Here is a 57,671-nt window from a genome sequence, read left to right as displayed (position 1 = left end):
TGTCGGCAATCTTGCGGAAGCGGCGGCCGAAGAGGTTGAAGCCGATGCCGTTTTGGTTCGGGTAGGAGCGATGTATCATGATATCGGCAAGCTCAAACGCCCCTATTTCTTTATCGAAAATCAGTTTGCTCAGGATAATCCTCATGATAAAATTGCGCCTACATTAAGCGCGCTTATCATTACTTCCCATATCAAAGATGGCTTGGAAATGGCGAAAGAGGAAAAACTTCCGCAGGCGATTCAAGATATTATTGCCCAGCACCATGGGGACAGCATCGTCAGCTTCTTCTATCATAAGGCGGTTGAAGATAACCCTGAGACCCCGGAAGAAACGTTTCATTATGAAGGACCGCGACCTCAGACTAAAGAAACAGCACTTGTTATGCTTGCCGATAGTGTTGAGGCAGCTGTGCGCTCAATGAAGCAAGCCACCCCGGGACGAATTGAAGGGTTGGTTCGCAAAATTATTAAGGACAAGCTTAACAATGATCAACTGAATCAAAGTGATTTAACGTTTCGTGATTTAGATAAGATCGCAGATGCTTTTCTTCGTGTTTTGACCGGAATATTCCATTCCCGTGTTGAATATCCGGAATTTCCCACTAAAATAAAAAATGCAGTTCCTGTCATTGCTGATGCGGCGGAAGATGCGGAGAAGGTTGAAGAAACTTCCCCGAAGGCTGATGAAGTGAAGGCTGGGAAGGAAGCAAAAGAAGCAAAAGAAGCGGAAAAGGAAAAAGAAGCGAAAGAACCTCAAGCATAATCTGAGCCGGAACCTTAAAAAGCTCGTTAGGATAATAATTGCAGCAGACACGAAGGGAGGGAGGAGTTGCCTTAGGGGCGACTCCCAGGAATGTGTTACTGGATATCAATTGGGAAGAACAGACGATTCCTGAACATGAACGGGAACGGATTAAGAAATATTTTGAGCAGGGCATTGCGGAAGCCATTCGTGTTGCCGAGGGACCTGGGGAAGCTGAAGTGAGTCTTACGCTGGTCGATGATCAGCGTATTCATGAATTGAATCGAGACTACCGCGGTGTTGACCGTCCGACAGATGTTCTTTCCTTTGCGCTTCGGGATGAGGTTGAGGATGAACCGGAAATTCTTGATTTTGAAGAAGTGATCCTTGGAGATATCATTATCTCTGTGGAGAGGGCAAGATTGCAGGCTAATGATTATGGGCATTCTCTGGAACGGGAATTGGTTTATCTTGCTGTTCACGGGACTTTGCATTTGATGGGCTATGATCATGAAACCGAAGAAGACAAAGCAGAGATGCGCCATCAGGAAGAAACGGTGATGAACAAAATTGGACTCTTTAGAGAGTAGGGATGGCCATTCATGGGAAAAGATCTGAAAACCCGTTCCTTCCGGAAGAGTCTCGGCGAGGCGAATCGGGGAATTCTTTATTCCCTAAGAACGCAGAAGCACCTTCGGTTTCATATATTCAGCGCAAGCATTGTTTTGTTCATGGCTTGGTGGTGTCATCTCAGCCGACCGGAAGTGGTTCTGCTTATTCTGACGATTGGCAGTGTGATTGCGGCTGAGATTTTCAACACGGCAATTGAAGTTGTGGTTGATCTGGCTGAGCCGACTTTTCATCCCCTTGCCGGATTGGCGAAAGATGTTGCTGCGGGTGCCGTTTTAGTGACCGCTATTCAATCCGTGGTTATCGGCATTCTGATTTTTGGGCCGGTGTTAATGGAAGGGATTAAATAAGCATTATTTAATTGAGGGGACAAGATTGATGGAAATTACGGCTGAACAACAGCAAGAACTCATACGACAAGCTAAGGATGCTTACATAAAAGCATATGCTCCATATTCGCATTACCCGGTCGGTGCGGCAACGTTATGGTCTTCAGGCAAGATTTTTGCGGGGTGTAATGTCGAGAATGCAAGCTACGGGTTAACGGTATGCGCGGAACGAAACTCTATTTTTCAAGCGGTGTCCCAAGGCGAACGAAGATTGAAGGCTGTAGCGATAGCGGTTCCGGCGGAACATTTTCCCTCTCCTTGTGGAGCGTGTCGCCAGGTGCTTCGAGAATTTGCGGAGGATTGCTTAGTTATTCTGGTCAATGGACAGGGAAAAACACGGTTGACCCGTTTAAAAACGCTGCTTCCTGATTCGTTTGGACCGGAGTTTCTATAGTCCGGTAAATGCATTGAGTGAATAGACTCTAAATAAGGATGTGTAACATTTTGAAATTATCGAACCCATCCACGGGATTCCGTTCCGGATTTGTCGCGGTGATCGGGCGTCCCAATGCGGGAAAATCGACCCTTCTCAATCAGCTTTTAGGGCAGAAGGTTCTGATTATGTCTGATAAGCCTCAAACGACGCGTAATAAAATCCAGTGTATTTTTACCGAAGAACGGGGACAGATCATTTTTTTAGATACGCCCGGTATTCATAAACCGAAACATAAACTGGGAGAATTCATGGTGGACAGCGCTATGAACGCCTTGCGCGAAGTTGATCTTGTATTATACATCGTCGATGGTGCGGCAGAATTTGGCGGCGGTGAGGAATATATTATTAATACGCTGAAGCAAGTAAAAACACCGTGTATTCTTGTTTTAAACAAAATCGATCTTCTTAAAAAAGAGCAAATCCTCAAATTGATCCAACAGTATTCAAAACTTGCGGATTTTTTAGCGATTGTTCCGCTTTCGGCAAAGACCGGGGAGAACAAAGAGGAATTGCTCAATGTTATTTTTAAACAATTACCTGTTGGCCCAATGTACTATCCGGAAGATGAAGTGACCGATCAGCCTGAACGCTTCATTATGGCAGAGTTGATCAGGGAAAAAGTTTTACAGCTCACCCGGGATGAAGTGCCGCATTCCATTGCCGTCGTTGTTGAAACGGTTGAGGAAAAAGCGACGCTGGTCAAAGTTCGGGCAAATATTATTGTTGAACGTGATTCACAAAAAGGAATTATTATCGGTCAGGGTGGGAAACTTCTTAAAGAGATCGGCAGTCTGGCACGGCACGATATCGAAACCCTGATGGGAAGTAAAGTTTATCTCGAACTTTGGGTGAAGGTGAAAAAGGACTGGCGCAACCGTGCAGTGAATTTACGAGAGCTGGGCTACTCGGATCGTGATTGAGTTTCAACGGAAAATTGAAGAAAGAAGGGTTGTTGAAATGAATCTTGCCGGAATGATTGATCATACTTTACTCAAGCCTGATGCGACAGAGAAGGACATAGTCAAGCTTTGCCATGAAGCGAAACAGTATCAATTTGCCACAGTTTGCGTCAACGGCTCCTATGCGCGCATCGCCTCAAAGCTTCTTCATGGCACAGGCATTGGCGTGGCTGTAGTGGTCGGCTTTCCTTTAGGGGCAGTCTTGACGGAGATAAAAGTAGCGGAAGTTTTTGCGGCGAAAGCCTATGGAGCTCGTGAAATTGATATGGTCATGAATATCGGCTGGGCAAAATCCGGCCAATGGGAAGCGGTTGAAAAAGATATCGGACGCGTTGTTGAAGCCGCGCATTGCTGCGGGTTAGTCGTCAAGGTGATTATTGAAACCTCACTTCTTACAGAAGAAGAAAAACGCCAAGCCGCAGAAATCGTAAAACGCTCAGGTGCTGAGTATATTAAAACTTCGACCGGTTTTGCGGGCGGCGGAGCGACCGTTGAGGATGTCCGCAATCTGAAAGCTTGGGTAGGCGAAGGGGTTAAGGTCAAGGCTTCAGGCGGAATTCGGACACGCGAATTTGCCTTACAGCTCGTGGAGGCCGGTGCGGACCGAATCGGTGCGAGTGCAGGTATCGAACTTATAAAAGAATAGCTAACACGTGCTGCAGATAAAATATATAAAAGAGCTATTTGTTAGGAATGAAGGCTTTTAAGTGAGTCGCATAGCAAGCTTAACTTAAACAAAGAACAGGAGCTTCAGAAGGGCGGCGAATAGGACGTTCGCCGCTGCCAATAGAGCCAAGGATGGCGATTTTTGGCAGGCACCCATCCCATGATTCTTGTTTAAGTCGTGGCTTGGTCGGCGAACGCCTAGTCTGAATGGATAACAAATAGCCTCTTTAAAGTATACTTCGCCAGTGAATGACGAACAATAATGGGGTGTAAGCGTTGAGTGTTTACCAAGCCGATGCGTTGGTGATCCGAAGTCGGGAATATGGGGAATCAGACCGCTTGCTGACGCTTTTTTCACGTGAAAAGGGTAAACTTCACGCTGTCGCTAAAGGAGTTCGTAAGCCAAAGAGCAAACAGAGGGCCGGTGCACAACTTTTTACCTATGCCGATTTTTTGCTTTATCACGGGAGAACACTGGATACGGTGAATCAAGCCAGCCCGAAAGAGAGCTTTTCGCACATATGGGGCAATTTGGAGATGAGCTTAGCGGCTTCGGCTATGGCCGAACTTCTCGATATCGGGACGGTTCAAGGTCAGCCTTATCCTGAATTGTTTACGTTAACATTATCCGGCTTTTTTCTTTTGGAACAACTTGACCCTGCACTTTTGCAAAGTGCTTATGCTTTACGTTTGCTTACGTATTTAGGTTATCGTCCCAAGCTGTCGGAATGTGCCATCTGCGGAAAGCCCATTCATGGGGTACGGATTTATTTCGTCCCTGAAGAGGGCGGAGCGGTCTGCAGTGAATGCTTAGGCGAGAACGCAAGACCCGGACGATGGCTTCAAGCCGGAAGTCTAGCCTTTATGAGACAACTCTTAACAGCTGATGTGACAAAATTGGACCGCTTGCGCTGGAATGAAGGCATGAAAAGAGAGATAATAACCAGCCTTCAATTTCTTTGTGAACAGACCTTTAATCAACGGCTCAAGTCTTGGAGTATGGGAAACCGCTTGGCAAACGTGGAACAAAATCAGTGCGCGAAGGGTGGTAAGGTTGATGAGCGAAATACTGTGGACAGAACTGGAGAAAATTGATATTTTGCGTGAACGTATGGGTGTGAACTATGAACGTGCCCAGTTAGCCTTGGAAGCAGCTCAAGGGGATCTCGTTAAAGCTTTAGCTCAAGTTGAGAAAGAACAGCTGCAAGGGGCGGATAGGATAGGAAGACGGTTTCTCAACAGCGCTAAGGAGCAGATGAAATGTTTAGGCAGAACCCAGCTTAATCTTAATCATGAGGATAAGACAGTGCTGAGCATGTCCGCACCTCTTGGCATTGCTTTAGCCTATACGATTTGGAGGCGTCCGACCTTGAGAATGCTTGGCCTTCTCGGGGCAGCAACGGCAGCCATTAAAAAATACGAGCTCAAAATAAGTTCTGTTGAAGATCAAGCTGTGGAAGAATATGATGAGTATCCCTATGATGTTAAAACGGTGATTATCCCCGATGAGGAATTCTCCCCAAAAGGGGAATCAGAAATCCACGCGTAATTTCGCTTGATATCGCGGTGCCTTAAAACCTCAGGGTGGTTACGGCTACAGAAAGGAAGTATCGCTCACTACCAATACGGTAGTCAGTGGTACTTTCCTTTTTCAATTGCTAAACTAAAAATAATTGATGGGTACCATAGACAAAATATATACCGAGTTGTAGCGAGACTGATAGTGGAATTCATTTTTCTGTGGTATTATTATTTTCATAGGTAATAGTTCTGGTGTGCATTATCTCAAATGGGCACATGCTAAACAAAAACAAGCAATTACAGGGAGTGAAGTAAGATGGCGTTACAACAATTAAATGCATCTCTTTTTGAAGAAAAGATCTATGATGACGGTGAGCCTTGCTTAGTGATTTTCTCAAGGAAAACTTGTCATGTTTGCCAAGGAGTAATCCCTATTTTGGAAGATCTGCAGCCGCAATATAACGGCAAGTTTGGTTTTTATTATGTTGATGTTGAGGAAGATAAATCATTATTCCAAAGATTTTCACTGAAAGGCGTTCCTCAGATTCTTTTCTTTAAGGAAGGAGAATATCAGGGGAAAATGGCCGGTGCGGTTGAAGATGAACAAGTAATGGATAAGATTGCAGAAGTCCTTGAAGCTTAATTGGAGCAAATAATCAAAGAGAAGATGGTGTAGTGATGGAAAACGTGACAGATACCTACGATTTAATCATCATTGGCGGCGGTCCGGCCGGACTTACCGCTGCCATTTATGGCGGCAGGGCGAAACTGAAAACCCTGGTCATCAATAAAGGCACGGTTGGCGGCTTAGTGAATACGACTCGGGAAATTGTAAATTATCCGGGTTATGGGAAAATCAGCGGTTCTGATCTTATGCTTGATTTTAAAAAGCATGCGGAATCTTTTGGCGTAGAATTTGTACGCGGTGAAGTCGTAAGTACTGATTTTTCCCAAGAGCAGAAAATAATCAAAACCAAAAAGAAACAGGTTTATGCCGCTAAGGCAGTGATTATTGCCTGCGGCAGTGAACCCAGACTTCTGAATATTCCCGGGGAGAAAAGGCTCCAAGGCAGCGGTGTTGCCTATTGTGCAACCTGTGATGCCGAATTCTTTGAAGGGGAAGATGTTGTCGTTATCGGCAGCGGTGACCAAGCCATCGAGGAAGGTATGTACATCACCAAGTTTGCCCGCAAAGTTACCGTCATTGTGCTCCACGATGAAGGGGTACTCGATTGCAATAAAGTCAGTGCTGAAAGGGCTTTCCAAAACGAGAAGATGGAGTTTATCTGGAACTCGACCGTTGAGGAGGTCCTTGGAGAAGATAATGTTGAAGGGGTCAGGGTTAAGAACTTAAAAACAGGAGGTTCAAGTGAACTTGCCTGTCAGGGTGTTTTCTTCTTTGTCGGCATGATTCCCGCGACCCATTTCCTCAAAGAAAGCGGCATCGAGATGGACAAAAGAGGTTATATTCCCGTCAATGATATGATGGGGACGAACCTTGAAGGCGTATATGCTGTCGGGGATAACCGGATTAAATATTTACGGCAAGTTGTTTCAGCCGCGGGGGACGGGGCAACGGCAGCTGTTGCCGCCGAGCGCTACATTGAGGAACTAAATGCTTTCAATGAAAGCGTGCTGCAAAGTGATAAGCAGGTACTGCTATCGTTCCTGAATGCCTTAAATAATGAAAGCCTGGAATTCGGTACATTATTAGAAGGAATAAACCAGGAACTGAATGAACAGTTTAAGATCGTCAAAGTCGATATGGCAACTAAAAAAACGCTTGCCCAAAAGTATGGGATTGAAGCAGCCCCTTCGGTTGTCGTATTAGATAAGGGACAAGAAGTCAAACGGCTGGAGTGTTCGATGAATAAGGAGCAATTGAAGGCCCAGTTGAATCAGTAAAATTAGGTTAATCATAACAAAATATCACGGCACAATTTAAGTGCAACGAAACAAGCCTACCTATTGGGTGGGCTTGTTTTATTATGCTGCCATTTCTAACTTTTCAAATTTAATTGCAAAGGAATTATCAACTATATATGTTATAATGTGGGATAGGGAAAATGCTAATTGTAATGCTTTAATTAGGATAATGCGAAGCAAAATGGAATGAGAATTCATTAGAAAAGGGGGAGCAGGAGTGAGTAAAGGAAAACGATTTTCTCTATACTTACTTTTTACAATTTTAGTCTTAATATTTCTGTATCTGGGATTTAGGTATGAGATTAATTTAAGGATACAAACGGGTAAAACTTATAGTTCACCCGCTCAGTACTATTTTTATTCGGCCCTTTTTCCCATTTTAGTGGGTATCATACTCGCTTTACCGGGGTTAATTCGGGAATTCCGAAAAATAGGGAAATGGTCAATGGATTGGATTAAGCTATTGGCGATAGGTGTCCCAACGCTGCTTCTTAACCTTAATCTAATTTTGATTGCGTTTACTCCGATTGGAAAAATTGAATACTTTACAACGTTTAACCCATTTATAGAAGTGATGATTACCGATGAATCGGTAATTTCCTTGTGTGGTGCCATTTTTGGATATATTTTGATTTCTTCATTTAGCAAACGAGATTGAAACTAGCTACTATATTTTATGACACAATTGTAGTATGTCGCGTGCTATAACCCAATGAATTTTAGAGCGAAAGGGATTTGAAAGGTTGTGGGAGAAGTGTTTTTATTTATTTCAGTTCTTCTTGCATCGATGGCATTTTTCGTTAATTTCATCTTTTTGTTAAAGAGGCTAAAGGCGGAGCAAGACACAGGCAATAATACAATAATTGGAACTATATTGATTGGTTATATTGTTTATGGATTATTAGTAATGTAAGAGTGCTTATTGCACAATATTCTTATAATGCGAAGCAATAATTTTGTAAAAAGGTTAGGTTAAAAATGAAGAAGATTGCTAAGTGGATTGGATTAACGATAGCTATTATCGCGGTTTTTGTAATGGCTGTCCGAATTTCAGAATATTATTCTTTGATAAGCAAAAACACTAGAAATCTTGAAATGATTTTATCCGAAAATATTACCTCCGGAAGAAGCGAAAATGGTAATTTAAAAGACTTGATCACCCTTAATTATGATAAGATGTATGTCTTTGAGCCTTATCAATCAATTGATGAAATGGAAAAACAGATTGGTTTTAAATACTCTAAATTAAAAGAAGGAATAAGTGAAGGAATTATTAACATTCTATTGGTCAAAGACAATAAAGCAATTGCCTATTTGTTTGGATATCCAAGCAATACAGGATATTATCTTGAAATACCAAGTGGTGAATACACAAAATCACAAATAGATAAGATGACCTATACAATAAAAGAAAGGCACGTAGGCAATTCGTACGGAACTCCTAAAACATATATATTTTATGAATTGAGAGATTGAGAGTACTATACGATAGCCCCTTTTTCCTCAGTTTTTTCTTCCTTGCTGCGGAATAAATAGCCGATAAAAGCACCAACAATGGCAGGAACAAACCAACCGATGCCATGAGCTTGCAACGGTAGGTAGCCAAGCAAGGATTCGACAGACGCGATATGAATATTTGCGGCCTTGAGACCGTCAAAGAAACTGACAAAACCTGTTGCCGTTAGAGCATAAACGTACACGCTTGATGATCCACCAAACCACTTGTTGATAAACGATAAGAGAATCAGGACGATGGCTATGGGATAAATCATTGTTAATACCGGCAAGGAGAGTTGGATGAGTTGTGTTAACCCGACATTGGCGACAACCATGCTAAATAAGGAAAAAACAACCACAAGGGATTGATAAGAAAGTTTAGGGATCAAATTTGAGAAATATTTGGAACAGGCTGAAACCAAGCCCACAGATGTGGTAATACAGGCAAGAAAGATGGTCATGGCAAGAATGATTGACCCAAAGGGTCCATATAAATGTTGAGCGGCGGCTGATAAGAGTGCTGCACCATTATCTTTTAAACCAATTGTATCAGGGCTTGTTGCGCCGATGAAGGATAGAGAGATATAGACAAAAGCAAGACCGGCGGCGGCGATAACTCCGGCAGAGATACATGAACGGGTTATATCAGCCGGGTCAGTTATGCCCATCTCCTTAATGCCGGAAATGACGACAATTCCAAAAACAAGGGCGGCAAGCGTATCCATCGTTAAATATCCTTGGATAAATCCGGTGGAAAAGGCTTGGGTATCGAAGGGGGCTATCGGCTGCCAAGGTGTGCCCATCGGCGTGATAAAGCCTTTCGCTACTAATATAACTAACACGATTAAAAGCACAGGCGTGATAATTTTTCCGATGCGATCGACGAGTTTGGAAGGAGTCATCGAGAGCCATCCTGTTAACAAGAAAAAGAGTATCGTAAATATCAATAAGGGGATAGGACTGGTGCGAAGCTGCTCACTTAAAAAAGGACTTACCCCTACTTCGTAAGTAACGGTACCGGTACGGGGGGTAGCAAAGAATGGTCCAATCGTAAGATAAACGACAATCGGGAAGATCTTGGCAAACCGAGGACCTACTCTGTTGGCCAGAATATGAAAATCACCGGTGAGAGCAATAGCTGTAATACCTAACAGCGGGAGTCCGACACCTGTTGTTAGAAAACCAAGTACGGCTTTCCAGGCATTAGTTCCGGCTTGCTGTCCAAGATAGGGAGGAAAAATAATATTCCCGGCGCCTAAAAATAGGGCAAATAACATAAAACCGAGGGCAATTAATTGTTTGAAAGAAAGTTTCATTAAAGATACGGCCTCCTAAAGTACATAGTTTATAACAGCTTAAAAGTACATGAATATCATTATAACACAAATCTACATTTAGCTGGCCTCCCTATTTTCCCCATCTTTGAGTTACCTGAGTCGGGATATTTGACATAGGAAAATTACCGGAATATAATAGATTCAAATTGACTTTTCAGTGCTAAGATGAGTAAAAAATTCGACGATCCCCTTAAGAGAGTCCAGGAAAGGTGAAAGCTGGGCGGGTTTAGCGAATTGGGGCAGCTCGGAGCACTTTCAACGAAGGGGATTCTCACGTCTGAGGATCAAACAGGGTGGAACCGCGGGAAAAACTCTCGTCCCTGTAGCTTTAGGCTACGGGGGTGGGAGTTATTTGTATTAATAAGGAGGTTAACTTCATGAAATTTCAAGATATGATCTTGACCCTGAACCGATTTTGGGGAGAACAAGGCTGCGTTTTAGCTCAGCCTTATGACATGGAAAAAGGAGCGGGAACCTTTAACCCGAACACATTTTTAAAAGCGCTCGGCCCGGAGCCGTGGAAGGTTGCTTATGTTGAGCCTTCCCGACGTCCGACCGATGGCCGCTATGGTGAGAATCCCAACCGTTTGCAGCATTATTTTCAATACCAAGTTATTTTAAAACCCTCGCCGGACAATGTTCAGGAGCTTTATCTCCAAAGTCTGGAACGTCTTGGCATTGATGTCAGGGAACACGATATTCGTTTTGTGGAAGACAACTGGGAGTCCCCGACGCTGGGTGCTTGGGGACTGGGCTGGGAAGTCTGGCTTGACGGTATGGAAGTCACTCAGTTCACGTATTTTCAACAATGCGGGGGAATTGACTGCAAACCGGTTTCAGCCGAAATCACCTATGGCTTGGAAAGACTGGCCACTTATATTCAGAATAAAGAAAGCGTCTTTGATATCGAGTATGTCGGCGATGTAACCTATGGGGATATTTTTTTACAGAATGAAATCGACTATTCGCATTACAATTTTGAAGTCGCTGATGTTGAATCACTGCAAACCTGGTTTAATATGTATGAAAAAGAGGCGATCCGCGTCGTGGAAAAAGGCTTAGTTTTACCGGCCTATGATTATGTCCTTAAATGCTCTCATACGTTTAACCTCCTTGAAGCGCGGGGGGCGATCAGCGTTACCGAACGGACAACGTATATTGCCAGGGTGCGTAATTTAGCGAAGCTTTGTGCTCAAGCCTATGTTGAACAGCGCGAAAAACTGGGCTTTCCGCTTCTTAAAAATCAATCCGGCAAGGAGGTAAAGTAAGATGGCAAAGGATTTTTTGTTAGAAATAGGAACTGAAGAACTCCCCGCTAAATTTGCACCCGGGGTGCTGCAGCAGCTTAACGAGAAAGCCCGCAAACAACTCCAAGAACTGCGCTTAGATTTCTCGGAGCTGAAGGTCTATACAACGCCACGCCGGATGGCGGTTTTGATTAACGGTTTAGCCGAAAAACAAACCGACTTATCGGCTGAAGTGAAAGGACCTGCGGTAAAAGCGGCTTATGATGCACAAGGTAGTCCAACCAAAGCGGCTCAAGGATTTGCCCGTGGACAGGGCGTAGATCCCAAAGACCTTTTTGTTCAAGATTTGAATGGGGTTCCCTATGTTTATGCGCGCAAATTTGAAGCAGGAAAACCGGCCGCAGAACTCTTGGCTCAATTTTGTTTAGACCTTATTAACGGATTGCATTTTCCCAAACCGATGCGCTGGGCTGATCTCGATTTCCGGTTTGCGCGTCCGATACGTTGGATTGTTGCGCTCTTTGGCACAGAAGTGATTCCTTTTGAATTCGTCGGTTTATCCTCCGGCCGAGTAACACGGGGACATCGGACATTGGGTCATGATCTTGAATTGAAGGAACCGGCAAATTATGTTGAAGATTTACGCCAAGTCTATGTCATGGTTGATCCGGAGGAACGGGAAAAAGTGATCTGGGATCAAATTCAAAAGTTGGCTCAAGGGGCAGGCGGAACAGTCGATGAAGACGCTGAGCTTCTCGAAGAAGTAATGCATATCGTAGAGTATCCCACCGCGTTGATGGGCAGAGTAGCCGATAAATATATGAAACTGCCTGAGGCTGTGATTACAACCCCGATGAAGGATCACCAGCGTTATTTCCCTGTTCGCAGTCAAGACGGCAAACTGCTGCCCTATTTTATCACCGTTCGCAATGGCGGAACGCATGCGTTAGATAAGGTTCAAGCAGGGAATGAAAAGGTATTGAAAGCGCGTTTGGAAGATGCGGCTTTCTACTATCGCGAGGATCAGAAGCAGCCTTTGGCTGATTTGGTCGGCAAACTCGATAGAATTGTCTACCATGATAAGCTGGGAACAGTCGGTCAGCGTGTTGAACGGATTCGCGGACTTGCACAGACCATTGCCGAACAACTGAATCAAAATGAAGAGAAAAAATCACAGATCGATCGGACAGCTCTTTTAGCGAAGGCCGATCTTGTCACTCAAATGGTTTATGATTTCCCTGAGCTTCAAGGGATCATGGGTGCAGAGTATGCAACCTTAAGCGGTGAACCTGAAGAGGTTGCGACCGGAATTTTAGAGCATTATCAGCCTCGCTTTGCCGGAGATGCACTTCCCCAATCATTAACCGGTCAGGTGGTCAGTATCGCTGACAAACTCGATGCGATTGTCGGATCGTTTGGCATTGGACTGCAGCCGACAGGCTCCCAAGACCCGTATGCCTTGCGTCGTCAAGCCCAAGGGGTTGTAGGAATTCTCCTTGACGCAGACTGGAATATTTCCTTGGAGAAGCTTTTTGCGGCTTCCTATGAAAGCTTTAACCGTCAAGGGGTTAAACTTGAACCCTTAGCCGATATCCTCCCCGCGCTTCAAGATTTCTTCCTGCAGCGCTTACGCTATGTTCTCCAAGAACAAGGCTTCCGTTATGATGCGATCGATGCCGTTCTGGCAAATGCCGGTGACAGCATGACCCGTACCGCCAAAAGGGTTTCGGCGCTTACCGAAAAACGGGAGACTCCGGAATTTACGCCGTATGTTCAAGCCTTTATTCGCTGCTTGAACCTGAGCAAAAAGGCTGAAACTCAAGCCTTGAAGACCAAGGATTTAGTGGATCCGGCTGAAATTGCGCTTGCCGAAGCGATAACACTTCGCAAAGAACGCTTCGACAATCTTGTAATGATGGGGGATTACGATCAGGCTTATCAGATTGCTTCGGAACTTGTCCCGTTCATTGAAAAACTTTTCGAAGCGGTCATGATCATGGTTGAAGATGAAAAACTTAAACAAGCCCGCCTGGCGCTCTTAAGTGAATGTGTGGAAATGCTTGGCTGCCTGGGAGATTTAAGTGCGTTGGCTTAGTGAAAATGGGGCTGTCGCAAAACCTATGGTCGTGTAGTTTCGGGTCTTTTGGAATAGTCCATAATTATGGGCGCATGAAAACGGGACTGTTTTGCGACAGCCCCGTTTCTTTACCCTCAATTTTCGTTATCGTCATCAAATTCTTTTTCGTAGAGATGACCTCGGTGCTGATTAAACTTATTGGCCACTCCATAAACGACTGCAAATAGTACGAAAAACACAGTGATGGATATTGTAGACTTTTGCCAGTCATACGCTGCCGATTCCTTAGCGGAGTTAATGATTAATAATGCGGAAGTCATCCCAAGGACAATGATTACTTTAAGCAGATTTTTTAGCGATTGTTTATTGCCCTGCTTACTATAAATACTGACTTTCATCATGTGCATTCTTATTAATTGATACAGTGGGGAAAGGATCAAGATCAGATATTCTGTGATACAATCCCTGAGTTCCATGTGAAATACCAATACTTTTATACAAAAAGATAGGGCAGCGCAATATAAAATAATAACGGCCAGTTCACGCCCAATTTTATTTTTGGCTTGTTCAATTCGTTCATCCTTCATATTCATCATCCTCCCAAAAAATATCATTCAGTGTTTTATTCAATGTTTTACATATCGCAATACATAATTTTAATGATGGGTTAAATTTACCGGCTTCAATCATTCCGATCGTCTGTCGGGTCACACCGACTGCTTCTGCCAACTGCTCTTGGGAAATATCCAACATCGCCCTTGCTGATTTCATTTTAAGATTCTTCAAACCCTTACCCCCTTCAATTACAAATTATATAGTATAATATGCCGTATGTAAAGTATAATTTGCATAAGGTTAAAGATAGTAGTTAATAATAGTGATGATATCCCCGCCTCTGGGGTTATATCACAGTATAATTTAAGATAAAAATAAAGATCATAACCGGAATAAAAGGTTTGTACTGCGCATAAAAATATTTTTATATTGAACAAAGTATTGCAGGAAATATTGAAATAGTGTGGAATAATTATGTGTTGATCTTTTATTAGTATGTCACATTTATACTGAAGCTCAGCATATATTTGTAACCACACCTTCGAATGAAACAAGGAATTGAAGTAAAGTATAAAGAATGAGGTGAAGCGGGTTGGAATTGTCGGAACGTCAAGTGCGCATTGTCGAAATAGTAAAGGATTCGAGTCCGATTACGGGCGAACAAATCGCAGCAAAGTTGGACTTGACGCGAGCCACCTTGCGACCCGATTTAACGATCCTAACGATGGCAGGAGTTTTGGAGGCTCGTCCAAGGGTCGGCTACTTTTATCGGGATAAGCGTGAACCTTCCGCTGTATTAGTAAAATTACGTCAGCTGCGTGTAGGGGATTTTAAGTCTATACCGGCCGCGATTCGAGCGGATATGAGCAGCTATGATGCGATTGTCACCATGTTTACTCAGAATGTCGGAAGCCTTATTGTGGTCTCAGAAGATCAAGCGCTTTTGGGTATGATCTCCCGTAAAGACTTGTTAAAAGCGGCCTTAGGAAAAACAGACCTTCAGCAAGTGCCGGTGGGTGTAATCATGACACGAATGCCCAATATCATAATGACAACGTCCGATGAACCTGTGCTGGAGGCTTCGAAGAAGATAGTTCAGCACCAAGTGGATACTTTACCCGTAGTAGACGTATTTATCGATGAGCATGGGGATGAGCGATACGAAGTTGTCGGACGTTTTACCAAAACAAATGTGACGAAGATTTTAGTCCAAATAGGAACATTGGGCCAATAGTGTGGAGGTGCACGAGTGACAAAAGAAATGCCAGTGATTTATGTTATCTCGGATGCTTTGGGAGAAACAGCGGAATTTGTGAGCAGAGCCTCGGCAGCGCAGTTCAGCGGAGTCCGGACGCGGATTCGGTTGGTCCCTCATGTGCGTGATGAGTCTCATATCGACGATATTATAGAAGAAGCAGTTCAAGATCAGGCGATTTTAGCCTATACTTTGGTTATGATTAATTTACGCAATTACCTTGAGGAGAAGGCTAAGGAAAAAAATCTGAGAACAGTGGATATTCTAGGTCCGCTTATGAAGCTGCTCTCCGAGGAAACAGGCTTAGAACCCAGCAATATTCCTAATATTACACATCGTTTGGATGAAAGCTATTTCCGCAAAGTTGAAGCGGTCGAGTTTGCTGTTAAATACGATGACGGTAAAGATCCTCGGGGTGTGCTATTTGCAGATGTTGTTCTTATCGGTGTGTCCCGTACCTCAAAAACTCCGTTGAGCATGTACTTAGCCCATAAGGGAATGAAGGCCGCCAATATACCACTCGTCCCTGAGGTTGCGCCACCCCAGGAATTGTTTGAGGTCTCGCCCAAGAAAGTCATCGGCTTAACCTTAAGACCCGACTCCTTAAATGAGATTCGAACAGCCCGTTTGAAAACTTTAGGCTTAGGAGCATCCGCTGATTATGCCAGTTTGGAACGCATCATGGAAGAATTGGATTATGCCCGCGGAATTATGCGTAAAATAGGATGTCCGATTATCGATGCCACAGGAAAAGCTGTTGAAGAAACAGCTGCCATCATATTAGAAATTTTGTATAAGGGGGAGCGACATGTTTAAGAAATATGTTTACTTATTCCGTGAAGGGAAAGCCTCAATGCGTGATTTATTGGGGGGGAAAGGCGCAAATTTAGCGGAAATGACCAATATTGGTCTACCTGTTCCTCCGGGATTTACAATTACGACGGAAGCCTGCAATGAATATTACACGACAGGGGGTCAATTCCCCGCAGGACTTTGGGAACAAATTGCTCCCGCCTTAAAAAATATCGAAGAAGCTACAGGGAAGACCTTTGGGGATCAAAAGAATCCGCTGCTTGTTTCGGTTCGTTCCGGAGCAAAATTTTCAATGCCGGGAATGATGGATACCATTCTTAATTTGGGCTTGAACGACCAAACCGTTCAAGGTTTGGCTGAGTCCACCCAAAATGACCGTTTTGCCTATGACAGCTACCGCCGTTTTATCCAAATGTTCGGAAATGTAGTGCTCGAAATTGAGCATCATTACTTTGAGACGATTTTGGATGAAGCAAAGTCCAAACAAGGGGTAACTTATGATTCCGAGCTTTCAACCGACAGCTTAAAATGGGTTGTCGAAGCGTATAAAAAATTGATTCAAAAAGAAACCGGAAATCCTTTTCCTCAAGAGCCGATGAAGCAGTTAGAACAGGCTGTTCTTGCAGTCTTCCGTTCTTGGAATAATGATCGTGCTATTGTTTACCGGAAAATCAACGGCATCCCCGATGATATCGGAACAGCAGTTAATGTCCAGTCCATGGTTTTCGGGAACATGGGCAATGATTCCGGTACCGGGGTTGCCTTTACACGGAGCCCATCCACCGGAGAAAAAGCGCTCTACGGTGAATATTTAATGAATGCTCAAGGTGAAGACGTCGTTGCCGGAATTCGTACCCCGCAGCCGATTAAGTCCCTTGAACAAGAAAATAAAGCAATTTATGACCAGTTCGTCGAGATTTCTTCACGCTTAGAAGGTCATTACAGAGATATGCAGGATATCGAATTTACGATTGAAAAGGGTCGTTTGTACTTCCTGCAAACACGTAACGGTAAGCGTACGGCTCCGGCTGCGATTCGTGTGGCCGTTGAGCTTTGCCGTGAAGGGGTAATTTCCAAAGAGGAAGCCGTTGTACGGATTGAACCCGGTCAACTCGACCAACTTTTGCATCGTCGTATGGATACCACCGCGAAGCTCGAGGTTCTTGCCAAAGGCTTACCGGCCTCGCCCGGAGCCGCCTCCGGAAAGATCGTCTTTGATGCGAACGAGGCAGAGCGTCTGGGTCATAACGGTGAAAAAGTCATCTTATTGCGTACGGAAACAACGCCTGATGATATTCATGGTATTCTTGCTTCTCAAGGAATTCTGACCAGCCGCGGAGGAATGACAAGCCATGCAGCTGTGGTTGCCCGTCATATGGGAAAACCTGCGGTCTGTGGTTGTGAAGCCCTCAAGATTGACTATACTGAGCATACGGTTACGATTGATGGCGTAGCTTATCCAGAGGGAACCGTTCTTTCTATTGACGGTGCTACAGGACGAGTCATCAAGGGTGCTGTCCCGATGATTGATCCGGAACTCAGTGATGAATTTAAACAATTGCTCGTTTGGGCGGATGAAATTCGTAGCCTTCGCGTCTTAGCTAACGCCGATAATCCGAAGGATGCGCAAAAAGCGCGGGATTTCGGTGCTCAAGGGATTGGACTATGCCGTACGGAACATATGTTTATGGACCCCGCGCGGATTCCGATTGTCCAAGAAATGATTCTCTCACAATCGCTCGAGGAGCGGGAAGCTGCTCTGGCGAAGCTACTGCCGATGCAGGAGGAAGATTTCTACGGTATTCTCAAAGCGATGGCTGGTTTGCCTGTTATTATCCGTTTGCTTGATCCGCCGCTCCATGAATTCCTTCCCGATCTTGAAGACCTAGTTGTTGAAGTAACCAAACTTAAATTGACAGGCGCAGATCCGAAAGAACTCCATGAGAAGGAAGCTCTTTTAAGAAAGGTTCGTGCGCTTGAAGAACTGAATCCGATGCTCGGACATCGCGGCTGCCGTTTAGGCGTCACATACCCTGAAATTTATGCGATGCAAGCTCGGGCTATTTTCCAAGCTTCGGCTCGACTGGTTAAGGAAGGCTATGAAATCCATCCGGAAGTCATGATTCCGCTGGTGATTCATGTCAAAGAATTAGAATCGCTGCGCAAGCTAACCGAAGAGACGGCGGAAGCAGTGATAAAAGAGCAAGGCGTTACCTTTGCCTATAAAGTAGGAACAATGATCGAAGTACCTCGGGCTGCTTTGACGGCAGACGAAATCGGAAAGGTTGCCGACTTCTTCTCCTTCGGTACGAATGACCTTACGCAAACGACATTAGGGTTCTCGCGTGATGATGCCGAAGGAAAATTCCTTCCCGCCTATCTTGATCAGAAGATTTTAGCGCAGAATCCCTTTGCCGTAATCGATCGCAGCGGTGTAGGGAAGCTCATGAAAATGGCTGTTCAGCTTGGGCGTGAAGCAAATCCGGGCATTGAGCTTGGAATCTGCGGTGAACATGGCGGCGAACCGTCTTCCATTGAGTTCTGCCACCTATTGGGCCTTGATTATGTTTCATGTTCCCCGTTCCGTGTACCATTAGCTCGTCTGGCTGCGGCGCAGGCCAAAGTTAACAACCCAAGGGAAAAATAATTAGTGCTTATATAGCTCGAAAGGCCTTATATACCAAGGACTTGAGAGATTAAGTAAAAATAAAGCGAGGGTATTATTTCTTAGTAGTTTAAGAGATAATGCCCTCTTTTTTATTGGTTTCTTGTATTATGGATAGCTCAAAAGTAAAGAAGGAGAAGCTATAGGTGCAAAAGTTTTGCCGGATGGGACATTGGTTGAGCCATTCGCACTAATACCAATCGGATATATATTTGTTTTAATGTTTATCATTTCACTTATATGTAACTTTGTATTTTTGAAGAAGTACAAAATTAGCACTAAATAAAATGAGCGCAATGCGGATTTAAGTAGTTCACAATATTTATTTTACTGAGACTTGACAACAAATCTAATTAGACTATACTCTAATTAGATATTTGTGAAACTAGATTATTTACTTTTTTCACGACTAACCCTATGTATAGCATATTCCCAAGGACTAATTAGAGGAGGGGAACGATTGCAATTAAATCGAATTGTTAGTTTTCATAAGGCACTAGCTGATCCTACACGTATCCGCATTCTGGCTATTTTGGCGAAAGGGCCTCAGCATGGTCAGTACCTTGCAGAGCATCTCGGATTAACTCCCCCAACGATTACTTACCATATGGCAAGACTTCGTAATGCAGGCCTTGTGAAAACGAGACGGGAGAAGAATACGATTTATTTTTATTTAGAGGAGTTGACATTACAACGCGATGCTCAGGCCACGGTAAATGTCATTTTTCAATCGGTCAAAAATACACTCAGCGGAGAAGAATGGGGGTCGGAAATTTTGGATACTAAGCAAGAAAAGGAACGAGAGGCCGTTCTCAGGAATTTTTTCACACCAGATGGTATATTGAAACAGATTCCTGTTCAACGAAAGAAAAAAAGATTTGTTTTGGAAAAGATGTTAGAGGGATTCGTGGTTGGACGAAAGTATTCGGAAAAAGAGATTAATGAGCATATCAAAACCTTTCATCCTGATTACGCCACCATTCGGCGCGAGTTCATTATCAACCACTATATGTATCGGGACAATGGGATCTATGAAATGAACCCTCCGGAATTATGGGGAAGCGGGGATTAAGAAATAGAAGGTATTAGCACTAAAATTCGTTTTGATGTTAAGTGCTAATACCCTTATTTTTTTGTGTGAAATTAAAGTATGAGGTTCAATATTACAGATGTTCCTGATGCATGTACTTCTGGTATTTTCTCTCCATTTAATGGTTAATTCATGTTCCCTTGGATGAATGTCTGAGGGGATTTTTGTTTAGGAAGAAATTATCCTTTTGTATTTAATAATAGTATGAGATAATTAAATAGAGGACATCACTATTGAATTGAGGAGGGGTCATACATATGATTGAAGATAACTCAATCCGGCGCTCTTACAATAGTCCTTTGCGCTCACAGCAGTTAAAGATTACTCGGGAAAAAATTATGCATGCAGTTGCCGAGTTAATTAGCGAAGGATATATATTAACCTTCAGTATAAAAGATGTGGCAGAACGTGCCGGAATTTCTTATGGTACAGTCTATCGTCATTTCCCAACACGAGAATCGCTTTTGAATGGCCTTTATGAATTTGCGACTGAAGTTTTGGAACAGGATTTTTCTTTGAAATCCTTCGCATTTGATGAGTTATCTGAAGTTATCAAAAAGACAGGAGAAGTATTCGAGAGAAGCTCTACTATTCTACAGGCTTTTACTATGGTATTGGCAACCAACAACATTCAACCCCAGAGCAGGCGCAAACGCGATCAGAAATACTTAGATATGGTTAAGAAAAATGCCCCTTTTTTGCCTGCAGAAGCAGCAAAACAGGCGGCAGCAATTATTGCTCATCTTCACAGCTCACTGACTTGGGTCACACTTCGGCAACGATTTGACTTAGGTGCTGAAGATACTGCAGATGCATTAGAGTGGGTTTTAAAATTGACCATACAAGACTTAATACAGAGAAATGAAGTATACAAAAACCAGTAGGAGTTTTTTTCAGTAATAGTGATAATGTGGACTAATCTGGCCTAATCTGGCCACATTCAACCTCTGGTATAGAGGAATTAGGAGATATTCGAAGAGAGGTGGGGAACTATGGAACAAAGTGTTTACTTTTTCAGCGAATTGAAAGCGGAGCAATTAGTTTTAGCAGGGGGAAAAGGGGGTTCGTTAACGAAGCTCTATCAGAGCGGTTATCCAGTACTAAATGGTTTTGTAATTATGCCCTCAGCGTTTAAAAATGACCAGCTAATTTCGGAGGCTCAGGTACAAGCGCAGGCAGCCCTAAACAAAATACGGAAAGATAGCATTGGCATTTCCTTTGCTATCCGGTCATCGGGATTAGCCGAAGATTCGGCTCAAGCTTCTTTTGCCGGACAATTTGACACAATGCTAAATGTACATACGGATGATGAAGTCTGGGAAGCTATTCGTGCTGTACGCCTTTCGCGGCATAGTAAGGAGGTACGGGCTTATAGTGAGGTAAAAGGGATAAACGCAAGCCAGGAAATGGCTGTGGTTGTTCAACAGATGATACAGGCAGATATTTCAGGAGTCCTATTTACCGCAAATCCTGTTACGGGCAACTGGAATGAAATGTTAGGCAACTTTGTTTTTGGTTTAGGTGAAGAACTTGTTTCTGGAAAAACGACTCCATACACGTTTACTTTAAAACCAGCAACAAAAATGGGGAGTAAAGATAGTTACGATGGTCCGAGTGAGTTGAATCCATATATTAGTGAACTGACTAAATTAGGCAGTCAGCTGGAAAAAGAATTTGGCTATCCGCAGGACATAGAATGGGCGATTGCTGGAAATAAAGTATATGTGCTGCAGTCTCGTCCGATAACAACGTTGAAAGGGCACAATCCTGCAACGGGAGAGTGGAATGACAGTAAGAATGGTTGTTACTTGTGGTCAAACGTAAATTTCGGTGAAGCGATTCCTGAAGTGATGACACCGCTCACATGGACTGTTCAAAGGAACATATACGAGTCAACCTGGAAATTGCTTCCCGGATACCAATCGTCCGGAAATATTGGCGGAAGGATTTATCTCAATTTAAGTATCTATGCCTCAGTTTTACACAGTTTAAGGATGAGCAAAAAAGACATATTACGTTTTTTCGAAGGAATATTATATACCCAGATTCCTGAAAACATGGAGATACCGGTTATCCAAGTTTCCAAGAGAGCGACAATCTCTTTTATTCTTAATTTAATCAATAATATTATTAAAGAGACGATGGCTCTTCGAAAAGTTCACCATTTTTTAGAAACCAACCCACACTGGTGTAAGAGTATGCAAGAAAAGATCCTTGCCTGTGACAGTAAGGAACAATTATTTCTAATGTGGGGAAATGAGATATTTCCGCACCTCCAGAATACGGTATGGTATGTCATGGGCAGTGTTGCTCAATCAGGGGATACCATGAAGTTACGCAACGAGTTGACTAAATTAGTAGGAACAGATGACGCGGATACACTTATTTCTGGCCTGAGTACAGATTTTGATGTTAAAAAAGGTTCAAATCTGTTAGCAAGTCTTGGACCGGTACTGGGTATTTCTAAGTTAGCAAAGGGTGAGATGAGCTACGCTGAATATATGGCGATTTACGGACATCGCGGACCCAATGAGTTTGAGCTATCAATTCCTCGACCGATCGAGGATTCAGAATGGATCGGCAAGCTATCAGCCCAATTTGAAAAATCACCAATAGATGTAGAAGAATTATTACTCAATAAACGTACTGAGTGTGATGCGGCTTGGAATCGTTTGGAAAAGAGCAATCGAAAGAAAGCACTCAGCATACGTCGTCGTATTAAAAAAGTTGCTCAAACAGCTCGCAACCGTGAAGCGATTCGTTCTGAATACGTTCGGGATCGATGGGTAGCGCGCACGTTTGCTCTCCGCGCCGGGCAATTAATAGGTATCGGAGAAAATATCTTTTTTTTAACTCTCAATGAGATGTTAGATATACTTTCAGGTAAAGAAGAGGCGTTGAAGTTTATACCCGATCGAAAAGAAGCCGATCGAAAGTATAGGGCATTGCCTCCCTATCCATCGATAATATGCGGCTATTTCGATCCGTTTCAATGGGCTGCAGATCCTAACCGGCGTAATGATATTTATGATTCAAGACATTCTACACAAATATCCGCATATGCTGCCACAAATGATTCCAAGCGAAATGTTATAAAAGGTTCTGCTGGATCTGCGGGGCGAATTGAAGGTGTAGTTCGCTATCTCAAAAGCATAGAGGAAGGGAAACAGCTGGAAAAGGGCGAGATTTTACTTACTTCCCAAACGGACATTGCTTGGACTCCCCTCTTTCCTCGTGCAGCAGCAGTAATCACTGATGTGGGAGCGCCACTCTCACATGCAGCTGTAATTGCTCGTGAGTTGGGCATTCCAGCCGTTGTGGGTTGTGGTAATGCGACGATGTATTTACATACGGGTGATCGAGTGTATGTCGATGGCGGAGAAGGTGAAGTTACGATTTTAGAGAGTGTTACAGGACGAGAATAAGCTCTTTATTGATTATGCCGATTTGTTGTAAGGGTATTGGAACTTAATTTGATTTAAGTTCCAATACCCTTATTTTGTAAATAGCTGCATTTTCGAATACGAATAAAAATGGCTCTTTGGCGCACTTAAGCAAGGAATCAAGTTTTAAGCCAGAAGATGGGTATTATGATATGACTAGCAATTGGAAGCTGATAATAGCGGATTGTCAAGAATGTTTCGGTAGAAAGCTCACTTTGAAACCACCATTTTTTGCCTTAATTAAACGATATTTATCTTGACGTAGAATCTTTTTAGAGACATAATAAACTATATTCATTTTATATACAGAGTATATTAAATGAATTGAGTACACTATTCTTACCGGGAATTATATCTAACAATTCGAGGTGAAAGATGGGAATGAAATTAAGAGAAAAACAAAAAGCAGAAGTTAAATTAGCCCTCATAAGAGCCGGTGAAGAGCTTTTCAGGACTAAAGGATTTTCAGAAACAACAATCGAGGAAATTGCCGGAAAAGCCGGGGTAGCAAGGATAACCTTCTATAATTATTTTCGGACAAAAGAAGATTTAGCACTTGAGTTACTTTACGAGACAGATGAATTAACGTCTGTAAAAGTTGATGATTTTTTTGAAGCAACTCCAGGAACAGTTAATCAAATTCAGGCAATTATTACTAGTGCCGTCGAGTGGACCATAAAAAGACCGGAACTCTTCATGATCGCCGTAATAGAAAAGATGAAGCATGGACTAACGCCGGAACATCCGAACGGGAATCTCTTCCGAAGGATGATAACCGAAGCTTTCGAACGTGGTCAGATCGAGGGAGTTATAACGAGAGAAAGAAGTCCACAGGATCTTGCTCACGATATTGATGGGTTATATATGGTTCACATGGTGAGATGGTACTATTATGGCAAACAAAATGATCTCTTATCTACTCTTCTATCCGCAGTTAACACCTACTTATCAGGTGCGTTAATTAAACAGTAAAACATCTAAAAAGCTGGGGGAGGTAGAAAGTATGTCTCTTTGGGAAGCTGAAGGGTTTTGGATGCGAGATAATATTCATTGGCCGAGACCGGTACACCCACTTTTTGTCTCTTATGGACTCATTCCTGTTGAAGTCGGTTCAGCCCGTGCTTTTGAGGAATGGTCTATGCTTTCAGTTAAATATGCCTATCTTGTTCTTCATGGATATGTCTTTCAAAGTTTTGAACCCATTGGGGGAGATACTCCGCCGATTATGGAGCGGTTTCCATTCCTCTTTAATTTGTGGCGGATTAACCCGAAGCTCCGAAGCCGGGTCTTGGGTTTGGAAAAGTTTCTTAAGGAAAAAGGGTTTGAGAATCATGTCCATGCATGGAGGGATGTATGGGAGCCGGAGGCTCAGAGGCGACTCGAACCGATCCGAAGTTTTGATCGGGTAAACGCAAGTTTGGAAGAACTGGCCCATCACCTTGATCAATGCTATGACTTTTTATGCTGGGCTTGGAATCCTCATTGTAAAATTGTCGCGATCGGTATGTATTTTCGTGAGCGTTGGGTGGAGGTCTGTAAAAAACTTCTTAATTTAACGGAATTTGAAGCCTATGAGTTGATTCAGATTAATGATCCTGCAGTATTTAAGGCGACGAATCATCTCTTAACCTTGGCACGGCGTGCTGCCGCAGATCCAGAGGTTAGCGATATTTTGTCCTTACCTAGTGAAAAAGCACTCATAAGGCTATCTAATACTTGGTTTAAGAAAGAGCTCGATCAATTCTTAGATTCTGAAGGTGATCGGCCTGCGGATAGTTTTGAATTCGATCCTACGTGGAGAGAAATGCCAGAAATGGTGCTTGGGATTATTAAGGGATTAATGGAGTCTGATGACTGCCTGACCGAAGACTCTGATTTTCAAGCATACCGGCTTCAGCGAATCAATGAACTCCGCAGCACTTTAACGGGAGAGGAGCGGGAAGAGTTCGACGTCTGGCTAGAATTAGCAGAGCAAGCTCAGCCTTTATCCGAAATCCATGACTACTTGTTAATGAACGTTCCTCTTAGTCATACGCGTTATGATGCAATTGAGGCCGGCAGAAGACTCGTTCAAGAAGGTATTCTTGATTGTCCTGAGGACACTCTATTCCTATACCGGGAAGAATTACTTTCAGTCCTAAGAGGAAAATATAACCTTTCCAGCTTAAAAGGATTGGTGGCTGAGAGAAAGACAGAACACACCAACAACTTCTCGTTAGTGCCTCCACGAACCATTGGGAAAATGCCAGCCGAACCCCCTTGGAGTGTATTTCCTCCTATTGTTGCAGAGATGGGGAAGATTTTGATGAAACAAGCTTCCCTTCTTGAAGCGCCGCAGGGAGCGCAAGAGCTGTCCCCTGAGGGAGAGTTGTTTGGTACCCCAGGTTCTCCAGGAGTTGCCGAAGGACCCGTGCGAATTATTCATACGGCTGAGGAGTTCCATTTAGTTCAAGAAGGGGAGGTCCTAGTTTGTCCGTTAACTACTCCGACTTGGACGGTACTCTTTCCCTATGTGGCGGCCTTAGTTACTGATTCAGGTGGGATGTTATCCCATGCGGCGATTGTTTCCCGTGAATACAGACTTCCTTCGGTAGTCGGAACAATTAATGGAACAAAAATCTTGCATAATGGTCAACATGTTCGCGTGGACGGAGCCGCCGGCAAGGTTCAAGTTATAGATTGAAAATAGCTAATGGAGAATAATGCGATGAAATATATACGGTTACTTCAAGAATTAAAAAGAGAAGATCTATCATTAGCTGGCGGAAAAGGGGCTAATTTAGGCGAATTAGTGTCAGCAGGAATGAAAGTACCCCAGGGCTTTGTTCTGACCGTTGAAGGATACCGTCGTTGTATAACGAATGTCCATCTACCGAAAATGAACGTCAATGACTTACCGGCTTTAGAAGATGTAACGTTGAAGATTCGGATGGAAATAGAAAATGTTAACTTACCTGCTGAGGTCACAAAAGAAGTCCTAGAAGCTTATAGGAGGATGGGAAGCCCTAAAGTTGCCGTTCGTTCCTCGGCTACGACTGAAGATCTCCCCAGTGCAAGTTTTGCGGGTCAACAAGAAACTTATCTAAATATCCAAGGGGAAAGCGCAGTTCTTGATACCATAAAAAAATGTTGGGCTTCACTTTGGGCGCCCCGGGCGGTGCAATATCGTTCCTTCCAAGGATTTGGAGAGAGTGATGAGGTTGCTCTTGCTGTAGTTATTCAGGAAATGGCACCGCACGAAGTCTCAGGAGTGGTCTTTACAGTTAACCCTCTTTCAAATGACTCAGATGAAATAACCATTAATGCAGTACACGGTGTCGGGGAAACTTTGGTTCAAGGCGAAATCGTTCCTGATCAATGGTTTGCCAGACGTCCTGATGGTGCAGTTCTTAAATTTATTCCTGCTCCGAAGAAGGGGCAATCACTTTCACCCTTCATTCGTACACAGCGTCCTACCAGAGGATGTTTAACTTCCCAACAGGTTCGCGAGTTGGCCTGTCTTTGTCTTCGGATAGAAGAACATTTCAATGGAGTACCTCAAGATATCGAGTGGAGCTACGGTTTAGGGGAGTTTTACCTGCTTCAAAGCAGACCCATTACGACACTTAAGGACTTGTGATTCTGAAAAAGCAACATTGTTAAACAAGGGACTTCTTTGATTATTGTCATCTTCTTTCCATTACTTAAAGCACAGGTAGTTAGCCTGTGCTTTTAATTTTCTTGGTAAGGGAGGTGGATAAAATGCGCTAGAAAAAAAGGACACTAATGTTCTATTTCAATTTCGAACAACCATCCATGAATAAATTAATATTAAGGGAGATTAGATATTATGACACATAGCGTTCCTCCCTATTTTTTTATAATTTGCCGAACTATCGAATCCTCAAAGTTAAAAGGTAATTGCTTGCAATTGTTGAATAGGATATAAAGTAACCATTTTAAGTGCGTGAGCGGGTTTGAGGGGGATTCTTTATGGGTAAAGATTACAAAAGACTGTTGGGATCTTTAGGTATCATATTCTTATCTGTATTGCTTACCTACAAACTTCCACGCATCATTAGTAACGGTCGGCGTTTTAGGAATAGGCATAGCAATATATGTCGTATCCCGTATACGAAAAGCTAGATTCTAATAAGAATACGACATATCACAAAGGATAATTATATAACCACTGCCTAATAAAGTAGCTTAAAATAAGACTTGCAACTGTCAGTTGCGAAGGTTCAAGGTCTGTTTGGTAGAATGCAACCAAGCAAAATACTAAACTAAAAGCAACAAACAGGAGGTGGTCTTTACGACTTTTGGAGAAAAACTACAAATACTAAGAAAATCAAAAGGTATGTCTCAGGAAAAACTAGCGGCACAAATTACCGTATCAAGACAAGCCATTTCGAAGTGGGAACAAGGTGAGTCATTGCCAGACACAGATAATGTCATTCAGTTAAGCAGGTTATTTAGAGTGTCTATTGATTACTTGCTTAATGATGAATTTCAAAGCGATAATGATATACCTGCCGTAAAAGGGAATAGCGTTTATTTGAATAATATTTACCATAAAAGATTACTAGCGATAACAGCCATCATAATTGCTAGTATTGGGGCGGTTGGTATTCTTGTTGTATGGGTACTTTCCACGATGATAAAGGTCCCTGTTACAAAATCTCAAGTAATGCCAGACGGAACAATAACATATTATGGAGGCGGAGATATTCTAGGATACAATTTTTGGGCTTTCATTTCGGAGTATAGGCTGATGGCAATTTTCTGGATACTGTTAGTTTTTCTGATTGCAGGTATAGCTTTGCTTCTTAAAAGATTTAAAAAATATAGTAAGAAAACAGGAAAAGACGGGTAAGTTCCTTATGAGCATAATCTTTAGGTGCTTATATATCACATTTCACTAATTTTATGCCGCGGGAGTCTTAGGCACCGTTTAAGGCAGCGCTGTCCTTGGCGCGGGTGGAAATCCTGGGGTATTGCTTCGCGGTAGTAGGAAAATGATCATTAAGAAGAAAAGACAGTGAAATTATTATAAATTGTATAACGAAAGTCCCTACCATTTGGCAGGGACTTACTTAATAATTTAAATGCCTTGTTTTGCAGATGTAACGGTAATCTCTAATACTCTGCTTAAAAACGAGAATTTTTCTTTCATCATATCATACTCTGGACCAGATTCCAGGTATTTAGCAGTTCCTTCTACAACAAATCCTGTTCCTTGATAATCTTTGTAGCCTAATACTTCTTTGCTACCTAAAGCCATCTTGATTTTATTATTGGCATTTACATTTTTTTCTGTTTTACGGAATCCATACGCTGGAATTAATATCCTTTCATTATCAGTAACGACTAAATACGTATTCCAAGTGTTAGCAATGTGTGGTTCAGGTGAATCTCCCCATGATACCACGGTAACTACGCCTTCATGCTTTAATACATCATGAAATTTTTCCGTAAGCATTTCTAAATATCCTCCTTGTATTAAATAATATACGTTATCTTTTTTAGACTTCAAGCAAAGAAATTATTCCTCTTAAGTATATTATAGATAACTGTTATCTGCAATTCATTATAGCTTTATCTTTTTGAAAGTCAATATTAAAAAGAATATTATAGATAAATAATATCTATAATATTGCCAAATAGGTATTTAAATTGATATTATTATTTCTATAAAATCGCTTTGGGGAGGTTGGTTTTCATTGCAGTTTTCTATCGGTGTTGAGTACGCATTGCATTGTCTATTATATATGGTAGATATTCCGTCAGGAAAATCTATCGGAATTAAGGATTTAGCCACATATCAAGGAGTGTCAGAAAGTTATCTATCAAAAGTATATACAAAATTAAGAAAATCAGGCATTGTCAAATCAATTCCAGGTGTAAATGGAGGATATGGGTTAGCCCGTAATCCTGAAAACATTACATTTTGGGATATAGTTGAAGCAGTAGAAGGAAGTTCATCGTTATTTCAATGTACAGAAATTAGGCAAAATGAACTTTTATTAGATAAGGATAATTTACCTGATACGCATACAAAATGTCCTTGTTTGATAAAAGTTGTAATGCTAGAGGCAGAAGACCAGATGAGACAGTACCTACAGAATAAGACTTTAGGATGGTTACATGAGCAAGTAAAGAATAAGATTCCTGAGGAACATTCAAAAAAGACGATTGAATGGTTTAACAATATTAAGTCAAGGCAAGTTTAAGAAGCTCAGAAATAGAGCTCATTATAACGTGCGTAATTGAAATGTTTCGTAAATGTCCAGAACGTTAATGCGTACTTTTCCTATTTTGTGCAGTTAGTCAGGACGTATAATTTAGCCACAAAGGAGACTGGAAATCATGCCACAAATTATTCCGATTAGGGATTTGAAAAACACAAGTGAGATTTCTCGAATGTGTCAAGCGTTCGACGAGCCGATTTTTATTACCAAAAATGGTTACGAAGATATGGTTATTATGAGTATGAAATTATATGAAGAAAAAATGTTCATGCTCGACGTATATAGTAAACTTATTGCTGCTGAGGAACAAATAACGGAGGGCAAAATACTTGACGGTGAGGCTTCTTTAAAAGAAATAAGAGAGAAAATCGGAAAATCGAGAGCACCGGAAAGTATGCTTCGGCTACGGGAAAATCTGGTTGCAGCAGAGGAAGGCCGGTTGAATGGAAAGCCGTCCCATTCCATTGATGAGGTCTCAGATATGATGAAAGCTGCCGTCCAAGAGGTACTAGATGGACAGCGAAAATAAACGGTGCACCGTAGTTATTTCTGATGAGTGCCAGCAAATATTGGTATCTTAGGCACGGTTTCTGGCACAGGTTAGTGGGCATGCCGCCATGCGTTTAATTGAAAACTTTCAGGTAAGGGCAAAGTCATTGGAACAATTTCAGGAAAGAAATCCATGGCTGATAGACCCGCTGATTCCGCCTGAAAAATACCGAAAACTCTTGTTCGAGAAATGGTATCTTCTGATCTATCTGATCAAGGAAAACACTGTGTATGTGGACGCGGTTGTAGACACCCGCCAAGACTATGGCTGGTTATTGTAAAATGGGTACTGTCACTTAATGATATAAGCGGCGGTACCCATTTTAGTGTCCTTATTACAGCCTCAGTTATCCTGCAGCCAGCGTTCTAGGAAGCTATCTCTGCTTACCCAGACAAACTTCGGGTCGCCCAGACGTGTCATTTGGTGTGCTGTGCCCTGGGGACTGTAAACACGCATGATCATTCTTTGTATCGTACCGATCCAGCGAACGGAAAAATTCGCGGGAATCTCCTGAACATTAAAGCCTAACCCCTTAATACCGCGGTTAAGTAAGGTAACACCGCCCAAAACACGGATATCTTGATAATCAGGATTCTTGGCGATATAGTCGGCGAGCAGGGGAAGAGAACCGCGAACGCGGCGCAAGGCTTCGATGGCTATTTTTTGTGAATCGGTCTGCATCATCTGTAAACGGGCATTATCTAAATGGAGTTCACCGATAATATCTCCGTCTTGAGCCCAAATTACCCCTTGTTCATCCTTAAGATCCGGCCCGTGATATTTACTTTTGGAGATCCTAAATAGACTTGCAGCATTAATTCGAGTGATCTTGTTTTGATGAGCATAAAAGTTCTCCCATTTTTCCCAGAGACGGTAAACAAGGCGGCGGAGCCAAGTCCAATCGGGAAGATTAAGGGGAAGAATAGGAAGTTTCCTTTCGGCGGGAATTCTTTTCAAGAGCAGTTCAACGGCTTGTAAGGTGTTTTCTGGGGCTCCGGCCCCTCCGCCGCTGTCATGCATAACGATGATTCCACCCTCTCGAATGGCGTTCAAAATATGCTTGGCGATTTGTTCGGGGTTTTTTTGAACATCCCAGTCGTGGCCTTCGGCATTCCAAAGGATGGCCTTTTTTTTATGAGATTTCAGCCAAAAAAAGGTGAAAAGATTAAACGTTCCCCACGGGGGGCGAATCCACTGAATCGGTTTACCGGTGATGCGCTCTAGAGTAGATATACCTTCAGTCCAGGACTGCCAAGTTTTCCAGGGACTTATAAACCAAGCATATTTATGAATTTGACAGTGGGAGCCAATTTGATGACCGCGTGCCGCGATCTCTTGAACAAGTTTCGGATGTAGAGCAGCCCTTTCGCCGACAAGAAAAAAAGTAGCTTTAACGTGATAACGGTCCAGTAGATCGAGGAGCCGTGGCGTATATAATGGGTCAGGACCATCGTCAAAGGTTAAGGCGACTCCGGGCCGGTATTGTCTTTTCCAGGCTCCGATTCCCAGCCGATGGAGAAACACATCGGGAATTACCGTATAGATAAAGAGGATAAGAAGGATAATGATAAGAGTAATTTTCCAACTCATGCTTTGGGTTCCCTTCTTTTATTTATTCCTTTTGGGGTTCCATCTTATTTTTGATATAGGTGACGAATATGGGGATCAGGGAGACGACAATGATCCCCATGATGACTAAGCTGAAATTGTTTTTCACAAAAGGAATGTTTCCAAAGAAATACCCGCTGTACAGGGCGATGCTGACCCAAGCGATGCCGCCGATGGCATTAAACCGAATAAACCGGGAATAAGGCATTGAACCCACACCGGCAACGAAAGGTGCAAAAGTGCGGATGATCGGGATAAAACGGGCAATAATGATCGTGGCACCACCATGCTTATGAAAAAAGGCTTCAGTGCGATCAATGTATTCTCTCTTTATAAAACGGATATCTTCATGGGCGGTGACTTTATCCCTCAAGAAATGTCCAATCGTGTAATTGACAGTATCGCCCAAGATAGCCGCGATACAAAAGACAAGGAAAATCGGGATAATTCCTATGGAACCTACTGACGCCAAAGCTCCTGTAGCAAAGATAAGCGAGTCACCCGGTAGGAAGGGGGTAACGACAAGACCCGTTTCGCAAAAAATAATGACAAAAAGGATTAAGTAGATATAAAGACCATATTCATTCATATAATAACCCAAGTGCTGATCCAAGTGGAGAAAAATATTAACAAAATTCATAAGGACACTCATTCTATTGCTCCTTTGTGTGTATTCGTTTGTTTGCTTAATAAATAGCTGACTCCCCATAAAGCGAGAAGTGCAGCAGCGCCGACTATGAGCCAAATCCAGGTTGATTTGGACACACCCTGATAAATAAGCGCGGTTCCCAGATAATAGGGGATGATCGATAAAGCCGCTGTCCAGATATAGGGCCAAAGTTTTACAGAAGGTAAAACGCCGGCGATATAGTTCACCGCAAAAGCCGGAATGGGGAGAAGACGGGCAATAAATAATCCTAAAGTGCCTTTTCCTTCAATCCAGTGATCCACCATTTCAAAACGTTTGGGGGTAATCAAGTGCATGAAGAAGCTTTTACCGTAATAACGTGCAAGATAATAGATGACACCGGAGCTTATAATTGAACCTAACCAGGCGTAGAGTGTTCCCCAAAAGAGGCCGTAAATCTTAAGCAGGAGAATAAGGAACCCTTCGGAAGGTATTGGAGTCATCGTGAGCGCTCCGATGAGGAGGATGGCAAACAAAATACCGCCGATCCCCCAGAGTTGGATCAGAGCAGAAAGCTGACCTTGACGGTCGAGATAGAAGAAGAGGATAATCAACGCGGTCGAGAGGATAAGGATTAAGGAGAGCCCAATATAATTTTTGGTCTTGTTTTTTTGAACTTCCAAGTTATTTATCACCTCTATTGATTTAATAATCAATCAATCTTATTCCCGCAGCGGCCGCAATAGATGTCCCCTTTACTGATCAACGCCTTACAATAGGGACACGCTTTATTAATTTCGGTTCCGCAAAAGCTGCAGAATAAATTGCCTTTATTTTGTAAAGCTCCGCATTTATGGCAGGTTAAATTATTTTGATTATAAATGAGATAAACAATAAGTCCAACCAAATTGGTTATTAAAATAAGTAAACCCCATAATGAAGCGTTTAACTTTTTTCGTCCCGCATCCTTATAAACCCAAAGTGCCAAACCTATCCAATAGAAGGCTAAGATCAATCCGAGTATGACACCCGTTAACCCAAGAAGAGTTTCCGCATTCGGTATGGGATTAGCTGTCCTGATCATAAGAATTTTGTTTTGGGTGCTTCTGTCGATTAAATAGTTCAGTAATAAGACCTGTTTGGAATTAAAGTCGGTTTCGCCGGACAATTCGTCTTCAATTGACCGACTCACTTCTTGTTCCTTTTGGATATAATCTTTATTCAAGATCATATTTTCAGCTTTTACAACCTTAAAAAGCATATTGGGATTATCCCTATCCTGCAGATAGCCGCTTCTCATTCCATAGGGGACCAATTGCAGCTTTTCCTTATCATCGATAAGGTTATTATTCGCTTTAAAAAGAATTGTATTATCTTTATCCAAAATAATGACGTTATCGATGTCCTTAGAACTTGCAGCCAGATTTTGTAATTGGTTTTTTAACGGATCAGTGATCCCTTCTTTCTTAATACTTTCGGCTATCCTTTGATAATTCGCAACCATTGTGATTTTATCGCGGGCAACATACGCTATACTTGATAAGCAAAGGATTAAAAGAATCCCGGAAATGATCAGGTAAGTCGAAGTTGCCTTTTTGAAATTGAGCTTTTCTATAAAGTATTCAAACTTGTTCATCGCAATATTCCTCCCCGATTAAAATTAAGTACGAATGGGATTAAAAGAGAAAAGGCCAAAGCCTGATAAAGCCAATAAATCAATAAGAAGTTTACGTTAAATACTTTAAAAATGGCTTGTAAGAAAAACGAAAAGAAAATGAGCAGGCAGCTCAGCAAAAAAATGTTCTGTAAGCGCCTCTCTTTCTGTTTTTCTTTAAGCTCAATACACTTAAGATCGATTTCCCTATCCAAGGAAGCGAGTAAAACCGCTGTTGCTCTTTGATCAATATCTTTCATCGTCATCACCTTTTCCCCATTTTTTTCTTAACTTAACAATTCCGTTATGAATTCTGCTTTTTATCGTTTTCGGTTCAACGTGAAGTGCTTCGCCGATTTCTTTTAGACTTAAACCTTCGATATACTTCAACTTTATGGCTATCCTTTGTTCCTCCGGAAGCCCCTCGAGGTCAGCTAAAATGTTTTGGCTATCTAATTTGTTAATAACTGTATCCGCTACCCGGGTATTAACATCCTCAATATCGAACGTTTCGGAAATAGGAACGTTTTGCATCGTTCTTTTTTCTTTTCGAAAATAGTCCAAGCCGGTATTCTTAGCGATCGATATGATATAAGTAGAGAATTTGGCCTGACCTGCCGGGTCAAATTTCTCAATATTGCGGATAACTTTTAAAAACGTTTCCTGGGTTAAGTCTTCGGCAATCTGATCGTTTTGAGTTGTTTTGACAAGGAATTTATAGACATAGGGGTGATAGCGGCTGATCAGAACTTGGAAGGCCTCTTTGTCCCCTTGCTGGCACTTCTTTATTAAGGTGTTGTCCTCCACAATCTGCGATCACCCTCGATCTTTACCGATTCTGCATAATCATTATAGCTATTACACGTTTTAAACCCCAAAAAGTTTTAATTGCAACCAGACTCTTTTTTTGACGTGTAATAAACGTACCGGTGCTTAATGTTGTATATCATCAACTGTTCTAGGGAAAAATATAAGGACTATACCTAAAGCAAAAAAGTATATAAGTCATTTCAAGCGAGGGAGGTTCGCGGGATGAGCCAATTACGTGTATTAGTTATATCAGCCAAGTTTGGCTGCGGACACGTTAAAGCAGCCGAAGCGGTTATCGAAGCTTTAAAAGATAAGAAACCCAATGCAGAGATTATTCATGTCGATTTTGGGGCCTTTTTGAATAAAACCTTAAACTCAATGATAAGAATCACTTACATCGATATGCTTAAATATACGCCTAAACTATGGGGGAGATTCTATTACAAGACATCGGAGATCTCACCGGGTTCCATATTTCAACGTTTTTTAAATGGTTTGGGCCGCCGTGAACTTCTCAACTATATTAATACTTTACAACCTGACCTCATCATATGTACGTATCCGACGATAGCAGGTGTTCTTGCACAGCTTAGGGAAAAACAAGAACTTATTATTCCTTTGGTTACGATTGTGACGGATTATGCGATTCATAGTCAATGGGTTCATTTTGGAATTGATTTATATATTGTCGGTTCCCAAGACGTCGCCGAGGGTTTAGTCAATCGAGGAATTGATCCGGATCGTATTAAAATTACAGGAATTCCGGTTAGTCCTAAATTTGAAGGCGAGTTGAATCGGTCGGAGTTAATTAACAAGTTGGGGTTTAACCCGAATCAACCCACGATTTTGGTCATGGGCGGGGCTTACGGCGTTTTAGACAATGCGGCACGAATCTGTCAAAGGATTAATGAATATAAAACGCCTATCCAGTTGATTATGGTTTGCGGGAGGGATAAACGGTTATACCGCTCTTTGCAACCGATGGCCCAAAAGCTGAAAAATAAGGTATTACTTTTAGGCTTTGTGCAAAATGTTGAGGAACTTATGACGGTTTCGGATCTGGTGATCACTAAAGCCGGCGGTCTAACGGTAACGGAAGCCTTAACGAAAAAAATACCGATGGTCATTTATAAACCTATACCGGGCCAAGAAGAAGAAAATGCGAACTTCCTAAAAAGGGTTGGAGCCGGCAGAATCGCCGGGACCGAGGAGGAACTGGATCAAATCCTCAGTGCTCTTATTGTGAATCAAGAGGAAAGGAAAAAGATGTCCCAAGCTGCTTCAAGCGCTATACCCGGTCATGCCGCCGAAAAGGCCGTAAACTTCATGCTTGAGTTAATTAGCGATTGGGATAGGATACAAAAGGTTTCTTAGTTCAAGGGCATGCAAAAGGAAGGCCAGAAAAAATATCTGGCCTTCCTCTTTCTAGGGACACTTTCGAGAATCAACGCTTGGATAATAATTTCAGGGCGGGAACCAACGCTTCGGCTGCTTCAGCTCGTGTTGCATTTTGGTAGGCTCCGATGATTTTGGTATCCTCGGGGAACATTCCTAATCCCCAAGCCAGGGCAACATATCCTAGCTGGTTATCGGGTATTGCTTGGGCGTCGTCAAAGGGGACATGGTAAATATTTCTAATTTCTGCGGAATCTTTCATGTCAACGAACCGAATCATGATTTTGGCTAAGAGTAACCGATTAATCGGCGAAGAAGGAGAGGCTACTTCTCCTTTTTCGATCCACCCTTGATTAACCGCTTGGTCGAGAACTTCCTGATCTTTGTAAGAGGGGATGTTCGGCGCGTTTCGAGTGGCGATTAACATGGCCCTAAAAAGTGATCCGGCGGTTATGACTTCATTGGGATGAAATTCATTGTCATATTCGCCCAACAAACCGGCAGTTCCTAAAAGACGAATTTGACTTTCAGCGGGATTTCCCTTGATATCCGTAAACTCATGGGAACGAATCCACTCCGACTGGCGAAGCCCATTCCAGTCAAGAAATTCTCCGGTATGGGCATCAAGCGTACTAAAAGGCGTTTGATCGGAGCGGGGCACATAAACTAGCTTCGTTATTGCTTGATCCGGGTCGGTGGAAAGCGTGGTATAAGCTAACATGAAGGGATGCTGTTCTAAGAAAAGATCCGCCGCTTTCTGGAGATCAAGAATATTATCGGGCTTTTCAAAATCAAAATCGGACCACATCAATTGGTAGCTTACAATATTTTTGGAAACGGGATCAATGGTTATATACATGCCATTGCGACTAAAACGAATACCATTCACGACTTGAGAGAAGTTGAAAGATTCAAAGGGATTGCTAGAGATAAACCCTGGGTCACTGGATTCAACTTGTGAGAAACGCTGGGGTTGGACCTTTTGCAGAAACTCTGTTGATATTTTTAGAGCCTCTTCACGCGATATTTTGGAGGATGGAGAGGTTGGCATCGGAAAAGGAGAAGTTCGACTGAATCCGATCAGTTCCCCTGTTTTGGCATTGATTTGAAGATGCAACATATCACTCGGCCCTTGAGGATTCGTTCTGAGCTGCCAATCTAAGCTCCAATTATTTCCCTGATAAGGATCGAAAGAAAGATGAGCCCCCCCCAACGTATAATCCTTTGGAATTTCAACCCACTGTTTAGCGGCCTCCACGGCCTCATCCTTGGTTAGCAGCGTTTCATCGTTTTGGGGATCATTAACCTCATCTTTCGTCGGCCTCTTCATTTCCGGAAGGGAACCGGCGGATGTGGTGACACCATAGCCGGATATTTTCTTTTGCGGTTCCTTTAGATCCTCCGCGGTCATCGGCTTTCCTGTCAAAGCATCAATGGCACCGCCGTAGATATATTTTGGACTGAATTGATAGACTAAAGAGGCGTGTTGCTTGGCTTGTTGCTTTTCCGATGGCGTGTTTTCCCGGGGTTTATACGGTGCAAAGTATTGGAGTTCGAGCATTGGAGATTGTCTAAAGACCGTATTCGCCTGATCTGCGGAGATGATATTTTCAGGCTTGGGAAAGTCCGATGTTTTCGTCCAGTTTAAACGATAGCCGATCGCTTGACCATTATCCGCACGAACGTCAACGGTCACACCGTTACTTAAAAAAGGAATTCCGTTGACTTTTCTAACCCATCGAAAGGTGTAGCTTAAGGCATTGCCCTTGCTGATCTGAAAAAGGTCCTGGGTAGATTGCAGCTCTAATTCGGGAAGGTATGGACCGGCTAAACGTTGAACGAGTTGGGTGGCCGTTAATTGGGCGTCTTCTCTTGAGACTCCGGGAATCCAGGACCCGCGCCTATTTGGGAAGGGGCGATCAAAAACGTTCATACCCGTAATCTCACCGGTTGAAACATTGATTTGAACCTGAAAATTCCCGGCCCCATCTGTCGAGTTCCAGTTCAAATAATAATACTGCTCGTTATTCATTTCACCAAAACCTGTATTGAACTGACTATAATTATTTGGGATATCAAAGTTGGCTTTGGCTATTTCGACGGCTTTGTCTAAGGAGATGGGATGGTTAACCTGTACCTCTTGCTTAGAAATCGTTGCAGGAATCTCCGCCCCCAGGGCGGAAACAGGGAAAAAAGTATTGGCCATGATCAAAGATACCGTAACCAAGGGGACCGCGCACCGGAAGACTTTTCTCATAAAACCCTATCCTTCCTTTCTACCAAAACATAACAAAATTAATGATATATGGTTTTTCGCCATTGCGGTTGTAGATTCCTCCTTTTTCAAAATATTCTATTTATATAAAGGCTTTTGCGATGGACAGCATTCAAGCGTAAAGTATAATATAATGAAACTTATAGAAGAGTTCTAAAAACAGATACAAGGGAGCGATTAGGGTGGAGACGATTCGTGAACGGACAGAACGCGAAGAGCAGGAGCGTTTATCACCATACGCAGCTAAAAGTGCACAGGCTACACGTGAACATGAGGAGACCGAATGTACGATCCGGACCAAATTTCAACGGGATCGGGATCGAATTTTACATAGTAAGCCCTTTCGTCGGCTGAAGCATAAAACCCAGGTCTATATTGCCCCTGCGGGAGATCATTATCGGACACGTATGACACACAGCTTGGAAGTGTCACAAATATGCCGGACGATCGGGCGCGGGCTTAAACTGAATGAGGATTTGATTGAGGCGATCGCGCTTGGACATGATGTCGGACATACACCATTCGGTCATGTCGGCGAAGAGGCTTTGCGAAAGATTATCGGGCATTTTGAGCATAACGAACAATCCATCCGCGTTCTTACGTGTTTAACGAGGGAAGGAAAAGGATTCAATCTAACCAAGGAAGTGTTAGACGGCGTTCTCAATCATACAGGAGCAGGGATTCCCTTTACCTTAGAAGGTCAAATCGTCAAGACCGGGGATAGGATCGCTTATCTTTGCCATGATTATGATGATGCTTTGCGGGCAGAACTATTGGTCCCCGGTGACCTCCCCGAAAATGTCCGCCTCGTCATAGGGCAGACCCCGAGTCAGATGATTTCAGCGATGGTGGTGGATATGATTGAAAGCTCCCAAGGGCAAGACCGAATTTATCAATCACCGCGCGTCCATGCGGCGATGCAGGAATTTCGCAGGTTTATGTTTACCTGTGTTTACGGCAGCGAAACATTGAAAGAGGAACGGCGTAAAGGCGAATATGTGGTTCAGGCGCTGTTTCATTACTATTTTGAGCACATCGAGCAGCTTCCTAATGATTATTTAGCCTTAGACGGCGAGGATAGGACACGTGCCGTTGTCGATTATATTTCAGGACTTACGGACAACTATGCGATCTCCCAGTTCGAAAATTTCTTTGTACCAAGGCATTATTCTAATGCTTATTAATATTTATTCCGATCTGTTATTGTGATTCAATTGAGCATTGAGAGCCGGTATCCTTCCAGAAGAGAAGGGCCGGCTGTTATTTTTGCTAACGGAATAGCGTCAGATCTAATAAACAGCATATTATTGAAAGATACTGCATATAAAACTGTACAAACGTGCATAAACGTGATATAACAAAGCAAGGGAGGTGTTGAGTATTTTCGCTGAGGAACGTCAAGAGCAAATTCTTGCAAAGGTAAGATCGCTGGGAAGAGTCCTAGCCAAAGACCTTGCGGAAGAATTTCAAGTTTCCATTGATACGATACGCAGGGATCTCACCACAATGGAAGAAAAAGGCCTGCTCAAAAGAACGCATGGAGGAGCCGTGCCTCTATCAAAGGTGAGAAGATTCCCGATGGATGAACGGATTCGATACAGTGAAGGAACAGAGCATCAAAACGCAGTAGCAAAGCTTGCCGTATCTTTTATTGAGCAAGGTGACACCCTATTTATCGGTGGGGCCAGCATTCACTATATTTTACTGAAGTATCTGCCCGTTGACAGGGAGTATACAGTCATTACCAATTCACTTGTTATTGCTGAAAAATTGAAGCACTATAGCAATATTGATACCTATATCGTCTGCGGCAATGTCAAAAGTGAAGAAGGTATTGTTGATCCGATGGCGACGGAATTTATCAGAACCTTACGGATTGATACGGCTTTTTTAACCGGCGGCGGAATTTCTGCCAAACACGGACTGAGCAGTTCAACTCCGGAAGGAGCCATTTTTCAAAGAGCGGTAGCTGAAGTCTCTCATCAAACAATCTGCCTGGCGAATTTCGACAAAGTGGGAACAGAATTTTTCGCGCGAACGATTGATTTAAGAGACTTGGATATTCTTATTACGGATTGGGAAGCACCGGATGAAGAAATTGAGAAAATCCAAAAGTTAGGTGTTAAAATCGTTATTGCTCAAGAGAATTAAATTAAGAAAGGATACATAAAATGAAAGTCAAATTTTATGATTCAAGCCGGGAGTATCACGAGAAAAAAGATGAATTCAATCAGGCGATTCAGTCCGTTCTTGAAAAGGGAAATTTTATCCTCGGCAACCAAGTGGCAGAGCTTGAAAATGAAATCCAGAACTATTGTCAGGTGAACTATGCTGTTGGGGTAGCATCGGGAACTGACGCACTCACCATAGCGTCGGATATTCTGGGGTTTAGTGATGGGAAAGAGGTTATTACTTCGCCATTTACTTTTCTGGCCTCAGCTTCTTGTATTTCAAAGCATAAAGGACGTCCCGTTTTTGTGGATATCGATGAAGAGACCTTTGGAATTGATGTGAATAAGATCGAAGAAAAGGTTAACGCCAATACAGTCGGAATCCTGCCGATACACTTGTTTAACCAGATGGCCGATATGGATCAAATTATGGATATCGCCAACCGGCACCAGCTAAGGGTGTTGGAAGATGCCGCAGAAGCCTTTGGTATGCGCTGGAAGGGCAAGGGCAGCGAATATAAGCATTCCGGAACGATCGGTGATTTTGGGGTCTTTTCATTTTTCCCGACCAAAACCCTTGGCGGCTATGGTGATGGGGGAATGATCATTACGAATAATGCGGAGCTTGCCCAAAAAGCCAAACAATATCGGGTACATGGGGCTTCCAAGAAATACTTCTATGATAACGTCGGTTATAATTCGCGCTTGGATACTCTTCAGGCTTCGGTATTATTGATCAAGCTGAAATATATTGATGAGGCAATCCGTAAGCGTGAGAAGATTGCTCAACTGTACATGGATCGCTTAAGTGACTGCGAAAATATTAAGTTCCCGAAAATTAAAGGGGAGCAAAAATCCGTTTACTATGTGTTTAACATATTGGCCGAAAGGCGGGATGAACTTGCCGCATATTTAGCTGAAAATGAAATCGGATATAGCATTTATTATCCTCGTCCCCTTCATGTCCAAACCTGTTTTAAGGATTTAGGGTATAAAAAAGGAGACTTCCCGGTTGCCGAGAGGATAGCGAATGAGATCATTGCCCTACCGATCTATCCCGAACTAACAACGGATGAAGCCGAGTATGTCTGCGCGAAAATTAAAGCGTTTTACAAGAAATAAAAGCTCAATGTGAGAAGTGTAAGATAAGAAAGGAAGTTGAAGATAATGCTTAAAAAAATACCGTTTTCCCCGCCGGATATTACTGAAGAAGAAATTGCTGCCGTTTCGGAGGTGCTGCGCTCCGGTTGGATTACCACCGGTCCGACGACAGCTAAATTTGAACAAGAATTAGCAGCCTATAGCGGGACGAAACATGCCATTGCTTTAAACAGTGCGACAGCCGGCATGGAATTGATCTTGAAGGTTTTAGGCATCGGCGGGGAGGACGAAGTGATCACCACGCCTTATACCTATGCCGCAACTTCGAATGTCCTTGTCCATCGCGGAATAATGCCGACCTTTGTGGACGTAAAGAAAGACAGCTTCTTAATCGATGAACAAAAGATTGCGGATGCCATCACGCCGAAAACGAAGGCAATTATGACAGTGGACATTGCCGGAGTGCCAATGGATTATGATGCCGTTCGCAAGGTCCTGAAGGATAAAAATCGCGAAGATATTGTTTTGATCTCTGACTCCGCTCATTCCTTTGGGGCAGAATATAAAGGACAAAAGGTCGGGGGACAGATGGACTTTCATGTATTCTCGTTTCATGCCATCAAGAACCTCACGACAGCAGAAGGCGGAGCCATAACATATAACGACAATTGCTTTAGAGGCAAGGAAGATTTGTATAAAGAAATGAAATATACATCCTTGCAAGGCCAAACGAAGGATGCCTTTTCGAAAATGCAAGCCGGTGCGTGGAAATATGATATCGTCACTGATGGCTTCAAATGCAACATGACCGATATTATGGCTGCGATCGGCCGGGTACAGCTCAAGCGTTATGAAGGAATGTTACGAAAAAGGGCCCAGATTCATGCGGCATACAACCAAATTCTCGGTTCTAAGGAATGGGCGATTCTTCCCTTTGAAAAGAATGATGAAATTCAAACCAACTATCATTTATATACCTTAAGGCTAAAGGGCTTTAGTGAAGAACAAAGAAATCGGGTCATTTCCATGATGGGCGAAAAAGATATTGCCACTAATGTCCACTTTATGCCGCTGCCGATGTTTACACTCTATCGGAACTTTTATACGATTCGCGATTATCCCAATGCCTATGCCCAGTATGCCAATGAGATTACCTTGCCGCTGTATTCCAAGCTATCGGTTGAAGATGCTGAATACGTTGCCCAAGAGCTGATCAAGTGTGTTGAAAGGATTTAGATGCAGGATGAACAATAATCCTAAGTTAACAGGTCCGATCGTTCTTGTTCGCGGTGCGGGAGAACTGGCAAGCGGTGTAGGTTGGGCTCTCGCCAAAGCAGGTTTTAGAGTGCTGATGACAGAAGTTGAACGCCCTTTAATGGTACGATGGCCGGTGAGTTTTGGAACTGCGGTCGAAGAAGGGCAATGGAGTGTGGAGGGGATCGTCTCGCGGCGAGTATCCGCACCGGAGGAATGTGAAAAGCTCTGGGAAAAGGGGGAAATCCCCATTTTGATAGACCCGCAGTTGAACGTATTAGTTGGTCTTCAACCCGAGGTTCTAGTCGATGCCATTCTGGCTAAACGCAATCTGGGAACGCAGATGCAGATGGCTCCGCTCACCATCGGTCTTGGACCGGGTTTTACAGCGGGAATAGATGTTCACCTTGTGATCGAGACAAACCGCGGACATAACCTTGGGCGGATTTTCACCACCGGAACTGCCGAACCGAATACAGGAGTCCCGGGAGATGTGGCGGGCTATAGCCGGGAACGCGTTGTTTATTCACCCCATGCAGGCGTATTTCAAGCCCAACGTAAAATCGGCGAACAGGTTGCGGCGGGCGATCTCTTAGGAACAATCGGGGAGGAGAAGACACCTGTGACTTCCTCTCTCAATGGTGTATTGCGTGGTCTGCTGCGGTCAGGCGTTTATGTTGATCAACACGTCAAGGTAGGGGATGTCGATCCGCGGGGAAATAAAGAATACTGTTGGAGCATCTCAGAAAAGGCGCGGTCAATCGGAGCGGCGGTTGTGCTTAGTATTTTGGAGTACAAACATAAGCTGTAAATGGCTTAGACTTATTGAGAAAAAACTTCAGATAAAGAAAACGGGACTGTTGCAAAAAACAGTCCCGTTTTCGTGGTGAACCAGTCCCAGAGCGCCGGAGTACGTGAGTCTCCGGTGACGAAACTCCCCACTGGAGAGTTTCGCCGAAGTCGCCTGCTTATAAGAAAGCTTCAGACGGCAAAGGGATTCACGCCCGAAGGTACGGATATGCGCGAAACTACACGACCATGGGCTTTACGATGCCCCTTTTTTAACAAGGGCTTTTGCCCTTATTTTTTGATTAAACTCTCATCTCGCGTAAGAGGGCTTGAGGTATCGACTTCTCCAAGGATAGCAATCGTTTTTTCCCCGTTTAAGAGAAATTCTACACTTTGAATATTCGGCAGCGCAGTTAAGGTGTTGACAATGCTGTAGAGAGTCATCAATTCTCCGGTACCGCCTCCCTTAAAATTGGACTTGAATTCTTTGGAGAGGTTGATTGTAGCGACACCGTTCTTAACCGAAGAACTCAGTAATTTCGTTCCCGAAGGGAGGACTTGCTCAAGACCGTTTGGAGGATTGCGAAATTCATCAAAAATCGCGGGTATAATTTCTCCGTTATTGACCTTAAGCGAACGCTGAACAGGAGCTAGACCGCTGGCATCCGATGTTGGAAAGTAGAGCGTTACATTCGTGGCTTGTGCAGTGTCCGACGGCGTAGAAGTATTCCCGGATGACGGGTTTTCATTAACATCGGTATTTTCCTGTTGTGTTGTTTTATCACTTTGGGTTTTAAGGTTGCTCGTGCCACAACCGGTTATCCCCACCATCATGATGAGGAGGGTGATAAGAATTATGGCGAGTGGCCGTGACTTTTTTAACATTAAATTTCCGCCTTTCATATGTAGTGAAGAATTATCCGATATCCGATTTAATTGTTTAAGATATTTTAACATGTTTTAGAGACGAAGTTAACTTTAAAAATAAAGTCGAAAGAAGGAGGAGATAAGAGAAAGGAGAGAGAATACTAAAACAATCTAAAAATCGGTCTAAAATTCAGTTTTCTTTAATATATGAGGGGATTCGCAAATTTGGATTTTATCGTGGCTAAAAAGAGGAATCCGCGGATTTTTGGCGAAGAATTGAACATAAGGCTTGACATTCAAAGTAAATTGTGGAACGGGTGGCGAACAACAGTCTGTGGATTATAGAATACCCGAAGATATCGTTGAAGACATTAGAATACATTCAGATATTGTTGAAAACATCTCGGAATACGTTTCTTTACAACGTAAAGGGAAAAATTATCTAGGCCTTTGTCCTTTTCATTCAGAAAAGACCCCGAGTTTTACGGTGACACCGGACAAACAGATGTTCTACTGTTTCGGCTGTCATGCTGGGGGGAATGTATTTTCATTTCTGATGAAGAAAGAGAACTGGAGTTTTCCTGAAACACTTGAACACTTGGCTCATAAATACGGGATAATGCTCCCTGAAAAGGAACTCTCACCTCGTGAGAAGGAGCACCAAGCGCACAAGCATCGTTGGGAAGAGCTTAATGAGTTGGCCACACTTTACTATCATGATATTCTAATGAATCGTCCCGAAGGTGAACCCGGCAGGCAGTATTTTGCAAAACGGGGAGTGGGCCCTCAAACACTGAAAGCATTTCGGCTTGGGTATGCACCGGATCGTTGGGAGGGATTACTTGAGACACTTGCATCACGTGGAGTCCGTCCTGAGGAATTAGCAGAGGCTGGTCTAGCCATTGAAAAAAAGAACACTGAAGGTAATGTTAATCGGGGATATTATGACCGTTTTCGGAATCGTGTTATATTTACCATTTTAGATTCACGACAAAAGCCGATTGCCTTTGGAGGTCGTGTGCTTGATGATTCCTTGCCCAAGTATCTAAACTCACCGGAAACAACGTTTTTTAGCAAAGGACATCATTTATATGGAATGGACAAGGCTTATCAAGGCATTCGTGAATTTGAATTCGCGTTGTTGGCTGAAGGGTATATGGATGTCATTGCTTTGCAACAAGCGGGTTTCACAAATGCGGTTGCCTCTTTAGGAACGGCGCTTACAAAAGACCAAGCGAGGCTTTTAAGACGATATACAAGGCGTATCGTTGTGGCTTATGATTCAGATCAGCCAGGAGTTCAGGCCGCGCTCAGGGCAGGTGAGATTTTAGGAGAAGCCGGTTTTAGGGTCGATATATTAAGTTTAAATGGGGCCAAAGATCCGGACGAATATCTAAAAACTATTGGGAATGAAAAGTTTAAGGAAGCTTTGCTTCAGGCTAAACCTTATATTGAATTCAAATACCAGATTTATGCCCAAGAGCACCCCGTGAGCAGCGCTCCGGAGAAAAAAGAGCTGGTTGGTGAATTAGCCGAGGACATTCTCAAAGTGACAAGTCCTGTCGAACGAGAAGGATACGAACGCTTTTTGAGTTTGGAATTAGGTCTTACTTTGGAATCCATTCATTTAGAAATTGAGAGTAAAGATAAAAACAAGCGGAAAAATCAACGAAAAAGTGAATATTCTTTAGCAAACCAGGATATTTCTGTAAAAAACAGAGATAATATCAATAGGTATGTAAATCCTGTTCCTTCTGCCATTACGGTACCCAATGGAGTCCTTCGGGCAGAACGAATTCTTCTACGCCTTTTGCTGGAACAGCTAGTGCCTTTCGATCAAATCAAGGCGGAACTCGGTAATAATTTTTGGAAGCTTCCAATCCATCAACAACTTTTTAACGCGATTGGGGAAATTCACCTTCAAAATAGAACAGGAATCCCGAACAACGTGTCGGAAGAATTACAAAGCCTAATCGCGAATATCATGGTTGAAGAGACTGATGTCTCACATCCCGAAAAGCTTTTTCAGGATTGCTTACACCAAATTAGATCGGTCCAGTCGGAAGAAACGGTAGAAGAATTACAAACCCGTATGGTGGCTTTAGAAAAATCCGGTGATGTGGCAGGGGCGATGGCCCTGTTAAAAGAGATAGGAGAGCGGTTAAAAAGTGGCGAAAAGTAAGGTTTTGAGCAAACAAAAACACAATCCCGCGGAAGGGAAGGAAGCCGTGAATGATGAGACAAAACGGATTGAAGCCGTCAAAGGTCTCGTTCTGGAAGGAAAGAAAACGGGTTCCCTCACATACCGCGCAATTATGGATACTCTCCAAGGAATTGAGCTCACAGCCGACCAAATTGATGAGGTATATGAGCAGCTAGGGCAGCTGGGGATTGAAGTCATACCTGAGCCGGGAGAAGAGGAAGAAGTCTTAGAAAAGAATGATGAAGATATATCAGATGATATAACTCTTGATGAGCATCACGACGAGGAAGAGACCGAAGTTGATCTTTCTATCCCTGAAGGAGTCGGCATAGATGATCCGGTTCGGATGTATTTAAAGGAAATCGGACGGGTTCCTCTGTTGTCGGCGGAAGAGGAAATTGAACTGGCTAAAAGAATGGAGCAGGGAGATGAAGGTGCCAAACGCCGCTTAGCTGAAGCCAATCTTCGACTGGTCGTCAGTATTGCTAAACGCTATGTCGGACGGGGTATGCTTTTCCTTGATCTTATTCAAGAAGGAAATTTAGGCCTCATTAAAGCCGTTGAAAAGTTCGACTATCAAAAAGGATTTAAATTTTCGACATATGCAACTTGGTGGATTCGTCAAGCGATTACTCGTGCGATTGCCGATCAAGCGCGGACGATTCGAATTCCGGTGCATATGGTAGAAACGATTAATAAATTGATTCGGATTTCAAGGCAGCTCTTACAAGAGTTAGGGCGTGAACCGCTCCCGGAAGAAATTGCAGCCCAAATGGACATTCCGGTAGAACGGGTACGGGAAATCATGAAAATTGCCCAAGAACCGGTGTCTTTGGAAACCCCGATTGGGGAAGAAGAAGATTCTCACCTGGGAGATTTTATACCTGATGAAGATGCACCGGCCCCGGCAGATGCAGCCTCCTTTATCTTGCTTAAAGAGCAATTGGAAGAGGTCCTCGAAACATTAACTCCTCGTGAAGAGAAAGTTCTGCGTTTACGCTTTGGATTAGATGATGGAAGAACCCGGACACTGGAGGAAGTTGGACAGGAATTTGGAGTTACCCGTGAGCGGATCCGCCAGATTGAAGCTAAAGCCCTCCGTAAACTCCGTCATCCAAGCCGGAGTAAGAAACTGAAAGATTATCTTGAGTGAATAAAAGAAATAAAAAGAGATAAAAGAGTTGATTTCCACCTTGGTAATCAACTCTTTTGCGCAATCAATACGCAATAAATAAAGGAAGGTCGCATAGATAAAAATGAAAGATAATAGAACATCTCAACCTGCAGAAAAATACGATGCTGAAATTCATAAAACTCATCCTATGTACGATCTTTTTCATGAAGAAACTCTGAATTTGATTGAGGTAGTTAATCAAAATCCCGGCTCGTGGCTAGATACGGGTTGTGGTACGGGTACACTTATTTACAAAGCAGCTAAAGTATTTAAAAATACACTTTTCACACTTGCGGATCCATCCGAAGCGATGTTAGCCGTTGCCAAGAACAAATTGGATAATACCGATATTAAAGCTAACTATATTCAGGCAGGTTCAGAGGAGATCAATTATCCCGAAGAAAGTTTTAATGTAATTACCGCAATATTATCCCATCATTATTTTGGTCAAGAAGAAAGGAAAAAGGCAACTTTAAATTGTTATAAAATGCTTAAAACCGGCGGGGTTTACATAACTTTTGAGAATATTAGACCGTTTACCGAACAAGGAATTGATATCGGTTTAAACTTATGGGAAAAGGAGCAAATAAAAGCCGGCAAAACTAAGGAAGCCGCGCAGAATTACAAAAAACGATTCGGTAATGAATATCATCCGATTACGATTGATTCTTACCTAGAGTTATTACATCAAGTAGGTTTCTCCGTTGTTGAAATTTTAATGGTTTCCGGCTTACGGGCGGGATTCTATGCAATTAAGTGACGATAAGGTGACGATAATTTCGTTTTTTGAACAATAAAGCTTGACTATGGTAGGGTAAATGCGTATAATAATCAATGCAAAGGGCATTCCTCGATAGCTCAATGGTGGAGCAACCGGCTGTTAACCGGTAGGTTGTAGGTTCGAGTCCTACTCGGGGAGCCATTTTTTTGTCCGCTCTTTGGGCCCATAGCTCAGCGGTAGAGCTGCCGGCTCATAACCGGTTGGTCCTAGGTTCGAACCCTAGTGGGCCCACCAATCTCGATATTCGTGGTTCGAGGTTCGTGGTTCGAAAAAATAAAAACTGACTCGAAGAATGAACATCGAATATCGAACATCGAACGTCGATAAGGGCCCGTTGGTCAAGCGGCTTAAGACACCGCCCTTTCACGGCGGCTACACGGGTTCGAATCCCGTACGGGTCACCAATTAGGACTTCTATTAAGATGGTATAGATAATCGACGTAATGTGGGCGATTGGCTCAGTCGGGAGAGCGCATCCTTCACACGGATGAGGTCATCGGTTCGATCCCGGTATCGCCCACCAATGATATTAAGGCTTTTAGCAATAGAATAACGTGGTGTACAGTTACGGCATAAATTTAGCTTTTCGTTGCTAGCACTTTTCCTTTTGGGAAGGTGCTTTCTTTATTTTATTTTCCTTATTTAAAAGTTGATTCATCTCGTTAGCGGTCCCTGTTTTTAACCGGGGTATTACTATGTGAGCATAAAACTTTTGTCAACAAAATATATACTCATATAATGATATTTTTACTTTTTAGCGAATATATCCTTACTTGAGGGGTTCATAATATAATTAAAACTAATCTTTGTAAACGGATTGTTGACAGCGTATGATTATGATATTCTAATACTAGGAGGGAGAGTTATGTCTAACCTATTTGTCCACATCGGGCAACAGATTCAAAAGCATTTACAAGAAAGTGGAATGACTCAAAGTGATTTGGCTTCTGCTATTGGTGTTTCGCGCCAAGTTATGAGTAAAATTGTTAATGGTAAAAAGGCTATTAATGTGGAAGAAATCAGTAAAATCGCCGGTATTATTGGAAAACCAATAGAAGAACTTTTAAACGATGAAACAAGTGGACCCGAGGTTGAGGAGCCTGTTTTACTGATGATGGGTTCTGTAAGTAAAGGAAATACTGTTGATGACTTAGGCTTTTTAAACCATGTGATCGACGAGATGATTGATTTGGATGAGGTATTAAAAGCGTAGTTGGAGTGGTTTAATGAATGCGCCAAATATTTTTAACGGCTTAACAAAAGAAGAATCAGAGTCACTGGAAATTAAAGCGATTAGTAAAATGAATTTTTTAGGAAAAACATCGCGTATCTTAAGAGACGAGATGTTTAAAATATTAGCCGATGCGGCAGTACTTATCCAATATCCTATTGAAGACCAAGAACTTTGTGGTTTTGTATGTTATAAAAGAAATTCTATTTACTGTTTTATTAATTCTTCTATTCCCTTAGAAAAACAGATATTTGCCGGTGCCCATGAGCTATATCACATTTGGTTTGATCAAGGGATGTTAAAACGTGGTGGAGAGCTACTCAAAAGTATTGTGATTGATTCAGAATCTTCACAACCCAGAAATGAAATCATGGCCAATCGTTTTGCGGCTATGTTACTTGTTCCCCGGGATATTCTGAAAGCCGAATTGTTTAATCTTAAGGTTGATAAAAATAATTTGCGGCTGGGTCATGTTGCCCGACTCATGGATTTATTTGGCGTACCCTATAAAGCTATGGTCAGGCGTTTGTTTGAAATTGAGTTTATTTCGGAAGAGAAATGTTTTGAATTACTTAACGACGATTCTGCTTCTGAAGTGAAGTTGATTCAAAAGAGGCTCCAAGTTGGGGACGAGATGCAAAAAAGAACAAGGATCGTTAGATTCGATGGGCTAGTAGATAAGGCTTTAACAGCATATCAATCGGCAAAAATACCGTATGATCGTCTGAGGTATCTTTTGGGGATAGTTCAGAAAACTCCTGATGAGTTTAACATCGAGAATCCTATAGAACTCCCAAGTGAAGAGGACATTCAGAGAATACTTAATGAAGAAGACTAAGGGAACCCTAATTTAGGGTTCCCTTAGTCTATAGGTTTTGGCCATAACTCAGTGTCGAAGGTATAGGTTGGCAGACCGCTGGCCGCCCAGGTGGCTTTAGCAAAGTTTCGCTTAAAATTCCCAGAAGCCCTCATCAATTTGATAAAGTCAGAAATCCTAAGGACCTTTATATCATCCGGATTTGATACTTCTTCATCACCTAGATTAAGTACCGAATCTACAACCTCTTGAAGTTCGGACTCATCGGATAGAATGTAAGGAATCCTCATAACTTTTGCATAACTAAGTGATAAGATCTCCCCCCAATTCTTTCCGTTCCGGCGGGTACCCTTCATGTAATCTCTTAAAAGTTTTTGAGTATTATCATATGTAATTAAGCGTTCCGGACAACTGTTTAAAATAGTTTCCCTATTTACAAGAACTGCCTTTTTGCTGTTAATAAGTGTTTTAAGCTGTTGCCTCACAAGTTGAGGATATAAAATCTCTTTTGAAAAAACATATTCATGAATGACGAGAGTCTCGATAAGTGTTGGAATGACCTGTTCAAGAATCGGAGCAAATTTAATACTCCCAAGCCGAAAAGCAAAATCGCTATCTAAAATAGCATTTTTTATTAGCTTATCATCCACTGTCAATTACCCCACAAAATATTCTCTTTTCAGCCTTTTATTTACAGTGTAATTATTCCGTCAAAGAAAAGTCAAGTGATTTTTGGATTAATTTAGAAAATGCCGGGCCCATAGCCCGGCATTTTAAAGGAAACCATTGGCTTAGAAGATAACTCCTAAAGCGATGAGAATTAATAGCAATATCCGATATAATTATCTCCGCGTACGTTTTGTAGCGGCATTGCGGACTTCAAGAATACAAGGGCGAAATTCCATCTCAGATTTCAGGGGCTTGTTCCACCATTCCCAGAAATTTTTGCTATCGGAATTGATTATATCTTTTATCATGATTAAACACCTCTAAACTTCGGTTTTGACACCTATAGAGTTCCCTAAGATGTTCGACTTGATTAAGCCAGATATATCCAATAATAAATGAAGGGGCAGTAAAAACAGACCCCTTCATTTGACTGATAGCTGATTTAAGTTAATATTTAGCTCTGGGGTCTAGGAATTACTGAAGATTTTGACCCACTTGTGGGCCGGATGCTTGTCCCATTTGCATTGAACTTTGTCCTTGCTGTTGTGAACCCTGTCCCGTTTGGGCCATACTTTGAAGTTGAGATTGAGCCTGCTCAATGAAATCATTCATTTGAGATAATGCTTTAGAGGATTGGATGGCTTGGCTCGCCTGATTCAAGGACTGGGAAGCGGTTTGGATTGCTTGTTGTAATTGATCTAAACTTTGCGATTGTTCTTGTTTTGATTGGCTTTTGAATTGGTTCATTTGACCAAATAATTGAGTTAACTGCTGTTGTCCCTGAGCCCCCATACCACCGCCGCTTTGAGAGCCCATACTGGATTGCAAGCTTGTAATGGATTGCTGCATTTGATCATACTGTTGTTTCAAAGCGCTTAATTCTTCGGCAACTTCCATATCAGATTTGATTTCCGCAAGACTTTCCAATCCCGACATTGTTTTCTTTGTATTCATAATTGACCTCCTAAGATATTTTTAAAACCCCTAGATATGTTTTACAAAATAATAAATTCTATGATATATAAATGTGCTATAATATTTGAACTATAGTTATTTACTGCAGTTTTTTCTAATGTCTAATACGGAATAATCAGGTAATAGTATAAATGAGGTGGAGTAATAAATGCCGGAAACTATGAGCTTAGGACCACGGCTCGAATTAGTGGCTTCCTTGGTGCCGGAACAAGCGAAGCTTGGGGATATTGGAACAGATCATGCGTATTTGCCGATTTTTTTATGGGAAAACCATAAGATTACACAGGCTATTGCCGTAGATGTCCATGAGGGCCCGTATCAGTCCGCACGGGCGGCAATTCATACACGTGGCTTAGAATCATGGATCGATGTACGCCTCGGTGACGGACTTAAACCGATTCAACCGGGAGAAGTCGATACTTTAACTTTGGCGGGAATGGGCGGCAATACGATGCTGGAGATTTTTAATGATAGTCCTGAAGTATTAGCCCTTGTTCACACTTTAGTTGTACAGCCCCAAGGGGCGGAAGGAAAGGTAAGAAAAACCTTGCAGAATTCCGGCTGGCTTCTTGCGGAGGAACACCTGATCACTGAAGATGGCCGGATCTATGGAGTTATGCTTTATTCTCGAGAGAATGGACAATCATGGGGGGATCTGGAGGATCTGAAAACAAATTGGCTTAAACACTTACATATCGATCGAGGGAAGAGTGAACAGCAAGAGCGGTTAGAGGCTTTTAATCAGATATTTTGGGACATTGGCCCGCTTATCCTGGAGCAGCCCGTTCCGGAATTGAAACTCTTAATCCAAGAGCATATTGATCCTTTGCAGCGGGCGATTCAGGGAATGAAGAAATCACAAAAGAAAGAAATTTACCAAAGAATTAAGCAACAGGAGCTAACCTGTTCGTTATTAGAGGAGATGAAACAATGTCTGTTTCCATCGGCTTAATTGCTCAAACGATAGAAAAGATTGCCCCTAAATCTTGGGCGGAAGAGTGGGATAATGTTGGTCTCTTGGTTGGAGATGTTTCAACGAAGATTGAGCGTGTTCTTTTGACGCTTGATGCTTCTCCCGAGGTCTTGAAAGAAGCGAATGAACAGAAGGCTCAACTCATCATTGCCCACCACCCGATTATTTTTAAGCCCCTTAAAAATCTTCGCTCCGATAATCAAGCCGCTCAAATGCCAATCGAACTTTTAAAACGGGGAATTGCGTATTACGCAGCGCATACGAATCTAGACCAGTCTATGTACTCCTCAAGCCAGACGCTGGGGAGAGCTCTCGAATTGTCCAAAATGGAGTTTCTTGCACCCCACATGACCGAAGATCGAGGGTATGGGGTAATCGGCTATTTACCGACGAATGAGCCCTTAGAACGTGTTGTCGGTAAAGTAAAAGCCTTCCTTAAGACGCAAACACGGGTTCATGCTGATATTCCTGAACAATTATATCGCCTGACCGGAAGAGCTCAACAAAATGTACGCAAAATTGCCATCGTCAACGGGAGCGGCGGAAGCTTTATCCCCAAGGCACTTTTTAAGGGAGCGGATTTGCTGATTACAGGGGATGTCGATCATCATGGCGCCTTAGATGCACGGGAGGCCGGTATGGCGGTTCTTGATATCGGGCATTTTGCCAGTGAAGCCCCAATGATCTCAACATTGGAGGAATACTTGCGCGCGGAGAAAAATCTGGCATCACTTGATATTTTGATAAGCCATTCAATGCATTCGCCTTGGATTTGCAGTTAGCTTAAGTAGTCAAAAATTGTCGAAATATTTGACAATAATAGTCGAATATATTAAAATAATTGCAATAGGTAATTTTGAAAGCATATTCATGCTTAAAACTTAGTGCAAGAAATAACTTTAACAAAGTTATTTTAAAATTGTTGATCTATCTAAAGGAGGAAATTATAATGAGTCGGGCAGATATTCTTCGTGAAGGCCGGGAAAAAATCATAAAGCAATTATTGGGAGAACCTGTTAATAAAGCAAAGCTCTTGACGGCATTGATGGACATCGATGCTGAAATGGAACAGCTTAGCCGTAAACAAGAAACGAAAGAGTAACAAAAAGTTATTCACAAAGTGTGGATAATTCACATGCGTTTTGTGGATAATATGGATTATTTCTATGAAGGATGAGTTTGGCAACCTAACCAATAAGAAATATTTGACCAAAGCATTAATATCAAGTAAGATAAATAAGCAAAGTCAACCGGATGATCGCGAGGGCAAGAGCTGAAAAGCTGCCTTTGAGGAAAGTCCGGGCTCCAAAGGGCAAGGTGCTGGATAACGTCCAGTGGGGGTGACCCCAAGGAAAGTGCAACAGAGATATACCGCCGAACCAGAGGCCAGTCATCAGAGGCCGGAGGTCAGAATGAGTTGGTTTTAATCCGGCATCTGGCTTCTGACGACTGACCTCCGGATTGGTAAGGGTGGAAAGGCGAGGTAAGAGCTCACCGGCAGCCTGGTGACAGGTTGGCCCTGCAAACCCCACCTGGAGCAAGACCGAATAGGGGGACTATGGAACGGCCCGTTTCGTCCCCGGGTAAGGTCGCATGAGGTCGTTGGCAACAGCGGCCCGAGATAGATGATCATCATCTTCCGCAAGGAAGAGACAGAACCCGGCTTATGGTTGACTTTGCAATGCTTTTCTTTTCTTTGCATTGCATTGGGTTACATAATTTAACAGTGTTTAATTTGATCTATATTTAATAAGTGAGCTTCCGTTTTTGAAAGCTCACTTTTGTTGTAATGAGATGTAAAAAATGTCGAAATAATACGGAAAAATTATTGAAATACATTTATAATATTGTGTTATTATAAATTTTGTGAGTGAATTTTGTCTGACGTTCCCACAGCCGAGTCAAGGAGGGGACATTTAGAATGGATTTGGTGCTGCAAAGGGTTAACATAAACTTGCTCTCGGGAAGGACAACATCTGAGGATTTATTTGATTCAAAAGGAACTTTGTTATTAAAAAAAGGCATTCAACTTACGGAAAGCATATGGAAATATATTACGAATCGGGAAGTCTATGTACTGCAATATCATGAAGATTATGCGGGATCAAAAAAAGTCAATAAGTTTCGGAAAGATACGTATATTGAGCTTGTAGGCTCGATATGGAGCATTTATCATGAAGCAAGGATAATTGAACCCGAACATATTGAAAAAACGGTTAAACTCGTTCAAGTTATTCTCAATGAGCTGCAATCGCCGAATATATATTTGGATTTGAATGAAAGCAGGGTAAGTTTTGAGGAACTTAAGCAACATGACTCATGGACGTTTGTTCATGTCGTAAATGTTGCTATACTCACTGCCTTGACAGGGATTAAATTAGGTTATAATGGCAAGAGACTTGAGAATCTAACCTTGGGGGCACTTCTCCACGATTTAGGAAAAGTAAAAATACCCAGCGAGATATTAAATAAGCCGGGAAGTTTAACGGATGAAGAGTATAGAGTGATTAAGCAGCATCCCACATTGGGGTGGGAATTACTGGAGGGAAATCGCACATTAACAAATGTGCAGGCAATTATCACGCAGCATCATGAACGTTGGAACGGTGAAGGTTATCCCCGCGGATTGAGGAAAAATGAGATAAACATCGATGCCCAAATCGTTGCGGTGGCGGACGTTTATGAAGCTTTAACAGCAGACCGGCCCTATCGCAAAGGGCTGCCTCCTTATCATGCCTTAGAAATGATTATTGCATGGTCGGGACACGATTTTAATCCGGCAATGGTTAAAGCTTTCCGGAAATCCTTGATCCTTTATCCTGATAATGCAGTTGTTACGCTAAATACAGGTGAAACAGGTTTGATCAGCGCTGTACCGACACAAATGCCAACCCGACCCCTGGTTCGTTTGTTATTTGATAAGAATAGAAGATACCTTAATAAAGAACTGTATATAGACTTGATGCAGGATTTAACCCGTTTTATTGAACGGGTGGAATTTATGGAAGCAATTGAAGAATAGCAAACGATACAAATAATATAAACAATAAAAATGCAAACAATTTAGTATAAAAGGCTGTCCCGATAAAGGAAACTTACTTCAGGTGGGGTTTTGACTCCCGATAGTTTCAGTGGAACTATCGCACTTGTTTCTGAGGTTTGGTTGACTTATCATGGGTCAGTCCTTTTGTCATACTAACGGATAAATATTTCTGCGGATAAACTCGAAATGCAACCGGGAAAAATAAATTTATTCCGGTCATAGGACCAAAGTCCTAAAATGGTATATAATAGGATGTGATTAAGGAAAGTAAGGTGATGGATATATTTGCTAGGAAAACGATTTCATTAGAACAACAAATAATGAAATCTATCCCTGTGCTCCTGCCGATTGCAAACCTTATTATTTGTATCGCCGTATTCCTAACGCATAAATATGCAGAAACTGCTCCACCATCGGTATGGCTGTCATTTATTATTATTCAATTGGGAATCAGTACATATTGCGGGATTTTAATTAAAAGATTACATTTTGGAGCGAATTGTGATGAGTTAACAGGGTTATATAGCAGGCGATATCTTAATTCACGCCTTGGTGAGGAAATAGAACGTGCCAAGCGGACGCATTTTTCGTTTTCACTCGTATTCATTGATACGGACAATTTCAAGGCTGTTAACGATACCTATGGCCATTTAACGGGGGATAAAGTCCTGAGAAAGCTGGGAGAAATACTTAAGTCTAATACGCGAAGTATTGATATTGTTGCGCGTTGGGGTGGTGAGGAGTTCGCAATAATCATGCCCGAAACGAATATGGACGGAGCAATCACCTTTGCCGAAAGGTTGAGAGGGACTGTTGAAAATTATAATTTTGGGTTTAAGGTTACGATAAGCCTGGGGGTTGTTTCGCTCCATGAAGAAATCACGATAGATGAACTCCTGACGCGGGCAGATATCGCCCTTTATGCGGCCAAGGAAAAGAAAAATAGAGTTGTAAATTATTCGAAATTAATTGAAGGGTTAAATTAGGTCGGTCAATATGGCCGACCTTTTTTTATACTTTCGGAAGTATAACTTTGTTGCATACTTTCCTCCAGCATAAGTGCAACCAACGACTTCGCCTTTCCGGATGCGTGTTTAAAAGGCACGGCGAAGCCGGGTTTTCTTTATTATGGGCTTTAGCCTGTTGAGCGCAGCGAAATAAAAAACCACCTGCTATGCGGGTGGGGATCCAAAAGTTATACAAAAAAAAGCACCTTTCCGTTAAA

The 57,671-nt window shown here is 42.5% G+C and carries 58 protein-coding genes, 4 tRNA genes and 1 other RNA gene (1 of these 63 running past the window's edge); 49 read left to right on the top strand and 14 right to left on the bottom strand.

The window, feature by feature from the left end:
* The 12 genes from VB077_RS13030 to VB077_RS12975 all read left to right on the top strand — a co-directional run.
* Positions 1 to 763, top strand: the 3' portion of a protein-coding gene (locus tag VB077_RS13030) for an HD family phosphohydrolase (RefSeq protein WP_416337063.1). Its footprint begins 1,523 nt before the window's first position; the window shows 763 of its 2,286 coding nt (coding positions 1,524-2,286); its start codon lies off the left edge, out of view; it ends in the stop codon at positions 761 to 763.
* Between the two features lie 92 nt (positions 764 to 855).
* On the top strand, positions 856 to 1,332 hold the full coding sequence (gene ybeY, locus VB077_RS13025) for an rRNA maturation RNase YbeY (protein ID WP_323415678.1): 477 nt from the start codon (positions 856 to 858) through the stop codon (positions 1,330 to 1,332).
* A 12-nt stretch (positions 1,333 to 1,344) separates the two neighbouring features.
* Positions 1,345 to 1,722: a diacylglycerol kinase family protein gene (locus tag VB077_RS13020; protein ID WP_323415677.1), complete on the top strand. Its 378-nt coding sequence runs from the start codon at positions 1,345 to 1,347 to the stop codon at positions 1,720 to 1,722.
* Between the two features lie 28 nt (positions 1,723 to 1,750).
* Entirely contained in the window at positions 1,751 to 2,155 is a 405-nt protein-coding gene (locus VB077_RS13015; RefSeq protein WP_323415676.1) for a cytidine deaminase, read from the top strand.
* A 50-nt stretch (positions 2,156 to 2,205) separates the two neighbouring features.
* A complete protein-coding gene (era, locus tag VB077_RS13010; RefSeq protein ID WP_323415675.1) occupies positions 2,206 to 3,117 on the top strand; it encodes a GTPase Era in 912 nt (303 codons plus the stop codon).
* Positions 3,118 to 3,154: 37 nt separating this feature from the next.
* On the top strand, positions 3,155 to 3,802 hold the full coding sequence (gene deoC, locus VB077_RS13005) for a deoxyribose-phosphate aldolase (RefSeq protein ID WP_323415690.1): 648 nt from the start codon (positions 3,155 to 3,157) through the stop codon (positions 3,800 to 3,802).
* A gap of 296 nt (positions 3,803 to 4,098) precedes the next feature.
* A complete protein-coding gene (gene recO / locus VB077_RS13000) occupies positions 4,099 to 4,917 on the top strand; it encodes a DNA repair protein RecO (protein WP_323415674.1) in 819 nt (272 codons plus the stop codon).
* The gene (locus VB077_RS12995) at positions 4,880 to 5,371 is read left to right on the top strand and encodes a DUF4342 domain-containing protein (RefSeq protein ID WP_323415673.1); all 492 of its coding nucleotides are present in this window, start codon (positions 4,880 to 4,882) and stop codon (positions 5,369 to 5,371) included. Before recO ends, VB077_RS12995 begins: the two co-directional genes overlap by 38 nt.
* Positions 5,372 to 5,659: 288 nt before the next feature.
* The gene (locus tag VB077_RS12990) at positions 5,660 to 5,986 is read left to right on the top strand and encodes a thioredoxin family protein (RefSeq protein WP_323415672.1); all 327 of its coding nucleotides are present in this window, start codon (positions 5,660 to 5,662) and stop codon (positions 5,984 to 5,986) included.
* 35 nt (positions 5,987 to 6,021) lie between these two features.
* The gene (trxB, locus tag VB077_RS12985) at positions 6,022 to 7,248 is read left to right on the top strand and encodes a thioredoxin-disulfide reductase (RefSeq protein ID WP_323415671.1); all 1,227 of its coding nucleotides are present in this window, start codon (positions 6,022 to 6,024) and stop codon (positions 7,246 to 7,248) included.
* A gap of 238 nt (positions 7,249 to 7,486) precedes the next feature.
* Entirely contained in the window at positions 7,487 to 7,927 is a 441-nt protein-coding gene (locus VB077_RS12980; protein ID WP_323415670.1) for a hypothetical protein, read from the top strand.
* A 320-nt stretch (positions 7,928 to 8,247) separates the two neighbouring features.
* The gene (locus tag VB077_RS12975; protein WP_323415669.1) at positions 8,248 to 8,745 is read left to right on the top strand and encodes a hypothetical protein; all 498 of its coding nucleotides are present in this window, start codon (positions 8,248 to 8,250) and stop codon (positions 8,743 to 8,745) included.
* A 5-nt stretch (positions 8,746 to 8,750) separates the two neighbouring features.
* Here the strand turns inward: VB077_RS12975 and brnQ are convergent, their stop codons facing one another.
* Positions 8,751 to 10,082 carry a branched-chain amino acid transport system II carrier protein gene (gene brnQ, locus VB077_RS12970; RefSeq protein ID WP_323415668.1) on the bottom strand — a complete coding sequence of 444 codons (1,332 nt, stop codon included), beginning with the start codon at positions 10,080 to 10,082 and terminating at the stop codon, positions 8,751 to 8,753.
* 398 nt (positions 10,083 to 10,480) lie between these two features.
* Between brnQ and glyQ the strand changes: the two genes are divergently transcribed.
* Entirely contained in the window at positions 10,481 to 11,371 is an 891-nt protein-coding gene (glyQ, locus tag VB077_RS12965; RefSeq protein ID WP_323415667.1) for a glycine--tRNA ligase subunit alpha, read from the top strand.
* A 1-nt stretch (position 11,372) separates the two neighbouring features.
* Complete coding sequence (glyS, locus tag VB077_RS12960; protein WP_323415666.1) at positions 11,373 to 13,445, top strand: glycine--tRNA ligase subunit beta; 2,073 nt, start codon at positions 11,373 to 11,375, stop codon at positions 13,443 to 13,445.
* A 116-nt stretch (positions 13,446 to 13,561) separates the two neighbouring features.
* Here glyS and VB077_RS12955 read toward each other — a convergent pair whose 3' ends face one another.
* Complete coding sequence (locus VB077_RS12955; protein WP_323415665.1) at positions 13,562 to 14,014, bottom strand: DUF6773 family protein; 453 nt, start codon at positions 14,012 to 14,014, stop codon at positions 13,562 to 13,564.
* The gene (locus VB077_RS12950; protein ID WP_323415664.1) at positions 14,004 to 14,213 is read right to left on the bottom strand and encodes a helix-turn-helix transcriptional regulator; all 210 of its coding nucleotides are present in this window, start codon (positions 14,211 to 14,213) and stop codon (positions 14,004 to 14,006) included. Before VB077_RS12950 ends, VB077_RS12955 begins: the two co-directional genes overlap by 11 nt.
* A 361-nt stretch (positions 14,214 to 14,574) precedes the next feature.
* Here VB077_RS12950 and VB077_RS12945 point away from each other — a divergent pair, with 361 nt between their 5' ends.
* From VB077_RS12945 to VB077_RS12895, 11 genes are all read left to right on the top strand, one after another.
* Positions 14,575 to 15,216: a helix-turn-helix transcriptional regulator gene (locus VB077_RS12945; protein WP_323415663.1), complete on the top strand. Its 642-nt coding sequence runs from the start codon at positions 14,575 to 14,577 to the stop codon at positions 15,214 to 15,216.
* 15 nt (positions 15,217 to 15,231) lie between these two features.
* Positions 15,232 to 16,053, top strand: coding sequence for a pyruvate, water dikinase regulatory protein (locus tag VB077_RS12940; protein WP_323415662.1), 822 nt, complete (start codon positions 15,232 to 15,234; stop codon positions 16,051 to 16,053).
* Positions 16,046 to 18,697, top strand: a complete 2,652-nt coding sequence (ppdK, locus tag VB077_RS12935) for a pyruvate, phosphate dikinase (protein ID WP_323415661.1) — start codon at positions 16,046 to 16,048, stop codon at positions 18,695 to 18,697. Before VB077_RS12940 ends, ppdK begins: the two co-directional genes overlap by 8 nt.
* 160 nt (positions 18,698 to 18,857) lie before the next feature.
* Entirely contained in the window at positions 18,858 to 19,001 is a 144-nt protein-coding gene (locus tag VB077_RS12930; protein WP_323415689.1) for a DUF3955 domain-containing protein, read from the top strand.
* Between the two features lie 174 nt (positions 19,002 to 19,175).
* A complete protein-coding gene (locus VB077_RS12925) occupies positions 19,176 to 19,787 on the top strand; it encodes a metalloregulator ArsR/SmtB family transcription factor (protein WP_323415660.1) in 612 nt (203 codons plus the stop codon).
* A gap of 275 nt (positions 19,788 to 20,062) precedes the next feature.
* Positions 20,063 to 20,689: a TetR/AcrR family transcriptional regulator gene (locus VB077_RS12920; RefSeq protein WP_323415659.1), complete on the top strand. Its 627-nt coding sequence runs from the start codon at positions 20,063 to 20,065 to the stop codon at positions 20,687 to 20,689.
* A gap of 108 nt (positions 20,690 to 20,797) precedes the next feature.
* Positions 20,798 to 23,230, top strand: a complete 2,433-nt coding sequence (locus VB077_RS12915) for a PEP/pyruvate-binding domain-containing protein (RefSeq protein ID WP_323415658.1) — start codon at positions 20,798 to 20,800, stop codon at positions 23,228 to 23,230.
* 399 nt (positions 23,231 to 23,629) lie between these two features.
* Positions 23,630 to 24,220: a TetR/AcrR family transcriptional regulator gene (locus VB077_RS12910; RefSeq protein WP_323415657.1), complete on the top strand. Its 591-nt coding sequence runs from the start codon at positions 23,630 to 23,632 to the stop codon at positions 24,218 to 24,220.
* Positions 24,221 to 24,233: 13 nt separating this feature from the next.
* Positions 24,234 to 25,931, top strand: coding sequence for a PEP-utilizing enzyme (locus VB077_RS12905; protein WP_323415688.1), 1,698 nt, complete (start codon positions 24,234 to 24,236; stop codon positions 25,929 to 25,931).
* A 24-nt stretch (positions 25,932 to 25,955) separates the two neighbouring features.
* Positions 25,956 to 26,867 carry a PEP/pyruvate-binding domain-containing protein gene (locus VB077_RS12900; protein ID WP_323415656.1) on the top strand — a complete coding sequence of 304 codons (912 nt, stop codon included), beginning with the start codon at positions 25,956 to 25,958 and terminating at the stop codon, positions 26,865 to 26,867.
* A 720-nt stretch (positions 26,868 to 27,587) separates the two neighbouring features.
* Positions 27,588 to 28,103 carry a helix-turn-helix domain-containing protein gene (locus VB077_RS12895; RefSeq protein ID WP_416337062.1) on the top strand — a complete coding sequence of 172 codons (516 nt, stop codon included), beginning with the start codon at positions 27,588 to 27,590 and terminating at the stop codon, positions 28,101 to 28,103.
* 228 nt (positions 28,104 to 28,331) lie between these two features.
* On the opposite strand, the gene VB077_RS12890 is transcribed toward VB077_RS12895, so the two are convergent.
* The gene (locus tag VB077_RS12890) at positions 28,332 to 28,709 is read right to left on the bottom strand and encodes a pyridoxamine 5'-phosphate oxidase family protein (protein ID WP_323415654.1); all 378 of its coding nucleotides are present in this window, start codon (positions 28,707 to 28,709) and stop codon (positions 28,332 to 28,334) included.
* A 241-nt stretch (positions 28,710 to 28,950) separates the two neighbouring features.
* On the opposite strand from VB077_RS12890, the gene VB077_RS12885 reads away from it, so the two are divergent.
* From VB077_RS12885 to VB077_RS12875, 3 genes are all read left to right on the top strand, one after another.
* Entirely contained in the window at positions 28,951 to 29,460 is a 510-nt protein-coding gene (locus tag VB077_RS12885) for an Rrf2 family transcriptional regulator (RefSeq protein ID WP_323415653.1), read from the top strand.
* Positions 29,461 to 29,596: 136 nt separating this feature from the next.
* Positions 29,597 to 30,007, top strand: a complete 411-nt coding sequence (locus VB077_RS16645) for a hypothetical protein (RefSeq protein WP_416337061.1) — start codon at positions 29,597 to 29,599, stop codon at positions 30,005 to 30,007.
* Positions 30,008 to 30,134: 127 nt separating this feature from the next.
* Positions 30,135 to 30,308, top strand: coding sequence for a hypothetical protein (locus tag VB077_RS12875; RefSeq protein WP_323415652.1), 174 nt, complete (start codon positions 30,135 to 30,137; stop codon positions 30,306 to 30,308).
* Between the two features lie 62 nt (positions 30,309 to 30,370).
* On the opposite strand, the gene VB077_RS12870 is transcribed toward VB077_RS12875, so the two are convergent.
* Genes VB077_RS12870 through VB077_RS12845 form a run of 6 tightly spaced genes read right to left on the bottom strand, consistent with a single transcriptional unit; the run spans position 30,371 to position 34,725 of the window.
* Entirely contained in the window at positions 30,371 to 31,618 is a 1,248-nt protein-coding gene (locus VB077_RS12870; protein ID WP_323415651.1) for a polysaccharide deacetylase family protein, read from the bottom strand.
* Between the two features lie 22 nt (positions 31,619 to 31,640).
* Positions 31,641 to 32,288: a DedA family protein gene (locus tag VB077_RS12865; RefSeq protein WP_323415650.1), complete on the bottom strand. Its 648-nt coding sequence runs from the start codon at positions 32,286 to 32,288 to the stop codon at positions 31,641 to 31,643.
* Positions 32,285 to 32,947 (bottom strand): VTT domain-containing protein, encoded by a 663-nt coding sequence (locus VB077_RS12860; protein WP_323415649.1) that lies wholly within the window; start codon positions 32,945 to 32,947, stop codon positions 32,285 to 32,287. Before VB077_RS12860 ends, VB077_RS12865 begins: the two co-directional genes overlap by 4 nt.
* A 29-nt stretch (positions 32,948 to 32,976) precedes the next feature.
* Positions 32,977 to 33,900, bottom strand: a complete 924-nt coding sequence (locus VB077_RS12855; protein WP_323415648.1) for a zinc ribbon domain-containing protein — start codon at positions 33,898 to 33,900, stop codon at positions 32,977 to 32,979.
* Positions 33,897 to 34,178, bottom strand: coding sequence for a hypothetical protein (locus VB077_RS12850; RefSeq protein ID WP_323415647.1), 282 nt, complete (start codon positions 34,176 to 34,178; stop codon positions 33,897 to 33,899). The genes VB077_RS12855 and VB077_RS12850 overlap by 4 nt, the downstream gene beginning before the upstream one ends.
* Entirely contained in the window at positions 34,165 to 34,725 is a 561-nt protein-coding gene (locus VB077_RS12845) for an RNA polymerase sigma factor (RefSeq protein ID WP_323415646.1), read from the bottom strand. Before VB077_RS12845 ends, VB077_RS12850 begins: the two co-directional genes overlap by 14 nt.
* 225 nt (positions 34,726 to 34,950) lie before the next feature.
* Here VB077_RS12845 and VB077_RS12840 point away from each other — a divergent pair, with 225 nt between their 5' ends.
* Positions 34,951 to 36,102 (top strand): MGDG synthase family glycosyltransferase, encoded by a 1,152-nt coding sequence (locus VB077_RS12840; RefSeq protein ID WP_323415645.1) that lies wholly within the window; start codon positions 34,951 to 34,953, stop codon positions 36,100 to 36,102.
* A 70-nt stretch (positions 36,103 to 36,172) separates the two neighbouring features.
* Here the strand turns inward: VB077_RS12840 and VB077_RS12835 are convergent, their stop codons facing one another.
* The gene (locus tag VB077_RS12835) at positions 36,173 to 38,380 is read right to left on the bottom strand and encodes a YcdB/YcdC domain-containing protein (protein ID WP_323415644.1); all 2,208 of its coding nucleotides are present in this window, start codon (positions 38,378 to 38,380) and stop codon (positions 36,173 to 36,175) included.
* A gap of 200 nt (positions 38,381 to 38,580) precedes the next feature.
* On the opposite strand from VB077_RS12835, the gene VB077_RS12830 reads away from it, so the two are divergent.
* From VB077_RS12830 to yqeB, 5 genes are all read left to right on the top strand, one after another.
* The gene (locus VB077_RS12830; protein ID WP_323415643.1) at positions 38,581 to 39,582 is read left to right on the top strand and encodes a deoxyguanosinetriphosphate triphosphohydrolase; all 1,002 of its coding nucleotides are present in this window, start codon (positions 38,581 to 38,583) and stop codon (positions 39,580 to 39,582) included.
* 196 nt (positions 39,583 to 39,778) lie between these two features.
* Entirely contained in the window at positions 39,779 to 40,549 is a 771-nt protein-coding gene (locus VB077_RS12825; RefSeq protein ID WP_323415687.1) for a DeoR/GlpR family DNA-binding transcription regulator, read from the top strand.
* A gap of 20 nt (positions 40,550 to 40,569) precedes the next feature.
* Positions 40,570 to 41,691, top strand: coding sequence for a DegT/DnrJ/EryC1/StrS family aminotransferase (locus VB077_RS12820; protein ID WP_323415642.1), 1,122 nt, complete (start codon positions 40,570 to 40,572; stop codon positions 41,689 to 41,691).
* Between the two features lie 45 nt (positions 41,692 to 41,736).
* On the top strand, positions 41,737 to 42,906 hold the full coding sequence (locus VB077_RS12815) for a DegT/DnrJ/EryC1/StrS aminotransferase family protein (RefSeq protein ID WP_323415641.1): 1,170 nt from the start codon (positions 41,737 to 41,739) through the stop codon (positions 42,904 to 42,906).
* A 7-nt stretch (positions 42,907 to 42,913) separates the two neighbouring features.
* Positions 42,914 to 43,735, top strand: a complete 822-nt coding sequence (gene yqeB / locus VB077_RS12810) for a selenium-dependent molybdenum cofactor biosynthesis protein YqeB (RefSeq protein ID WP_323415640.1) — start codon at positions 42,914 to 42,916, stop codon at positions 43,733 to 43,735.
* 269 nt (positions 43,736 to 44,004) lie between these two features.
* On the opposite strand, the gene VB077_RS12805 is transcribed toward yqeB, so the two are convergent.
* Positions 44,005 to 44,598: a GerMN domain-containing protein gene (locus tag VB077_RS12805; protein WP_323415639.1), complete on the bottom strand. Its 594-nt coding sequence runs from the start codon at positions 44,596 to 44,598 to the stop codon at positions 44,005 to 44,007.
* A 316-nt stretch (positions 44,599 to 44,914) separates the two neighbouring features.
* On the opposite strand from VB077_RS12805, the gene dnaG reads away from it, so the two are divergent.
* The 9 genes from dnaG (at position 44,915) to VB077_RS12760 (ending at position 50,807) form a co-directional block, all read left to right on the top strand.
* Positions 44,915 to 46,762: a DNA primase gene (gene dnaG, locus VB077_RS12800; RefSeq protein ID WP_323415638.1), complete on the top strand. Its 1,848-nt coding sequence runs from the start codon at positions 44,915 to 44,917 to the stop codon at positions 46,760 to 46,762.
* Positions 46,749 to 47,936, top strand: coding sequence for an RNA polymerase sigma factor RpoD (gene rpoD / locus VB077_RS12795; RefSeq protein ID WP_323415637.1), 1,188 nt, complete (start codon positions 46,749 to 46,751; stop codon positions 47,934 to 47,936). Before dnaG ends, rpoD begins: the two co-directional genes overlap by 14 nt.
* 103 nt (positions 47,937 to 48,039) lie before the next feature.
* The gene (locus tag VB077_RS12790) at positions 48,040 to 48,717 is read left to right on the top strand and encodes a class I SAM-dependent methyltransferase (RefSeq protein WP_323415636.1); all 678 of its coding nucleotides are present in this window, start codon (positions 48,040 to 48,042) and stop codon (positions 48,715 to 48,717) included.
* Positions 48,718 to 48,804: 87 nt separating this feature from the next.
* A tRNA-Asn gene (locus tag VB077_RS12785) sits at positions 48,805 to 48,879 on the top strand.
* Between the two features lie 18 nt (positions 48,880 to 48,897).
* Positions 48,898 to 48,972 (top strand) — tRNA-Ile (locus VB077_RS12780).
* A 94-nt stretch (positions 48,973 to 49,066) separates the two neighbouring features.
* Positions 49,067 to 49,142: transfer RNA gene (locus VB077_RS12775), tRNA-Glu, on the top strand.
* Between the two features lie 43 nt (positions 49,143 to 49,185).
* Positions 49,186 to 49,261: transfer RNA gene (locus VB077_RS12770), tRNA-Val, on the top strand.
* 342 nt (positions 49,262 to 49,603) lie between these two features.
* Complete coding sequence (locus tag VB077_RS12765) at positions 49,604 to 49,951, top strand: helix-turn-helix domain-containing protein (RefSeq protein WP_323415635.1); 348 nt, start codon at positions 49,604 to 49,606, stop codon at positions 49,949 to 49,951.
* A gap of 13 nt (positions 49,952 to 49,964) precedes the next feature.
* Positions 49,965 to 50,807, top strand: coding sequence for an ImmA/IrrE family metallo-endopeptidase (locus VB077_RS12760; RefSeq protein ID WP_323415634.1), 843 nt, complete (start codon positions 49,965 to 49,967; stop codon positions 50,805 to 50,807).
* A gap of 23 nt (positions 50,808 to 50,830) precedes the next feature.
* Here the strand turns inward: VB077_RS12760 and VB077_RS12755 are convergent, their stop codons facing one another.
* Complete coding sequence (locus tag VB077_RS12755; RefSeq protein WP_323415633.1) at positions 50,831 to 51,436, bottom strand: hypothetical protein; 606 nt, start codon at positions 51,434 to 51,436, stop codon at positions 50,831 to 50,833.
* A 493-nt stretch (positions 51,437 to 51,929) separates the two neighbouring features.
* Complete coding sequence (locus VB077_RS12750) at positions 51,930 to 52,409, bottom strand: hypothetical protein (protein ID WP_323415632.1); 480 nt, start codon at positions 52,407 to 52,409, stop codon at positions 51,930 to 51,932.
* 169 nt (positions 52,410 to 52,578) lie between these two features.
* On the opposite strand from VB077_RS12750, the gene VB077_RS12745 reads away from it, so the two are divergent.
* From VB077_RS12745 to VB077_RS12720, 6 genes are all read left to right on the top strand, one after another.
* On the top strand, positions 52,579 to 53,382 hold the full coding sequence (locus VB077_RS12745; RefSeq protein ID WP_323415631.1) for a class I SAM-dependent methyltransferase: 804 nt from the start codon (positions 52,579 to 52,581) through the stop codon (positions 53,380 to 53,382).
* Positions 53,361 to 54,185 carry a Nif3-like dinuclear metal center hexameric protein gene (locus VB077_RS12740; protein ID WP_323415630.1) on the top strand — a complete coding sequence of 275 codons (825 nt, stop codon included), beginning with the start codon at positions 53,361 to 53,363 and terminating at the stop codon, positions 54,183 to 54,185. The genes VB077_RS12745 and VB077_RS12740 overlap by 22 nt, the downstream gene beginning before the upstream one ends.
* Positions 54,186 to 54,352: 167 nt before the next feature.
* Complete coding sequence (locus VB077_RS12735; RefSeq protein WP_323415629.1) at positions 54,353 to 54,505, top strand: hypothetical protein; 153 nt, start codon at positions 54,353 to 54,355, stop codon at positions 54,503 to 54,505.
* 140 nt (positions 54,506 to 54,645) lie between these two features.
* An RNA gene (rnpB, locus tag VB077_RS12730) (RNase P RNA component class A) lies at positions 54,646 to 55,085 on the top strand.
* A 239-nt stretch (positions 55,086 to 55,324) separates the two neighbouring features.
* Positions 55,325 to 56,425, top strand: a complete 1,101-nt coding sequence (locus VB077_RS12725) for an HD-GYP domain-containing protein (RefSeq protein ID WP_323415628.1) — start codon at positions 55,325 to 55,327, stop codon at positions 56,423 to 56,425.
* Positions 56,426 to 56,721: 296 nt separating this feature from the next.
* Complete coding sequence (locus VB077_RS12720; protein WP_323415627.1) at positions 56,722 to 57,432, top strand: GGDEF domain-containing protein; 711 nt, start codon at positions 56,722 to 56,724, stop codon at positions 57,430 to 57,432.
* The last annotated feature ends 239 nt before the right edge of the window (positions 57,433 to 57,671 follow it).

It is taken from the genome of Desulfitobacterium sp., from assembly GCF_034927245.1.
Classification (GTDB): domain Bacteria; phylum Bacillota; class Desulfitobacteriia; order Desulfitobacteriales; family Desulfitobacteriaceae; genus Desulfitobacterium_A.
This window is presented reverse-complemented; position numbering and strand designations above follow the sequence as displayed.

What these genes read in the sequence shown, in the direction of transcription:
- VB077_RS12865 (WP_323415650.1), bottom strand. Translation starts at nt 32,288, where the DNA reads ATGAGTGTCCTTATGAATTTTGTTAATATTTTTCTCCACTTGGATCAG.
- VB077_RS12720 (WP_323415627.1), top strand. Translation starts at nt 56,722, where the DNA reads ATGGATATATTTGCTAGGAAAACGATTTCATTAGAACAACAAATAATG.
- VB077_RS12915 (WP_323415658.1), top strand. Translation starts at nt 20,798, where the DNA reads ATGGAACAAAGTGTTTACTTTTTCAGCGAATTGAAAGCGGAGCAATTA.
- VB077_RS12840 (WP_323415645.1), top strand. Translation starts at nt 34,951, where the DNA reads ATGAGCCAATTACGTGTATTAGTTATATCAGCCAAGTTTGGCTGCGGA.
- VB077_RS12750 (WP_323415632.1), bottom strand. Translation starts at nt 52,409, where the DNA reads ATGAATACAAAGAAAACAATGTCGGGATTGGAAAGTCTTGCGGAAATC.
- VB077_RS12765 (WP_323415635.1), top strand. Translation starts at nt 49,604, where the DNA reads ATGTCTAACCTATTTGTCCACATCGGGCAACAGATTCAAAAGCATTTA.
- VB077_RS12955 (WP_323415665.1), bottom strand. Translation starts at nt 14,014, where the DNA reads ATGAAGGATGAACGAATTGAACAAGCCAAAAATAAAATTGGGCGTGAA.
- VB077_RS12890 (WP_323415654.1), bottom strand. Translation starts at nt 28,709, where the DNA reads ATGCTTACGGAAAAATTTCATGATGTATTAAAGCATGAAGGCGTAGTT.
- brnQ (WP_323415668.1), bottom strand. Translation starts at nt 10,082, where the DNA reads ATGAAACTTTCTTTCAAACAATTAATTGCCCTCGGTTTTATGTTATTT.
- trxB (WP_323415671.1), top strand. Translation starts at nt 6,022, where the DNA reads ATGGAAAACGTGACAGATACCTACGATTTAATCATCATTGGCGGCGGT.
- VB077_RS12725 (WP_323415628.1), top strand. Translation starts at nt 55,325, where the DNA reads ATGGATTTGGTGCTGCAAAGGGTTAACATAAACTTGCTCTCGGGAAGG.
- VB077_RS12760 (WP_323415634.1), top strand. Translation starts at nt 49,965, where the DNA reads ATGAATGCGCCAAATATTTTTAACGGCTTAACAAAAGAAGAATCAGAG.
- VB077_RS12870 (WP_323415651.1), bottom strand. Translation starts at nt 31,618, where the DNA reads ATGAGTTGGAAAATTACTCTTATCATTATCCTTCTTATCCTCTTTATC.
- VB077_RS12820 (WP_323415642.1), top strand. Translation starts at nt 40,570, where the DNA reads ATGAAAGTCAAATTTTATGATTCAAGCCGGGAGTATCACGAGAAAAAA.
- deoC (WP_323415690.1), top strand. Translation starts at nt 3,155, where the DNA reads ATGAATCTTGCCGGAATGATTGATCATACTTTACTCAAGCCTGATGCG.
- VB077_RS12805 (WP_323415639.1), bottom strand. Translation starts at nt 44,598, where the DNA reads ATGTTAAAAAAGTCACGGCCACTCGCCATAATTCTTATCACCCTCCTC.
- VB077_RS12835 (WP_323415644.1), bottom strand. Translation starts at nt 38,380, where the DNA reads ATGAGAAAAGTCTTCCGGTGCGCGGTCCCCTTGGTTACGGTATCTTTG.
- glyQ (WP_323415667.1), top strand. Translation starts at nt 10,481, where the DNA reads ATGAAATTTCAAGATATGATCTTGACCCTGAACCGATTTTGGGGAGAA.
- VB077_RS12990 (WP_323415672.1), top strand. Translation starts at nt 5,660, where the DNA reads ATGGCGTTACAACAATTAAATGCATCTCTTTTTGAAGAAAAGATCTAT.
- yqeB (WP_323415640.1), top strand. Translation starts at nt 42,914, where the DNA reads ATGAACAATAATCCTAAGTTAACAGGTCCGATCGTTCTTGTTCGCGGT.
- VB077_RS12855 (WP_323415648.1), bottom strand. Translation starts at nt 33,900, where the DNA reads ATGAACAAGTTTGAATACTTTATAGAAAAGCTCAATTTCAAAAAGGCA.
- VB077_RS12895 (WP_416337062.1), top strand. Translation starts at nt 27,588, where the DNA reads ATGTCTCAGGAAAAACTAGCGGCACAAATTACCGTATCAAGACAAGCC.
- VB077_RS13020 (WP_323415677.1), top strand. Translation starts at nt 1,345, where the DNA reads ATGGGAAAAGATCTGAAAACCCGTTCCTTCCGGAAGAGTCTCGGCGAG.
- VB077_RS12900 (WP_323415656.1), top strand. Translation starts at nt 25,956, where the DNA reads ATGAAATATATACGGTTACTTCAAGAATTAAAAAGAGAAGATCTATCA.
- VB077_RS12920 (WP_323415659.1), top strand. Translation starts at nt 20,063, where the DNA reads ATGATTGAAGATAACTCAATCCGGCGCTCTTACAATAGTCCTTTGCGC.
- VB077_RS12740 (WP_323415630.1), top strand. Translation starts at nt 53,361, where the DNA reads ATGTCTGTTTCCATCGGCTTAATTGCTCAAACGATAGAAAAGATTGCC.
- VB077_RS12745 (WP_323415631.1), top strand. Translation starts at nt 52,579, where the DNA reads ATGCCGGAAACTATGAGCTTAGGACCACGGCTCGAATTAGTGGCTTCC.
- VB077_RS12790 (WP_323415636.1), top strand. Translation starts at nt 48,040, where the DNA reads ATGAAAGATAATAGAACATCTCAACCTGCAGAAAAATACGATGCTGAA.
- VB077_RS12995 (WP_323415673.1), top strand. Translation starts at nt 4,880, where the DNA reads ATGAGCGAAATACTGTGGACAGAACTGGAGAAAATTGATATTTTGCGT.
- VB077_RS12850 (WP_323415647.1), bottom strand. Translation starts at nt 34,178, where the DNA reads ATGAAAGATATTGATCAAAGAGCAACAGCGGTTTTACTCGCTTCCTTG.
- VB077_RS12910 (WP_323415657.1), top strand. Translation starts at nt 23,630, where the DNA reads ATGAAATTAAGAGAAAAACAAAAAGCAGAAGTTAAATTAGCCCTCATA.
- ppdK (WP_323415661.1), top strand. Translation starts at nt 16,046, where the DNA reads ATGTTTAAGAAATATGTTTACTTATTCCGTGAAGGGAAAGCCTCAATG.
- VB077_RS12815 (WP_323415641.1), top strand. Translation starts at nt 41,737, where the DNA reads ATGCTTAAAAAAATACCGTTTTCCCCGCCGGATATTACTGAAGAAGAA.
- VB077_RS12735 (WP_323415629.1), top strand. Translation starts at nt 54,353, where the DNA reads ATGAGTCGGGCAGATATTCTTCGTGAAGGCCGGGAAAAAATCATAAAG.
- VB077_RS13015 (WP_323415676.1), top strand. Translation starts at nt 1,751, where the DNA reads ATGGAAATTACGGCTGAACAACAGCAAGAACTCATACGACAAGCTAAG.
- VB077_RS12975 (WP_323415669.1), top strand. Translation starts at nt 8,248, where the DNA reads ATGAAGAAGATTGCTAAGTGGATTGGATTAACGATAGCTATTATCGCG.
- VB077_RS16645 (WP_416337061.1), top strand. Translation starts at nt 29,597, where the DNA reads ATGCCACAAATTATTCCGATTAGGGATTTGAAAAACACAAGTGAGATT.
- glyS (WP_323415666.1), top strand. Translation starts at nt 11,373, where the DNA reads ATGGCAAAGGATTTTTTGTTAGAAATAGGAACTGAAGAACTCCCCGCT.